68 protein-coding genes and 4 pseudogenes (2 of these 72 running past the window's edge) are annotated in these 57,155 nt (G+C 33.1%); 33 read left to right on the forward strand and 39 right to left on the reverse strand.

Annotation, left to right across the window (positions count from 1 at the left end):
- Nucleotide 1: a 1-nt sliver of a cell division protein FtsA gene (ftsA, locus tag AAE962_RS03060; protein WP_343289526.1), read on the forward strand. It extends 1,238 nt beyond the left edge of the window; only 1 of the gene's 1,239 nt is visible here; the start codon falls outside the window, past its left edge; the stop codon is cut by the window's left edge — 1 of its three bases falls inside, at nt 1.
- 118 nt (nt 2-119) lie between these two features.
- Nucleotides 120-902, forward strand: coding sequence for a type I methionyl aminopeptidase (map, locus tag AAE962_RS03065; protein ID WP_264719749.1), 783 nt, complete (start codon nt 120-122; stop codon nt 900-902).
- A gap of 23 nt (nt 903-925) precedes the next feature.
- Here the strand turns inward: map and AAE962_RS03070 are convergent, their stop codons facing one another.
- The gene (locus AAE962_RS03070; protein WP_343289527.1) at nt 926-2,128 is read right to left on the reverse strand and encodes an MFS transporter; all 1,203 of its coding nucleotides are present in this window, start codon (nt 2,126-2,128) and stop codon (nt 926-928) included.
- Between the two features lie 205 nt (nt 2,129-2,333).
- On the opposite strand from AAE962_RS03070, the gene rsmH reads away from it, so the two are divergent.
- Entirely contained in the window at nt 2,334-3,290 is a 957-nt protein-coding gene (gene rsmH, locus AAE962_RS03075) for a 16S rRNA (cytosine(1402)-N(4))-methyltransferase RsmH (protein ID WP_343289528.1), read from the forward strand.
- Between the two features lie 581 nt (nt 3,291-3,871).
- On the opposite strand, the gene AAE962_RS03080 is transcribed toward rsmH, so the two are convergent.
- Nucleotides 3,872-4,171: an NADH dehydrogenase ubiquinone Fe-S protein 4 gene (locus tag AAE962_RS03080; RefSeq protein WP_343289529.1), complete on the reverse strand. Its 300-nt coding sequence runs from the start codon at nt 4,169-4,171 to the stop codon at nt 3,872-3,874.
- A 141-nt stretch (nt 4,172-4,312) separates the two neighbouring features.
- Here AAE962_RS03080 and AAE962_RS03085 point away from each other — a divergent pair, with 141 nt between their 5' ends.
- The 6 genes from AAE962_RS03085 to AAE962_RS03110 all read left to right on the forward strand — a co-directional run bounded on the left by AAE962_RS03085 (nt 4,313) and on the right by AAE962_RS03110 (nt 7,158).
- Nucleotides 4,313-4,915, forward strand: coding sequence for a 50S ribosomal protein L25/general stress protein Ctc (locus AAE962_RS03085; RefSeq protein WP_343289530.1), 603 nt, complete (start codon nt 4,313-4,315; stop codon nt 4,913-4,915).
- Nucleotides 4,915-5,469 (forward strand): aminoacyl-tRNA hydrolase, encoded by a 555-nt coding sequence (pth, locus tag AAE962_RS03090; RefSeq protein WP_343289531.1) that lies wholly within the window; start codon nt 4,915-4,917, stop codon nt 5,467-5,469. Before AAE962_RS03085 ends, pth begins: the two co-directional genes overlap by 1 nt.
- A gap of 230 nt (nt 5,470-5,699) precedes the next feature.
- Nucleotides 5,700-6,176 (forward strand): transposase DNA-binding-containing protein, encoded by a 477-nt coding sequence (locus AAE962_RS03095; RefSeq protein WP_343288676.1) that lies wholly within the window; start codon nt 5,700-5,702, stop codon nt 6,174-6,176.
- Complete coding sequence (locus AAE962_RS03100; protein WP_343288677.1) at nt 6,130-6,483, forward strand: hypothetical protein; 354 nt, start codon at nt 6,130-6,132, stop codon at nt 6,481-6,483. Before AAE962_RS03095 ends, AAE962_RS03100 begins: the two co-directional genes overlap by 47 nt.
- Before the next feature lie 54 nt (nt 6,484-6,537).
- Nucleotides 6,538-6,801: a hypothetical protein gene (locus AAE962_RS03105; RefSeq protein WP_343288678.1), complete on the forward strand. Its 264-nt coding sequence runs from the start codon at nt 6,538-6,540 to the stop codon at nt 6,799-6,801.
- Between the two features lie 105 nt (nt 6,802-6,906).
- On the forward strand, nt 6,907-7,158 hold the full coding sequence (locus AAE962_RS03110) for an IS4 family transposase (RefSeq protein WP_343288679.1): 252 nt from the start codon (nt 6,907-6,909) through the stop codon (nt 7,156-7,158).
- A gap of 719 nt (nt 7,159-7,877) precedes the next feature.
- Here the strand turns inward: AAE962_RS03110 and secD are convergent.
- Nucleotides 7,878-9,392 carry a protein translocase subunit SecD gene (gene secD, locus AAE962_RS03115; RefSeq protein WP_343289532.1) on the reverse strand — a complete coding sequence of 505 codons (1,515 nt, stop codon included), beginning with the start codon at nt 9,390-9,392 and terminating at the stop codon, nt 7,878-7,880.
- 590 nt (nt 9,393-9,982) lie between these two features.
- Between secD and hemC the strand changes: the two genes are divergently transcribed.
- The 4 genes from hemC to pyrE all read left to right on the forward strand — a co-directional run bounded on the left by hemC (nt 9,983) and on the right by pyrE (nt 13,575).
- Entirely contained in the window at nt 9,983-10,861 is an 879-nt protein-coding gene (gene hemC, locus AAE962_RS03120; protein ID WP_343289533.1) for a hydroxymethylbilane synthase, read from the forward strand.
- Nucleotides 10,852-11,736, forward strand: coding sequence for a UDP-N-acetylmuramate dehydrogenase (gene murB / locus AAE962_RS03125; RefSeq protein WP_343289534.1), 885 nt, complete (start codon nt 10,852-10,854; stop codon nt 11,734-11,736). Before hemC ends, murB begins: the two co-directional genes overlap by 10 nt.
- Nucleotides 11,737-11,803: 67 nt before the next feature.
- Entirely contained in the window at nt 11,804-12,988 is a 1,185-nt protein-coding gene (locus AAE962_RS03130; RefSeq protein WP_343289535.1) for a dicarboxylate/amino acid:cation symporter, read from the forward strand.
- On the forward strand, nt 12,985-13,575 hold the full coding sequence (gene pyrE, locus AAE962_RS03135) for an orotate phosphoribosyltransferase (RefSeq protein WP_264336282.1): 591 nt from the start codon (nt 12,985-12,987) through the stop codon (nt 13,573-13,575). The genes AAE962_RS03130 and pyrE overlap by 4 nt, the downstream gene beginning before the upstream one ends.
- Nucleotides 13,576-14,117: 542 nt before the next feature.
- On the opposite strand, the gene AAE962_RS03140 is transcribed toward pyrE, so the two are convergent.
- The gene (locus AAE962_RS03140) at nt 14,118-14,492 is read right to left on the reverse strand and encodes a hypothetical protein (protein ID WP_343289536.1); all 375 of its coding nucleotides are present in this window, start codon (nt 14,490-14,492) and stop codon (nt 14,118-14,120) included.
- A gap of 53 nt (nt 14,493-14,545) precedes the next feature.
- Nucleotides 14,546-14,785 (reverse strand): hypothetical protein, encoded by a 240-nt coding sequence (locus tag AAE962_RS03145; RefSeq protein ID WP_343289537.1) that lies wholly within the window; start codon nt 14,783-14,785, stop codon nt 14,546-14,548.
- 188 nt (nt 14,786-14,973) lie between these two features.
- Here AAE962_RS03145 and ligA point away from each other — a divergent pair, with 188 nt between their 5' ends.
- Entirely contained in the window at nt 14,974-16,935 is a 1,962-nt protein-coding gene (gene ligA / locus AAE962_RS03150; protein WP_343289538.1) for an NAD-dependent DNA ligase LigA, read from the forward strand.
- A gap of 93 nt (nt 16,936-17,028) precedes the next feature.
- Here ligA and AAE962_RS03155 read toward each other — a convergent pair whose 3' ends face one another.
- The 6 genes and pseudogenes from AAE962_RS03155 to AAE962_RS03180 form a co-directional block, all read right to left on the reverse strand.
- Nucleotides 17,029-17,340 carry an integrase core domain-containing protein gene (locus tag AAE962_RS03155; protein WP_343288788.1) on the reverse strand — a complete coding sequence of 104 codons (312 nt, stop codon included), beginning with the start codon at nt 17,338-17,340 and terminating at the stop codon, nt 17,029-17,031.
- A 320-nt stretch (nt 17,341-17,660) separates the two neighbouring features.
- Entirely contained in the window at nt 17,661-17,903 is a 243-nt protein-coding gene (locus tag AAE962_RS03160) for a helix-turn-helix domain-containing protein (RefSeq protein WP_343288912.1), read from the reverse strand.
- Nucleotides 17,904-18,006: 103 nt separating this feature from the next.
- Nucleotides 18,007-18,569, reverse strand: a pseudogene (locus tag AAE962_RS03165) (transposase); the annotation flags it as partial.
- A 77-nt stretch (nt 18,570-18,646) separates the two neighbouring features.
- Nucleotides 18,647-19,970, reverse strand: a pseudogene (locus AAE962_RS03170) (IS4 family transposase).
- Nucleotides 19,971-20,228: 258 nt separating this feature from the next.
- Nucleotides 20,229-20,795 carry a hypothetical protein gene (locus tag AAE962_RS03175; RefSeq protein ID WP_343289539.1) on the reverse strand — a complete coding sequence of 189 codons (567 nt, stop codon included), beginning with the start codon at nt 20,793-20,795 and terminating at the stop codon, nt 20,229-20,231.
- Nucleotides 20,796-20,957: 162 nt separating this feature from the next.
- Nucleotides 20,958-21,158 (reverse strand): hypothetical protein, encoded by a 201-nt coding sequence (locus AAE962_RS03180; RefSeq protein WP_343289540.1) that lies wholly within the window; start codon nt 21,156-21,158, stop codon nt 20,958-20,960.
- A gap of 236 nt (nt 21,159-21,394) precedes the next feature.
- Between AAE962_RS03180 and AAE962_RS03185 the strand changes: the two genes are divergently transcribed.
- The 4 genes from AAE962_RS03185 (at nt 21,395) to AAE962_RS03200 (ending at nt 24,242) form a co-directional block, all read left to right on the forward strand.
- Nucleotides 21,395-21,889, forward strand: coding sequence for a hypothetical protein (locus AAE962_RS03185; protein ID WP_343289541.1), 495 nt, complete (start codon nt 21,395-21,397; stop codon nt 21,887-21,889).
- Between the two features lie 277 nt (nt 21,890-22,166).
- Nucleotides 22,167-23,423, forward strand: coding sequence for a pyruvate dehydrogenase complex dihydrolipoamide acetyltransferase (locus AAE962_RS03190; RefSeq protein ID WP_343289542.1), 1,257 nt, complete (start codon nt 22,167-22,169; stop codon nt 23,421-23,423).
- Nucleotides 23,424-23,480: 57 nt separating this feature from the next.
- Nucleotides 23,481-23,930: a hypothetical protein gene (locus AAE962_RS03195; RefSeq protein WP_343289543.1), complete on the forward strand. Its 450-nt coding sequence runs from the start codon at nt 23,481-23,483 to the stop codon at nt 23,928-23,930.
- A gap of 12 nt (nt 23,931-23,942) precedes the next feature.
- Nucleotides 23,943-24,242 carry a hypothetical protein gene (locus tag AAE962_RS03200; RefSeq protein WP_343289544.1) on the forward strand — a complete coding sequence of 100 codons (300 nt, stop codon included), beginning with the start codon at nt 23,943-23,945 and terminating at the stop codon, nt 24,240-24,242.
- A 99-nt stretch (nt 24,243-24,341) separates the two neighbouring features.
- Here the strand turns inward: AAE962_RS03200 and AAE962_RS03205 are convergent, their stop codons facing one another.
- The 12 genes from AAE962_RS03205 to AAE962_RS03260 all read right to left on the reverse strand — a co-directional run bounded on the left by AAE962_RS03205 (nt 24,342) and on the right by AAE962_RS03260 (nt 35,362).
- A complete protein-coding gene (locus AAE962_RS03205) occupies nt 24,342-26,087 on the reverse strand; it encodes a type I secretion system permease/ATPase (protein WP_343289545.1) in 1,746 nt (581 codons plus the stop codon).
- Nucleotides 26,088-26,278: 191 nt separating this feature from the next.
- On the reverse strand, nt 26,279-27,532 hold the full coding sequence (locus AAE962_RS03210; RefSeq protein WP_343289546.1) for a hypothetical protein: 1,254 nt from the start codon (nt 27,530-27,532) through the stop codon (nt 26,279-26,281).
- A 30-nt stretch (nt 27,533-27,562) separates the two neighbouring features.
- Nucleotides 27,563-28,435 carry an ankyrin repeat domain-containing protein gene (locus AAE962_RS03215; protein WP_343289547.1) on the reverse strand — a complete coding sequence of 291 codons (873 nt, stop codon included), beginning with the start codon at nt 28,433-28,435 and terminating at the stop codon, nt 27,563-27,565.
- The gene (locus AAE962_RS03220) at nt 28,416-29,960 is read right to left on the reverse strand and encodes an ankyrin repeat domain-containing protein (RefSeq protein ID WP_343289548.1); all 1,545 of its coding nucleotides are present in this window, start codon (nt 29,958-29,960) and stop codon (nt 28,416-28,418) included. The genes AAE962_RS03215 and AAE962_RS03220 overlap by 20 nt, the downstream gene beginning before the upstream one ends.
- 110 nt (nt 29,961-30,070) lie before the next feature.
- Complete coding sequence (tsaD, locus tag AAE962_RS03225) at nt 30,071-31,081, reverse strand: tRNA (adenosine(37)-N6)-threonylcarbamoyltransferase complex transferase subunit TsaD (RefSeq protein WP_343289549.1); 1,011 nt, start codon at nt 31,079-31,081, stop codon at nt 30,071-30,073.
- A 418-nt stretch (nt 31,082-31,499) separates the two neighbouring features.
- Entirely contained in the window at nt 31,500-31,652 is a 153-nt protein-coding gene (locus tag AAE962_RS03230) for a hypothetical protein (RefSeq protein ID WP_343289550.1), read from the reverse strand.
- A 381-nt stretch (nt 31,653-32,033) separates the two neighbouring features.
- On the reverse strand, nt 32,034-32,234 hold the full coding sequence (locus tag AAE962_RS03235) for a hypothetical protein (RefSeq protein ID WP_343289551.1): 201 nt from the start codon (nt 32,232-32,234) through the stop codon (nt 32,034-32,036).
- 2 nt (nt 32,235-32,236) lie between these two features.
- Nucleotides 32,237-32,386 (reverse strand): hypothetical protein, encoded by a 150-nt coding sequence (locus AAE962_RS03240; RefSeq protein WP_343289552.1) that lies wholly within the window; start codon nt 32,384-32,386, stop codon nt 32,237-32,239.
- Nucleotides 32,387-32,530: 144 nt separating this feature from the next.
- Entirely contained in the window at nt 32,531-32,752 is a 222-nt protein-coding gene (locus AAE962_RS03245; protein ID WP_143689851.1) for a hypothetical protein, read from the reverse strand.
- Nucleotides 32,745-32,909 carry a hypothetical protein gene (locus AAE962_RS03250; protein ID WP_343289553.1) on the reverse strand — a complete coding sequence of 55 codons (165 nt, stop codon included), beginning with the start codon at nt 32,907-32,909 and terminating at the stop codon, nt 32,745-32,747. The genes AAE962_RS03245 and AAE962_RS03250 overlap by 8 nt, the downstream gene beginning before the upstream one ends.
- A 110-nt stretch (nt 32,910-33,019) precedes the next feature.
- Nucleotides 33,020-33,757, reverse strand: coding sequence for a hypothetical protein (locus AAE962_RS03255; RefSeq protein ID WP_343289554.1), 738 nt, complete (start codon nt 33,755-33,757; stop codon nt 33,020-33,022).
- A gap of 177 nt (nt 33,758-33,934) precedes the next feature.
- Nucleotides 33,935-35,362, reverse strand: a complete 1,428-nt coding sequence (locus tag AAE962_RS03260; protein WP_343289555.1) for a HAMP domain-containing sensor histidine kinase — start codon at nt 35,360-35,362, stop codon at nt 33,935-33,937.
- A 64-nt stretch (nt 35,363-35,426) separates the two neighbouring features.
- On the opposite strand from AAE962_RS03260, the gene AAE962_RS03265 reads away from it, so the two are divergent.
- On the forward strand, nt 35,427-36,596 hold the full coding sequence (locus AAE962_RS03265) for an aspartate aminotransferase family protein (RefSeq protein ID WP_343289556.1): 1,170 nt from the start codon (nt 35,427-35,429) through the stop codon (nt 36,594-36,596).
- Here AAE962_RS03265 and AAE962_RS03270 read toward each other — a convergent pair.
- Nucleotides 36,593-37,753, reverse strand: a complete 1,161-nt coding sequence (locus tag AAE962_RS03270) for a hypothetical protein (protein ID WP_343289557.1) — start codon at nt 37,751-37,753, stop codon at nt 36,593-36,595. The genes AAE962_RS03265 and AAE962_RS03270 overlap by 4 nt on opposite strands.
- Complete coding sequence (locus tag AAE962_RS03275; RefSeq protein WP_343289558.1) at nt 37,728-38,819, reverse strand: hypothetical protein; 1,092 nt, start codon at nt 38,817-38,819, stop codon at nt 37,728-37,730. Before AAE962_RS03275 ends, AAE962_RS03270 begins: the two co-directional genes overlap by 26 nt.
- Before the next feature lie 68 nt (nt 38,820-38,887).
- Between AAE962_RS03275 and AAE962_RS03280 the strand changes: the two genes are divergently transcribed.
- The 4 genes from AAE962_RS03280 (at nt 38,888) to AAE962_RS03295 (ending at nt 40,346) form a co-directional block, all read left to right on the forward strand.
- Nucleotides 38,888-39,364 (forward strand): transposase DNA-binding-containing protein, encoded by a 477-nt coding sequence (locus AAE962_RS03280; protein WP_343288676.1) that lies wholly within the window; start codon nt 38,888-38,890, stop codon nt 39,362-39,364.
- On the forward strand, nt 39,318-39,671 hold the full coding sequence (locus AAE962_RS03285) for a hypothetical protein (RefSeq protein ID WP_343288677.1): 354 nt from the start codon (nt 39,318-39,320) through the stop codon (nt 39,669-39,671). The genes AAE962_RS03280 and AAE962_RS03285 overlap by 47 nt, the downstream gene beginning before the upstream one ends.
- A 54-nt stretch (nt 39,672-39,725) precedes the next feature.
- The gene (locus AAE962_RS03290) at nt 39,726-39,989 is read left to right on the forward strand and encodes a hypothetical protein (RefSeq protein WP_343288678.1); all 264 of its coding nucleotides are present in this window, start codon (nt 39,726-39,728) and stop codon (nt 39,987-39,989) included.
- 105 nt (nt 39,990-40,094) lie between these two features.
- Complete coding sequence (locus AAE962_RS03295; protein ID WP_343288679.1) at nt 40,095-40,346, forward strand: IS4 family transposase; 252 nt, start codon at nt 40,095-40,097, stop codon at nt 40,344-40,346.
- Between the two features lie 5 nt (nt 40,347-40,351).
- Here AAE962_RS03295 and AAE962_RS03300 read toward each other — a convergent pair.
- The 5 genes and pseudogenes from AAE962_RS03300 to AAE962_RS03310 all read right to left on the reverse strand — a co-directional run.
- Nucleotides 40,352-41,132 (reverse strand): annotated as a pseudogene (locus AAE962_RS03300) (IS630 family transposase); the annotation flags it as partial.
- A gap of 44 nt (nt 41,133-41,176) precedes the next feature.
- Nucleotides 41,177-41,341 (reverse strand): hypothetical protein, encoded by a 165-nt coding sequence (locus AAE962_RS03305; protein WP_343289559.1) that lies wholly within the window; start codon nt 41,339-41,341, stop codon nt 41,177-41,179.
- Between the two features lie 41 nt (nt 41,342-41,382).
- Nucleotides 41,383-41,436 carry a hypothetical protein gene (locus tag AAE962_RS06740; protein WP_410543840.1) on the reverse strand — a complete coding sequence of 18 codons (54 nt, stop codon included), beginning with the start codon at nt 41,434-41,436 and terminating at the stop codon, nt 41,383-41,385.
- Nucleotides 41,414-41,647 (reverse strand): hypothetical protein, encoded by a 234-nt coding sequence (locus tag AAE962_RS06745; RefSeq protein WP_406833377.1) that lies wholly within the window; start codon nt 41,645-41,647, stop codon nt 41,414-41,416. The genes AAE962_RS06740 and AAE962_RS06745 overlap by 23 nt, the downstream gene beginning before the upstream one ends.
- Before the next feature lie 14 nt (nt 41,648-41,661).
- Complete coding sequence (locus tag AAE962_RS03310; RefSeq protein ID WP_343289560.1) at nt 41,662-41,829, reverse strand: hypothetical protein; 168 nt, start codon at nt 41,827-41,829, stop codon at nt 41,662-41,664.
- A 154-nt stretch (nt 41,830-41,983) separates the two neighbouring features.
- On the opposite strand from AAE962_RS03310, the gene virB9 reads away from it, so the two are divergent.
- Entirely contained in the window at nt 41,984-42,769 is a 786-nt protein-coding gene (virB9, locus tag AAE962_RS03315) for a P-type conjugative transfer protein VirB9 (protein ID WP_343289561.1), read from the forward strand.
- A 7-nt stretch (nt 42,770-42,776) separates the two neighbouring features.
- On the opposite strand, the gene AAE962_RS03320 is transcribed toward virB9, so the two are convergent.
- Together AAE962_RS03320 and mraY are read right to left on the reverse strand one after the other, a co-directional pair.
- Entirely contained in the window at nt 42,777-43,370 is a 594-nt protein-coding gene (locus AAE962_RS03320) for a ribonuclease HII (protein WP_343289562.1), read from the reverse strand.
- A 5-nt stretch (nt 43,371-43,375) separates the two neighbouring features.
- On the reverse strand, nt 43,376-44,356 hold the full coding sequence (gene mraY, locus AAE962_RS03325) for a phospho-N-acetylmuramoyl-pentapeptide-transferase (protein ID WP_343289563.1): 981 nt from the start codon (nt 44,354-44,356) through the stop codon (nt 43,376-43,378).
- Between the two features lie 157 nt (nt 44,357-44,513).
- Here mraY and AAE962_RS03330 point away from each other — a divergent pair, with 157 nt between their 5' ends.
- Together AAE962_RS03330 and AAE962_RS03335 are read left to right on the forward strand one after the other, a co-directional pair.
- On the forward strand, nt 44,514-45,500 hold the full coding sequence (locus tag AAE962_RS03330) for a hypothetical protein (RefSeq protein WP_343288566.1): 987 nt from the start codon (nt 44,514-44,516) through the stop codon (nt 45,498-45,500).
- 68 nt (nt 45,501-45,568) lie between these two features.
- A complete protein-coding gene (locus AAE962_RS03335; protein WP_343288567.1) occupies nt 45,569-46,120 on the forward strand; it encodes a DNA-3-methyladenine glycosylase in 552 nt (183 codons plus the stop codon).
- A 43-nt stretch (nt 46,121-46,163) separates the two neighbouring features.
- Here AAE962_RS03335 and AAE962_RS03340 read toward each other — a convergent pair whose 3' ends face one another.
- A complete protein-coding gene (locus AAE962_RS03340; protein WP_343288568.1) occupies nt 46,164-47,183 on the reverse strand; it encodes an Mrp/NBP35 family ATP-binding protein in 1,020 nt (339 codons plus the stop codon).
- Nucleotides 47,184-47,253: 70 nt separating this feature from the next.
- Between AAE962_RS03340 and AAE962_RS03345 the strand changes: the two genes are divergently transcribed.
- The 3 genes from AAE962_RS03345 (at nt 47,254) to AAE962_RS03355 (ending at nt 49,494) form a co-directional block, all read left to right on the forward strand.
- Complete coding sequence (locus AAE962_RS03345) at nt 47,254-48,477, forward strand: hypothetical protein (protein ID WP_343288569.1); 1,224 nt, start codon at nt 47,254-47,256, stop codon at nt 48,475-48,477.
- 156 nt (nt 48,478-48,633) lie between these two features.
- Entirely contained in the window at nt 48,634-49,023 is a 390-nt protein-coding gene (locus AAE962_RS03350; RefSeq protein ID WP_343288570.1) for a hypothetical protein, read from the forward strand.
- A 30-nt stretch (nt 49,024-49,053) separates the two neighbouring features.
- Nucleotides 49,054-49,494: a hypothetical protein gene (locus tag AAE962_RS03355; protein WP_343288571.1), complete on the forward strand. Its 441-nt coding sequence runs from the start codon at nt 49,054-49,056 to the stop codon at nt 49,492-49,494.
- A 79-nt stretch (nt 49,495-49,573) separates the two neighbouring features.
- Here AAE962_RS03355 and AAE962_RS03360 read toward each other — a convergent pair.
- Nucleotides 49,574-49,956: pseudogene (locus AAE962_RS03360) on the reverse strand (IS4 family transposase); the annotation flags it as partial.
- A 510-nt stretch (nt 49,957-50,466) separates the two neighbouring features.
- On the opposite strand from AAE962_RS03360, the gene AAE962_RS03365 reads away from it, so the two are divergent.
- Nucleotides 50,467-51,219, forward strand: coding sequence for an ankyrin repeat domain-containing protein (locus AAE962_RS03365; protein ID WP_343288572.1), 753 nt, complete (start codon nt 50,467-50,469; stop codon nt 51,217-51,219).
- A gap of 102 nt (nt 51,220-51,321) precedes the next feature.
- Here AAE962_RS03365 and tyrS read toward each other — a convergent pair whose 3' ends face one another.
- The 5 genes from tyrS to AAE962_RS03395 all read right to left on the reverse strand — a co-directional run bounded on the left by tyrS (nt 51,322) and on the right by AAE962_RS03395 (nt 55,245).
- Nucleotides 51,322-52,584, reverse strand: coding sequence for a tyrosine--tRNA ligase (gene tyrS / locus AAE962_RS03370; RefSeq protein WP_343288573.1), 1,263 nt, complete (start codon nt 52,582-52,584; stop codon nt 51,322-51,324).
- A gap of 228 nt (nt 52,585-52,812) precedes the next feature.
- The gene (gene rsfS, locus AAE962_RS03380; RefSeq protein WP_343288575.1) at nt 52,813-53,139 is read right to left on the reverse strand and encodes a ribosome silencing factor; all 327 of its coding nucleotides are present in this window, start codon (nt 53,137-53,139) and stop codon (nt 52,813-52,815) included.
- Nucleotides 53,140-53,157: 18 nt separating this feature from the next.
- Complete coding sequence (locus AAE962_RS03385; RefSeq protein WP_343288576.1) at nt 53,158-53,493, reverse strand: hypothetical protein; 336 nt, start codon at nt 53,491-53,493, stop codon at nt 53,158-53,160.
- A gap of 72 nt (nt 53,494-53,565) precedes the next feature.
- The gene (locus AAE962_RS03390; RefSeq protein WP_343288577.1) at nt 53,566-54,741 is read right to left on the reverse strand and encodes an aldehyde dehydrogenase family protein; all 1,176 of its coding nucleotides are present in this window, start codon (nt 54,739-54,741) and stop codon (nt 53,566-53,568) included.
- 153 nt (nt 54,742-54,894) lie between these two features.
- Nucleotides 54,895-55,245 carry a hypothetical protein gene (locus tag AAE962_RS03395; protein WP_343288578.1) on the reverse strand — a complete coding sequence of 117 codons (351 nt, stop codon included), beginning with the start codon at nt 55,243-55,245 and terminating at the stop codon, nt 54,895-54,897.
- A gap of 210 nt (nt 55,246-55,455) precedes the next feature.
- Between AAE962_RS03395 and AAE962_RS03400 the strand changes: the two genes are divergently transcribed.
- The 3 genes from AAE962_RS03400 to AAE962_RS03410 form a co-directional block, all read left to right on the forward strand.
- Nucleotides 55,456-55,863: a hypothetical protein gene (locus AAE962_RS03400; protein ID WP_343288579.1), complete on the forward strand. Its 408-nt coding sequence runs from the start codon at nt 55,456-55,458 to the stop codon at nt 55,861-55,863.
- 65 nt (nt 55,864-55,928) lie between these two features.
- Nucleotides 55,929-56,417, forward strand: coding sequence for an RNA pyrophosphohydrolase (locus AAE962_RS03405; protein ID WP_343288580.1), 489 nt, complete (start codon nt 55,929-55,931; stop codon nt 56,415-56,417).
- Nucleotides 56,407-57,155, forward strand: the 5' portion of a protein-coding gene (locus tag AAE962_RS03410; protein ID WP_343288581.1) for a TatD family hydrolase. The gene runs 40 nt beyond the window's last position; 749 of the gene's 789 nt are visible here — the first part of the coding sequence; it begins with the start codon at nt 56,407-56,409; the stop codon falls past the right edge of the window. Before AAE962_RS03405 ends, AAE962_RS03410 begins: the two co-directional genes overlap by 11 nt.

The following is a 57,155-nucleotide window of genomic DNA, read 5'->3' on the forward strand; positions in this document are numbered from 1 at the left end:
GATTTTTGTCTTTATCTCTTAATATACAAATGGCTTGATCTAGGAGCTTATTTTTATAGTATTATTACACTGATGTATCCGTAAGAGAAGCAGAAAATTACAATAAAAACGTAAGAAACATGAACATAACTATACATTCACAAGAAGATTTTGACTTTATGCGTAAAGCTGGCAGGCTTGCAGCTGAAACCCTTGATTTTATTGCACCATACGTCAAAGTAGGGGTAACAACTAATGAATTAAATGATCTATGTCATAATTTTATAATCAATGCAGATGCAATTCCAGCACCACTGAATTATAAGGGATATCCGAAATCAATTTGTACTTCGAAAAATGCTGTTGTATGTCATGGTATTCCTGATGATAAACCTCTTAAAGATGGAGATATTTTAAATATTGACGTTACAGTGATTTTAAATGGCTGGTATGGTGATACAAGTCGCATGTTTTGGACTGGTAAACCCTCAATAAAAGCAAAGCGTTTGTGTAATGCTGCCTACAATGCGCTAATGGAAGCGATAAAACAAGTTAAGCCCGGCAATAAGTTAAATGAAATAGGATTTGCTATAGAAAAATATATTGAAGATTTTGGATATTCTATCGTACGCAATTATTGTGGACATGGCATAGGAAAGGTTTTTCATGCTCCACCAAATGTTGTACATTTTTATGATGAAGGTGAGGATCTTATCTTAAAAGAAGGCATGTTTTTTACGGTAGAACCAATGATCAATGCTGGAAAACATGAAACTCTGCTCAGCAAGCTAGATGGCTGGACAGTGACAACACGTGATCTTTCACTTTCTGCACAGTTTGAGCATACGCTTGGAGTCACAAAAGATGGAGTTGAAATATTTACACTATCACCTAAAAATTGGCATTTTCCACCTTATGATTAGATTTTTTAAACACTTGAAAAAATCTAACTCTTAACTTGTGATATAGCAACTAACCCAATTAGTGCACAGAAAATCATGTAAAAACTTGCTAAAGTTCCTTGTCCTGTAACTTTGATAATAGTTGTGCATATAAATGGTCCAAGACCACCAAAAAATCCCGAAGCTATATTTCTTGATAAACCAAATCCACTGTATCGTACCTTTGTTGGGAATAATTCGCACATAAACGCGCTAACAGGACCAAGAGAAGCAGCTATTGGGATTATAAAAAGAACGTGCGCCATTATGGTGAGACCACTTAGTATCATTGAAAAAACTGGATAACTTACTATTATAAAAGTCACAAATGCAAATTTCATAACTTTTTCTCTCCCTATCTTATCAGAAAGTATTGCAAATAGTATGGTCAATACTCCAAGCGCAATCTGATTCAATATTTCTACTGTGTGATTAAATTGAGTGTTTATTGTTGATGCAAGTACATTAAAAAACACTAGATATATGTAAAGAGATGCATTCTCAACTATGTCAACTCCAATTGATATTAGAAAAGGTTTTTTATATCCATTTAACAGTTCTTTTAACGGTAGTTCATGTGGCTTTTCCTGCTTTTTATATTCTGGGCTTTCATCGAGTATATATCTCATATATATACTGATTAATCCTATTACAAAACTGAAAATAAAAGGCAATCTCCATCCCCAAGATTCAAAATCGGATACTTTTTTGCATATAAGCACCACTATAAGACTTAATATTGAGCCAAGAATTGCGCTCAATACTTCAATACTGCCAAAGAATCCTCTTTTATTTTTAGGAGCATGCTCTATTAAAAATGGGGCATTTCCTGCCTCTCCTCCAAGAGATATACCCTGCAATAATCTTAAACATACCACCAGCACTGATGCGAGTACCCCAATGTTCTGATACCCTGGAACAAATGCAATAAGTACGGTTGATAGAGTCATCAATATGATAGAGAGAAATAGAGCAATCCTTCTTCCATATTTATCGCCAATGTGGCCAAATATAGCAGCACCAATTGGTCTTATTAAGAAACCGACTGCAAACACTCCAAAAGCTTTAAGTATGCTGACTAATTTGTCGTCTGATGGAAAAAACACATCTCCGATTATGCTTATTAGATGGCTGAAAAGCATGTGATCATACCACAACAAAGTGTTACAAATTAAACTTGATAGTATTACTTTTGTTATTTGTTGCACAAAATCTTCCGTAATTTGTTTGATATTATAGTAATATTACTTACTTTTTCAAACGTGAATTATGTAAATGTTATATTAATAATATTATCTTATTAAATTTTTATATCGTTGATTATATTTAAATATTCTTATACTATACCTATATATTTCCATATATTTTTTGGCGAGAAAGTTATTTTAATTTAAGTGCACAAAGTCTCTTGATATGACACATATTCCAGTTTTGTTAAAAGAGATGATACTGCAATTGTCACCACACAGTGGTGGTATATATGTGGATGCCACGTTTGGAGCTGGAGGATATAGCAAAGCAATATTGGAATCCGCTGATTGCAAAGTGTATGCAATTGATAGGGATGAAACAGTTACCAAATTTTATGATGATCTGAACGTTAAATACCCTAATAGAATAAAGTTATTTATTGAAAAGTTTACTAATATTAAAAGTATACTGAATAAATCCCCTGTCATCCCAGTACTTGATACTGGGATCCAGAAGAAAAATAACTGGATTCCACCGTCACGCGCTGGAATGAAATCAAATGGAGTGGACGGCATAGTTTTCGACGTTGGAGTTTCATCTATGCAGCTTGATAATGGAGATAGAGGATTCTCATTTCTACGTGATGGCCCACTTAACATGAGCATGGATAACTATTCTCATATGAATGCTTCGACATTTGTTAACGCTTTACGTGAAGAAGAGATTGCGAACACTATATATAATTATGGGGGTGAGCGTCATTCTCGTAAAATCGCAAGAGCGATAGTAAATGCGCGGAAGAAGAAAATTATCAAAACTACATTTGAACTTGCGGATATTGTACGTTCTGTGGTGTTTCGTGGAAAAAGCAAGATTGACCCTGCAACTAGAACATTTCAGGCAATCAGAATATGGGTAAATGATGAGCTAGGAGAGCTTGAAAAGGGTATTAAAGCTGCATCTGAGATTTTAAGTGAAAACGGCAAATTAATTGTAGTTACCTTTCATTCTCTAGAAGATCGTATAGTTAAAACCCTTTTTAAAGATTTGTGTGAACCAGGACCTACCAAGACATTCTCCCTTTTAAACAAAAAAGTGATTAAAGCAAGTGCGGAAGAAATAAATGCAAATCCGCGTGCGCGTTCAGCAAAATTAAGAGCTATACAGAGGTTGTCATGAGGACCTTTCGTGCCATTTCAATAATTATGCTTTTTTAGTATTGCTTTAATATAGTTATGCAAGAGGCCTAATTTTAAATAGCTAACGTAAAAAATTGCTTCCATATATTTTAAATCTAATTCTAATTACAATTAGAGATATTTTAAGAGCTCAAAATCTATCTTTGTCTGCAGACTTTTTCTATTAAACAATCAAATTCATTAATGTAGTGTGTCTTCTTCAGTGTATACACATATACTTAATCTCTGTCGTATGTGCACTGTATTTTTTTCTAATCTTTTTTACACAGGAGGATTTTATGTCCAGAATTCCAGATACTTGACCTTTACTTTAGCTAAAAACCAATAGGCGCCTATGACTAATTAAAATAAAAATTTTTCTAATATATAGAAGAATTACAAAATCACTGTTTACTGAAAACGGGGCAAGAAAGCTGCTAATGTTACAGAATTTTAGGTAAACTTGACGTATGATCATGCTCTCCTTACTTCAAGAACTCTTTAATATATGCTTAACCACTTAAGTCCTCTCAAGATATGTTCTTAGATTTAAGCTTTTAGGTAAACATACTACAATAAAATTTACTTTAGTATAAAATTATTTGCATAAGATTTTGGCAGTCTTTTAACATCTTTTGGCATTTCAATTATGTACTTTGTGTTGTGTTTCTTTGCGTAAGATACTGCTTTTTCAAGAGAATCAAACTTTAATACAATCTGTTTTTGGGGATCTTTTGATCCAAACCACCCCATCAAAGGTTCAATATAGTAAGAACAAGGCTCAATTTTTAGGTACCAGAATTTTGTATTACCTAAGCCAGATTGTGTGGAAGTTTTTGTTGGTTTATAAATCTTAAAAACCACTTGATCGTCAATACTCATAGCTCTTACTAAGTAATCTTCAGTATATATCTAAATAAATTTTTCGCAAAAAATTACTGTGAAAGAATGAAGTTTGAAATAAATATTTTTATGTTATATTATTAAATTGTATAAAAAGGATTAGCTGAATAGGAGTAATCGATGGCACAGCAAGAAATGGTAACAATTAATGCAGAGTTGCGTGATGTAAAAAAAAAGAAAGAGATGCAGGCTCTGAGGGAGAAGGGAAGTATACCTGCAGTTATATATGGTAAAGGGCATGATAACGTAAATTTGACATTGTCTGCAAAGGAATTTACTAAACAATATAAATCAGGTGCTCTTTCTGCACATTTAATAGAACTAGATATTTCAGGGAAAAAAGAATATGCTCTTGTTCGTGATATTCAATGGCATGTAGTAAAGGATACTGTGCAACATGTTGATTTTCAGTTTGTTGATAAAGGTAGTGAAATTAAAATAGATATACCTTTATCATTCATCAATGAAAGTAAATCACCAGGAATCAAATTAGGTGGAGTGCTTAATGTTTTGTGTCGTTCTATTACTGTCAAATGCTCTCCTGAGAAAATACCTCAAGTCATAGAAATTGATTTGTCTGGCAAAATGATTGGTCAGTCTATACATATCAATGATGTAAAATTGCCAGAAGGTGTTAAATTTGTACCTCATGAGGAAACCATTGTAACAATCTCTGCTGCTGATAGTGATGTTGAAGAGTCTCAAACAAAAACAGAGGAGTAGTGCATTTAATAGCCGGGCTTGGTAATCCTGGTAGTAAATATGAATTAACTCACCATAATATTGGCTTCATAGTTATTGACGCAATCTACAAATATTGGAATTTTCAGTCATTTTCTAAGAAAGCCGATTACTTGATAACCTCCGGCATAATTAATAATAATAAAATCATGCTGATAAAACCTTATTCATTTATGAATAATTCAGGTATTCCTATTGCAAAAATAAAAAATTTTTACAAATTATCGCTAGATAATATTATTGTCTTGCATGATGATGCTGACTTGAAATTTGGAAGAATAAAAGTAAAAAAGGGCGGTAGCTCAGCCGGACATAATGGACTTAAGTCTATAGATAGCCTTATTGGTAATGATTATTGGCGTTTGAGATTTGGAGTAGGTAGGCCTGAAGGTCAGAAAAGCTTAGCAGATTATGTATTATCAAAATTTGAAAATTTTGATAATGTTATCCTCTTAGTGGAAAAAATAGCAAAAAATATACACCTGATGCTACAAGGAGATAACACAGCTTTTATAAGCTCAGTTGGAAGTGTATAGTAAGCGAATACTGCCCAATACAAGCATCTATAGCTAACCGAAGTAAGATTTGCCCAAACACTGAAAGACAAAATCAATAGCCGAATTAATATTGGGCAAAAAGCTTGGCAGTACTTTTCTTATGACATGCTTAATGGCAAACCAGAACTTCTCAATCGGATTTGAATCCTCACTTTTACCCACAAATAAAAAAGTGAGTAAAATGGATACCAAATAAATTTGGGATTAAAATGAGTGAAGTAAGTACAAATGTGCAATATACTGATGGCTTAGGGGATAAATGGCTGGAAAGAGAGTTAAAACACGTTAATTTAGGAAATACAAGACTTAATAAGAGACTTATTAAAACAGGATATTGTATAGAGGGTAAGGCGTCTGGATCAATTAATCAAAGCTGTAGTGGATGGAAAGAAGCTAAGGGTGCATACAGATTATTTAGCAATGAAAAGCTTAAGGATAAGGAAATTTATTCTTCCCATTACAAAGAAACTATGGAGAGAATGAAAGGAAATCAGTTTGTTTTTTCAGTTCAAGATACAAGTTATTTGGATTTTGACTCTCATATAAAAACCAAGAGGCTAGGTAGTATTTCTAAAGCTTATACGAAGAATAAAATGGGTTTACTGTTGCACAGTGCCTTAATAGTCAGCAAAGGACGGATTGCCTTTAGGTCTATCTTCTCAACAATGTTGGGCACGTTCTATTAGGGAAAAAGAAAAGGCACAAGAAAAAGCAAACAGGAAATACCGTACCTCCATAGAAGAAAAAGAAAGTTATAAGTGGATAACAGCTCTCAAAGAAAGCATAAACAACCTTCCTGCAAATGTACAACTTGTTACCCTTGGTGATAGAGAGGCAGATATCTTCAAATTTTTATGGATCACTGAGACATTAGGTAGTTTTTATGTAATCCGTAATCGAACTAATAGAAGATTTATCTGTACTGAAATTGGAAAAACAGATTTGCAAACACGCATCACTCAACTGCCAGTAAAGAAGAAAATTTCTCTATAAGTTAATAAAGATAGAAACCAAAGATCAAGGAAAGCTAATATTGAAGTTAAGTATATGAAAGGCTATATACCTATCAGATCTTCTTCAATTTATGGATCAAAAGACACAGTGCATAAAATAAGTGATAAAATCCCTGTATATGTGGTAAGTGCAAAAGAAACAAATCCTCCTGAAGGATTGGAAGCTATTGATTGGACTTTGCTGACTAATGTACCAGTTAATAGCACTTTAGATGCTATAGAAAGGATAAATTGGTATAAGCTAAGATGGAAAATTGAGGAGTATTTCAGGGTTTTAAAATCAGGATGTAAAATATAAAGCTCTCGTTTAACTAGAAAGGAAAGGCTACAGAAATTAATTGCTATAAAGAGCATTATTGCATTTAAAATTTTATATTTAACAAAAGTCGCTTTATCAAATCCCATGGAAACCTGTACTAAAATTTTAAGCAATGAAGAGTGGAAGGCCCTTTTCATACGTGAGCATAAAGTAGCTACATTGCCAGAAGAACCTCCAAAAATAAAACAAGCTATTATTTGGTTAGGAAAATTAGGTGGATTTATGAATAGAAAAAGTGATAATTTACCAGGGGCTATGACTCTATGGCGGGGCTATGAAAATCTTAAGGAGAGCATAGTTATGCTTCACATCATGACCTCTCAAAATTGTGGGTAAAAGTGAGATTTGAATCCAATAGAACACTGTTGGCATACCATCAAAAGCTGCCTCATACCTCTAATGTATAAATATACAGACTTACAACTTTTGGTTGGTAATGCCATAATGGAACTTTATCATCCATTTTAGAAAATACTATACTATTGGAAAATGCCCATCGTCTTGACATTTTTCTTAAATCGTGGCAGTCTTAACGTTCATTTCAAAATTTTCTCTGTCCTTTTTTGACTCCCTTTAAGAACTCAAAAGTTTGTTCCCATTTTCTTTTTTCTATGTAATATTCTATTGGTAGTTTCTCTATATTATTCACGGTCTCTTTTTCCTTATTTCTCCTACTTTTTCTTTACTTTATTTTCTCACAGCATATTTTGTTCACAGAACCCAGATAAAATTCACGAATTTCAATGCTTTAGCTATTTTAAGTAGAATTAAATTTACTAATACAAACAATAAATTACTATTCTTAAATTTGATCAGATTGATTGCAAAAAATAAGATTTTCAATACGTTGCTTGTATAGTTGGCCTCTTTCATAGTTAGTGATGCAACAAAGCCATTTCAGTGTTTGGGCGCTGGGGTGACACACTGGAATCCAACTAAGTTGGTAAGCATGTTACAACGTTTTTGACGACGAAAAGACTGGATAGCTACTTTCATGACAACCATTTATTTGTCTTTTCTCGTCTATCTTATTTTGTCACTATGCTGAACAGATACTAAAGTACTAGTTTCTTTGGGTTCACACACAGTTCTATCAGGAGTTTTGTGACTGTGATTGCAGAAAACATCGAGCATAAAACTCCTATCGATAAAGTGATAGAAAATCCTCTAATTGCTCCGCTACCAATAATGAACATTATTCCTGAAGCAATTAGTGTAGTGAGGTTTGAATCAAGGATTGTTTTTATTGCGTTTTTAAATCCTTCTTCAATTGCACGAACCGTTCTTTTTCCTGCTCTTATTTCTTCGCGAATGCGTTCAAATATTAAAACATTTGCATCTACCGACATGCCAACAGTTAGAGCAATGCCAGCAATTCCAGGGAGAGTAAGAGTTGCTTCAAGTAAGGTAAGAATGAGTAGTATAGAGATTACATTAAAAACGAGTGCAACAGACGCTAACAAGCCTAATTTGCCGTAAGTAATGATTATAGATAAACCAACGGCTATGATAGAGATTATTGCTGCAATTTCTCCTGCTTTTATTGACTCTTCTCCAAGGCTTGGACCAATGTTTTTTTCTTCAATTATTTTAAGTGGTGCAGGTAGTGCACCTGATTTTAAAAGTATTGCAAGTTCACTCGCTTGTTTTTCAGTGAAATTACCGCTAATTTCTCCCTCTCCATTTAGAATAGGTTCACGTATTGTTGGTACAGTTAAGACTGTGTTATCTAAAACAATTGCAAAAGGCTTTCCTACATTTTCTTTAGTAATTTTTGCAAATTTTTTACTTGCTATGCTGTCGAATTTGAAATGTACTGTTGGTTTACCTAAATTGCCAAATCTAACTGATGCGTTAACTAATGAATCACCGCCTATTTCAGTTTTGCGGAATATCGGGTAAGAATTACCCAAAGAATCCTTGAGCATAATCGTAGTGTCATGATCGATATCTTGCATTTTAGCTACATTGGTGTTTGCCAAATGGAAGGCCAGCTTGGCTGTTTTGCCAAGCAGAGATTTTATCTGCTGAGTGTCTTCTACTCCAGGAACTTGGACTAATATCTTATTTTGTCCTTGTTTTTGCACACTTACTTCCTTAGTACCAAGCTTATCTAAGCGTCTTTGAACATTAACTATTGACTCTGAAACTACTTCATTGATTAATGAATTCTTATAATGCGGTTTATATGAAATGAAAATTGCAGTATTTTTTCTACTCAATTCTAAATTTGGGTTTATTTTATGTATTAACGTTGAAACTTTTTTGTAATCATCAATATTATTTAAAGTTACAACCACTTGTTTATCGTTTTTTGCGCTAAATTCAATCTTTTGTGTTAACAGACCTTCTTTTATTTCATCGGTTAGCATGCTTAGTTTCTCTTTGAAGTAAAAATCTAAGTCTACATTTAGAAGCAGAGATGATCCACCTTTCAGGTCGAGCCCTAGATTTATCCTCTTTTTTGAGGCGAGAAACTTATTATCAAAGAAGTTTGGCAGTATTATATATAAAGATAGCAAAAAAATTAGCAATACTGAAAGAGATTTAACTGTGAGCTTGTTTAGCATAAATTTAAACTATACTTAGGTACAGTGTAAACTGAATGGTTGCTAATCACAAGCACCTAAATGAAAAGGTCCGTGAAAGATAAAAACAAGCCTAGAACCAATATCTCTATAATTGATTTTGTTCTTCTAGAACATTATTTATTGAAGCAGTATAAACACATGTATTAGGTTCAGACTTGGCTCTCAGATTCTCTGTTTGTTTGTTTTGTCTAATTTTGTCAATTGCAAGGTAAGTGCATAAACCAAGTGTTAAGAAAATAACTATGCTAAGTGGTATGTGATTAGCAAGAAATTTACTATAACTTAAATCTTTCCAAAAGAGAGGACTAGATATAGAGGGGTGAGAGAAAAATCTGGGAATTGCTACTACTGCACTTAATGCTGTTAGAATAATAGCGACAGTGGCACCTACAAGAGGTAAAATATTCTTTTTATTAAATCTGCCATTAGAGTCTTTTAAAATATCAAATATACATACTCCTCAATTACTAACGTGCATGATACTAGGAGCTAATTATAAAATGTTCAATAACTAAATTGGAGATAATAAAAAATGGACATAGAATATAGACATATAATATGAAGGATATATGCTAGTTAAAATAGGTACGAGAGGAAGCGACCTTGCGATCATCCAAGCTTTGGAAGCAAAACAAAGATTATTAGAGTCTTTTCCTAATCTATCCGTTGAGATCATTAAAATCAAAACTTCTGGTGATAAATATGCTAATGTAACACTTGCTGAAATAGGAGGTAAAGGACTGTTCCTCAGGGAGATTGAGGCTGAATTACTCAAAAATAATATAGATATGGCAGTTCATTCGCTAAAGGATGTACCTGCGTTTTTCTCGAAGGATTTAACAATTCCTTGCGTTTTAGAGAGGTTAAGTCCATGTGATGTATTTGTTTCTCATAAATATGAGAGCCTAAAAACTTTGCCAAAGCAGGCTACAATTGAAACTTCTTCAATAAGAAGAAAAGTTCAGCTGTTAAATCTCAGGCCAGACTTAAATGTAGTGCCACTGCGTGGAAATGTGACAACTAGACTGCAAAATCAGAATTTTGATGGAATGATTTTAGCTGAAGCAGGGCTGATAAGATTAAAAAAATATCACTTAATTACAGAGGTATTGACACCAAAAGTCATGTTAAGCGCAGTAGGGCAGGGGGCAATTTGCATTCAATGCCGAAAGAATGATATAAAAGTTATCGATCTTTTAGAGAAAATTAATAATAATATGTCTTTTATAAGGGCAAAATCAGAGCGCAGTTTCATGAAGACAGTAAATGGTTCATGCTTTACACCGCTTGCAGCTTTAGCAGAATATGTGAGTGAAAACATGCTACATCTTTATTGTATGTTAGCGGGCGAGAGAGTTATATACTTTACTGAACGCACTTCGTTTGTAGAAGATGCCGAAAAAATGGGTATGGATGCAGGATTAGAGTTAAAATCAAAATGCTTATAAGCTTACCTAAAGTATGTGGAATCTACCGTTATAATGTTTCAATGTCTAAAATGACTTGGTTAAATGTTGGTGGCCAAGCTGATGTACTATTTAAGCCACGTGACGTTGAAGATCTAATGTGCTTGATAAAAGATACTGAGTTACCAATTAGCATTATCGGTGCAACATCTAACATAATAGTGCAAGATAGTGGCATTCGAGGAATAACGGTAAAATTAGGTAAGGAATTTGCATATATTAAATGTAAAGATAATAGCTCCATCGTTGCAGGTGGTGCTGCACTGCTTAGTAAGCTTGCCTACTTTGCAGGGGAACAGCAAATTAGTGGGCTTGAGTTTCTTGCCGGAATTCCAGGAACAGTTGGCGGTGGAATAGAAATGAATGCAGGTGCATATGGTAGTGATATTGCGAGTGTTGTAAAATTTATAAGGGCAGTGAATCTAGAAGATGGAAATTTATATGAATTTTCCAGTGAAGAAATGGGATATTTTTATCGTGGACATAGTCTAAAAGGCAGGTGGATTTTTATTGAAGCTGAATTTAAAGGAGTAAGTTCAGAGTATGAGCTTATATTTCAAAGATTGAAAGAAGTTATTGATAAAAAAAATAAAAGCCAACCAGTAAGAGGAAAAACTGCTGGTTGTATATTCAAAAATCCAATAGGCTGCAAGGCATGGAAACTGATTGATGAATCTGGCTGCCGAGGATTAGATAATGGTGTAGCTAAAATTTCTAAGAAACATTGTAATTTTCTACTCAATTACAATAATGCAACTGCACTTGACTTAGAAAACCTTGGCAACAGAGTAAAAGATGCAGTAAAAGGTAAATTTAATGTTGAGCTTGAGTGGGAGATAAGGGTTTTAGGTAGATAGCTGCTGCTGATTGTCTTAACCTAATTCCAAAATTATTGTATAATATCATTTTGAGGTTTTATTTTTGATGCATAAGCTTGCAATACTCTTTTCTATATTGTTTGCAGTCGTTGCTTACTATTTAAACAATGAAGTGATATTTGAAGTCGCAAAGCTATTTAGTGATATATTTATCAGTTTATTGAAATTGATTAGTTTACCTTTAGTTTTTCTATCAATAGTTTCAACAATTTCTGGACTTAAAGACTCAATTGAAATTAAAGTATTACTTAAGAAGACACTGTTTTATACGCTGCTTACAACCATTATAGCTGCATTTGTTGCGCTATCTTTCTATTTATTCATAGATCCAGTAAGAAAAAATTTCATAAGTAACACAATAGAAAGTGTGAGTGACAGCAACCACAATTACTTTTCATACTTAAAATCACTCATTCCTTCGAATTTTGTGCAAGTTTTTCTTGAAAATAATGTTATTGGCAGCATATTGATTGCTTTTTTGATGGGTGGAGCTATTATTTCGCTCTCAAAAGAAAAACAAGATATATTACACCAAATATTTTCTGCACTATTTGATACACTTCTTAAAATTGCTCAAGGGTTATTAAAGTTTATTCCTCTTGCTGTATGGTCTTTTATCACATGTTTTTTATACGAGTTAAAAGGTGGCAGCGAATTCCATAGTCTTTTTTGGTATTTTGCTTGCATAATGTCTGCAAATTTCGTGCAAGCATTTGTGATTTTGCCACTACTCATGTGGCATAAAGGTATATCACCAATTCAAACGATGAAAGGTGTTATGCCAGCACTTACACTTGCATTTTTTTCTAAATCATCTAGTGCAACGCTGCCTACAACTATAGAATGTGTGCAAAATCAGCTAAAGGTACCAAAGAAATTATCGTCTTTTATTCTGCCAATATGTACAACAATCAATATGAATGCGTGTGCTGCATTTATTTTAATCACAGTGATGTTTGTTGCAGAGATGAATGGGCACACATTTTCCTTAAGTGAGATGTTCATATGGATTTTTTTAGCTACAGGAGCTGCAATTGGTAACGCTGGAGTGCCGATGGGGTGCTATTTTATGGCAACTAGTTATTTGGTATCAATGAATGTTCCTTTGTACATTATGGGATTGATTTTGCCTATTTATACAATCATTGATATGTTTGAAACTGCAATAAATGTGTGGTCTGATATCTGTATAACACAGATAATTAATAAAGAATTTAAAACTCAAGAATGATATTAGATAATACAATAATAAAAGAATTTGAAGAGGCTGGTGCGATTTTGCACGGACATTTTGTACTCTCGTCAGGGCTGCACAGCAACACTTACATACAATGCGCTAAAATTTTTGAAAATCCAAGCAGAGCAATGAACGTTTGTGAGCTATTGGCGAATAAAATAAGAAAAGAGCTTATTGAACCCATAGATTTAATACTATCTCCTGCAATTGGTGGAATAATCGTGGGTTATGAGATTGGTAGACAGCTTGGAATCCGAACAATATTTTGCGAACGTGTTAATGGTAAATTTGAATTACGCCGTGGATTTAAGATTAAACAAGGTGAGAAGATATTACTAATTGAAGATGTGATTACCACAGGTAAATCTTCACTTGAAGCAGTAAAATGTGCAGAAGAGAAGGGAGGTAAAGTTGTTGCTGGAGCTTCTTTGATCAAGAGAAATAGTGAAACAAAACTACCTTTTCCTATCATATCTTTGATTGAACTAAATATCAAAAACTATAGCGAGGAAGAACTGCCAAGTGAATTAAAACAATTACCCATAATGAAACCTGGGAGTAGAGAATATTTAACAAAATAATTATATATATGGCTAAAGTGATTCAGTAACTTTTACGTGTTATATGTTGATCTTTTTGCATCAAAGTTAGATATTACAGTTTATTTTCCTGTATTCGTTCAAAGGAATGGCAAAATAAGATAGACAAATAAAGATATAAAGTAAAAACAATAATAGGTGTCATTCCGGTTCGTGACACTTGCTTTATGTAGTTTCATTGAAAACGTTGTTTTTATTATAATACCTCCTATGATTAGTTTGCTTATGAGCACCAGTGTCTGGGCACTGGAATGAAAAGAAAAGGCTAATTGAATGACAGGAAAGGAAGTACTAAAAACAAATAGGTGTCATTCCAGCGCGTGACGCTGGAATCCAGAAAAGAACAATGGATCCCAGTGTCTGATCACTGGGATGACAAGGTAGGAAGTACTGGGATGAAACCTTTTTGCTTCAATATTTTGCACAGTAGCCATGCAACTTAACAGATACTTTTCTCTTCATTTATCCTAAGGTTTTTATGGGTTAAAAAAAACATAAAAACCTTATATAAAACCCTGTTGTGATTAAAAATACACTAAATCTTGGTTTTCACATGTTTCATTTTCTGCCATAAGCGACAATAATTTTGTGCTCTCATAGAAACTTTTTGCACTAGCTTCTAAGATATTAGATTTTACTTCTGTAAGTTCACATTTAATCTGATCTATTTTCTCATTCAAATTTTTATGTGCATCTTCGATTAATTTATTCATTTCATCTTCTAAAAGTGTACTTACTTCTTTACTTTTTGCAGTGACAAGATCATCTATTTTGCTTGTAATTTCAGGTTTTATAAGGCTTTCAATTTTTTCTTCAGTATATTTTTTTACTTCTTCTTTTACCTGAGTTTTTATTTCTGGCTTTAGCAGATCTGCAACTTCTGGTCCTACTTTTTTCACTGCTTTTTCAGCTGCATTTTTTGCTGCTTTTTCAGCATTTGCTTCTACTGACTTTACTGTCTTATCAATTGAAGCCGATATTTTTTTTCTATTTGATTAGCTTTTTCGGTAGCTATTTTGTTAGCTTTCTCTTCAGCTAAAGTTAGCATTTTTCCTTCTATTTTTTTTACTTCATCTTGAGCTGCTTTTCTAGCTTCTAGTTTTAAATCGTTACCCATTTTAGATATTACTTGTTCTGCTGCTTTTTTTGCTGCTTTATCTATGCCCAACCAGCCTCCTAATGTATCACTCACACCATATGCTAAAGGTTAGGAACTTGGTTGATTGTTCCAGTTTCTATAATTAGATTTTGTCATATAATATACTCCTTAATTTAAAAATTATACTAATATTAGTAGTGCCTTTCAGGGCAGTAGTATAAATTTATAGTACCTTTTGAAAAAATTTATGACTTGACGACAAAGAGTATTATATTGGTATCATGACTGACTTGGAAAAGATGAGAGAAAAACTGCAGGACCAAATTAATTACCATAATATCTTATATTATCAAAAAAGTAAGCCAGAGATAAGTGACGCCGAATATGATGAACTGAGGAAAAAGTTAGCTGCAATAGAGCCAGAAGCTTATGCAACACAAGATAGTGTTGGTGCTCCGCCTGATGAGAGATTTTCTAAGGTGGAACATCAAGAACCTATGCTTTCTCTTGAGAATGCTTATGATGAACAAGGTGTAGAGAAATTTTTGTCTAAAATAAAGAGATTTTTAATTGCAGATGAAATAGAAATACTATGTGAGCCAAAGATTGATGGATTGTCATTTTCTGCAATTTATGAAGATGGGAAATTTGTTAAAGCTGCAACTCGAGGTGACGGTTTTGTAGGAGAGGATGTAACTCACAATGTTGCAACAATAAAAGACTTTCCTAAGTTTTTACAAGATGTGCAAGGAAGAATAGAAGTAAGGGGTGAAATATATATCAGTAACAGCGACTTTTTAAAGTTAAATGAAAATAATGAATTCGCTAATCCTCGAAATGCAGCTGCTGGTTCTTTAAAGCAATTGAATGCGAACATTACAGCAAAAAGGCCTCTTAGATATTTTGCTTATTCTTTAATTGGTGGAATAGAGAAAAGTCAAAGTGAAGTACTAGAAAAACTTGAGAAACTTGGTTTTTGCGTAAATGAGCATCGTTCCTTAACAAGTAGTTTGGATGGAATGCTGAAGTTCTATAACGAGGTCTATAATTGTCGCTATAACTTGGATTATGATATTGATGGAATAGTATATAAAGTAAATGATTTGGTACTACAAAATCGTCTAGGGAATACTCACAAAGCACCGCGCTCAGCACTTGCATACAAGTTCTCTGCGGTTTATGCAAAAACAAAGTTAAATAAGATATTTATACAGGTGGGCAGAACAGGGGTTTTAACTCCAGTTGCAGATTTAGTGCCAGTCAATATTGGTGGGGTGCTAGTTAGTAGAGCAAGTCTGCATAACCAAGATGAGATAAAACGTAAAGACATAAGAGAGGGAGATATTGTAACAATAAAAAGGGCTGGGGATGTAATTCCTCAAATTGTCAAAGTAGATGAAGGTTCTCGTCATACAAATATGCCTGAATTTGTTTTTCCTGACATATGTCCTGAATGTGGTAGTAAAGTGCAGATTGAAGGAGTTGCAGTAAGATGTCCTAAAGAATTTAATTGCAAGGCTCAAATAGTAGAAAAACTAAAACATTTTGTGTCACAAGATGCATTTGACATTGTTGGCCTTGGTGAAAAACAAATAAAGTTTTTTTATGACCTGGAACTAATAAGACAAATTCCAGACATTTTTATTTTAGAGGAAAGATTAAAAGAGTTTTCCTTAAAAGAGCATCATGGTTGGGGCGAGAAGTCAATAGCTAATCTATTAAGTGCTATACAAAGCAGAAGAGTAATCTCTCTAGATAGGTTCATATTTTCTTTGGGTATCAGATTTATCGGTCAAGTTGCAGCAGAATTGCTCGCAAATTATTATGTATCTTATGATAACTGGTATAATTCGATGTTATCAAATGATGTTGAGTTGGTAGGTATAGATGGTATAGGAGAAAAAGTAGCTGAATCTTTAAAATCGTTTTTTTCTCAGGAACGTAACATTAAAATGTTAAATGACCTTACTGCATATCTGCAAATTCTTCCTGTGAGCTCCAACTCTAGCGATTCTTTTTTGAATAACAAAATTATAGTGTTTACTGGTAAGCTACGTGCTATGAGCAGAGGGGAGGCAAAAGTAAGAGCTAAAGTTTTAGGGGCAAAGATCAGTTCAAGCCTTTCTACTAAAACTGACTATTTAATTGCAGGAGAAGATCCAGGTTCAAAATATAAAAAAGCAATGGAATTGGGTGTGGAAATTTTAGATGAAGAACAGTGGAACAAATTGTGTGATTCATAGAGGTTATTACAATTGACTTGTCAGATTGAGTCTGAACTAGTTGGCTTGTTAAGAGATTTGCATTTTTGAAGTGATTGTAGTTTCTGATTGTGTTTACAATTTTGCATGACAAACGACTCTTTTGATAAGATATAGTTTTTCACTTAAGCAAGGAATCGTATTTTCCAGTTCCTTATATTTTTCCCAAGGAGTTTTTCCTTGAAGAGCGCTATGAGGGCGGTGTTTATTATAATACTCTTCCCAATCCCTAAGTTTAATTTGCAATTCAGAGCTCTTGATGGTAACGATACTGTAAAACTCATCTAAGTCTGTACGCTGTGCTCTTTCCACTTTACCATTTAAGTGTGGAGAAAACGGCTTAATAGGACGAAATTTAATTTTCCATTCCTTCAAACATTCTTGCACCTCATAAGCAAAAAATTCTTGCCCTCTATCAGTTTGAATCCTTTGGCAATGGAAAGGTATTCTTTCTCTTAGTTGTTTTAGGAAATCTAAAGTGTTTTTTGAAGTACTTCTTGAATATAATGCAACAATTTTATAACGTATCTATAGCAGTATATTGATAAAGCCCTGACGATATTTTGCACACATCCATCTGCACACGCTCTCCAGGTACTTTACAGTTATAACGCTTGACATGTTTGCGATAATGACGTTTAACATGCAGAAGACTTACACTATGTTTTTTGAAAATTTTGTGTATAGTAGCCAATGACAAGGATAAATCATATAGACGTCTTAACTCGGTTTCTTGCCCCTAGCTTTCTAGTTTGTCTTAGATGAAGAATAAGCTGCTCATCTGATTCATTGATCTTTTGCAAAGGTGAAGTTTTAGGCTTACTACTGAGATCTACTAATCCTTTTTCACCTAACTCTTCATAACGTTTGTACCATTTACGTAAGGTAAAACGTGAAATACCATAATGCTCTTTCCTGCATGACCAAACTTTTTGTATAGTTTTATCCAACTCAGACGTAGTTTAACCCTAGATTAACTAATTTATCCTTTGCAATTGTAATAAGGTCTATAAACTACTGCAAATCCAAATTTCTATTTGACCTTATATTCTTATTGTAATAACATCTATGAATCACACAACTTATGCAATGTCCGTCCTCCTTGACCTTAAAAAACCATAAATACTATTGGATACACTGATTGCAGTGAGCGGATGCGCCATTCTATTGATTACTGGTAGCAGTTTATCGGTAATACTAGATATCTCTGCTGCTGATATTTTGTGGTCATATATTTCCTCAACATGTGAACTCTTTATCCCATGCCACTGGCATATGTGCTTAAGACCTTTGCTTCAAGTTCTGTTGTTTGTCTTTTTTTGACTATTTGCGGTTCAAAACTTCCCTTCCTATCTCTTGGTGTTAGCAGCTCAAATGAACCTGCACTTGTCCGCAAAGTCTTTCCATTCCTCCCATTTCTGCGATTATTTTCCTCGCTTTCAACAGACAACTATCTCACCTTCCAGACTTGCCTCCAACAGCTTTTTTATAAATGGTGTTAATGCTCCATCTCTTCCCGTTAGCGGTCTACCTTTTCTTATAGATGATAAAATATTTGTTTCTAATTCTTTATAGTCTACCAATCCGGTAGTTCTGTTTGCTATTTTTTGACTCATGTCAAACCTCCATTTTTATATCAATTTATTACTTTTCTTTTCGGTTTGACACAGTTTATTTAACCATAAGCGTCAAGTTAAGAAGCAAGTGTTAGAAAGTTCAATGAGCTTAGTGTGGAGACTCTAATTTTTCTATACCTGTCTTTCACAGAAAATTGTGACCAGTCTGTGGTAAGCTTTTTTAGGAAGATTCTCAAATTATTAATTCTACTGCTTAATGCTAAAAATAACTCCCTAATTCTTCTTTTTAGTTCGATGAATGCCTTTGTTAGACTAAGTTCTGTGTCCTTTTTTAGTTCTGTACAACCAACTATTCCATGAAATATAAGAACTGCACATAATTTAGCATATAATTCACATAATACCCTATATGGCTTTCCTTTCAGTTTATCAAGTCTTATATGGCTCTTATATAATTTGAATAATAGTTCAATTTGCCATCTTGCTCTGTAAATTGTTAATACCTGTTCAGCACTAATTTTATTCTCTGAAACATTAGTTATGAATATTGACCAATTCAATAACTTTTGGTTCCTTTTAGAAGATGTATACCCATGTGATTTTGCTAATCTATTAGCCTTTCTTCTTCTGGCCATGGACTGTTCTTCAGTTAGCTTTTGACATATAATTCTTACTTTAACTTTTGTCTCTTTTCCTAACAGCACATCATTTTCTAGAAATAATTTATCCTCTAAACATTCTAATAACTCTATTTTTTGATTTGTTTCTATATCATATATATTGGTATCAACGACTTATAAAATAAGCTCCTGTTTCATTGAGTTGCTTAAAAGAACTTGGCACAAAATAACCCAGGTCAGATATTAGCAAATCGTTGTTTGATATACTGCTTAAATACCTTATATACCCATGGTCTGACCTTATTCCCTCTGTTATGTTAAGTTGGGTTAATGTTTGATTTAGGTAATCAAAAACTAGTTGTAATTTTATTACAGATTTAGTATTGCTTTCATAACCACTGTAGCTTGTGCCATATCCTTTATACATGTTTTCCATACTATTATGTAGGCTAATATAGCTACTGTCCAATAACTTAACACTTCTAAAGTGCTTCAAAATTCTACAATTAATTTGCAAAATACCTTTAAATAACATTAAAGATTCATTATACATCCTTTTCATAAATTCCACTGCTTCCTCGGTAAATCTAAAGTCTAAACCCTGTTTTGTCATCTCTATCGAGTCTTCATTTAATAATTGACACATTGTTTCTATGCTACAATTATCAACCCCTATATTTCCCAAGACCATGGCTTTTATAAACGATGAACCTCTTAGCTTTCTCTTTCTTTTTATGAACCCTGTTCTAATTGAGATTTTATCTGCTTTTTCATTAAAAAATTCTTTGAGCTTTTTTGATAAGCAAGTTATTTTATTCATTGGTTCTCTCACTAAAAGTATATCTGGGAGAACTTATACCTTATTATTCTATCTCTTTCATACCTTTATTTCCTTAACTTGACGCTTATGGTTTATTTAACACTCCCAATCTTTAACCAGAATCTAAACTACAAAGCTATAATTAAACCTCTGCATTTTACCAATGAACTTCCTTGAACATTTCTCCAATTTTTTTTCTAAATAACTCTTTGCCTATTTAAATAAGTATGTTCAGTATTAGAGCTTTCCAGACCGATACTAGGAGAAAGCTTGACCTTTAAACATCTCTATTAGCTTTAATACAGGAGCAGTTCCTGCTACAATAGCTCCTATAACAGCAGTAGCACCCATGATGAGAAGAATCGGTTGTGCAGTGGTGATTACACAAAGCTCAATACATAAACCAGCAATGACCATACCAACCATTGTACCAATGAAAGCACCTACAATTATGGACGAAACTACAACAATTAATTGTCCTATTTTTGAACTAAGTGGTACTTCTCTTTCACGTCTAACAAAATTTGGCCGCATTCGCCTTCCCGCTCTTCTTCTTTCTCTCATTATTGTATATTCCCTATTTTCGGAGAGATTTAGTGATACTTCACTTGGCTGCATTTGTTCTCCTGGTCTTCTTATACTTTCACTCCTGTTTCCAGAGAATAGTTCTCTGTCAGCTGCTCTATCAAGATCTCTGATGTTATTTAGTATCTCTTGCGTTCTTTGCCTTACTATATTTTCATCCCTGTTGCTAAGGAGAACTCTCCTAGGTTGATTTAGAACATGATCTAATCTCTCATAGTTCCTTGCCCTTCTTTCATTCACGTTTTCAAAGAAGTGGAAATTCAGAAATGTTTCTCTTTCACCTCCAACATAACCTCTTGAATTTCGCTTTGATCTTCCTCCAACATCCTTAATTGTCTTTTCAAATTTTAATAGCGACTTGTTGTTTAGTCTAACATGATTCTGATAATCACAAGCAACAATTCAGTCTAAAATTGGCATTTTTTGACTATCAAATCCTGTACCATGTTCTATATCATCATTAATGTATTCTTTTATTTTTTTAATTATCTCTACTGCTCTTAGCTCCATAGTTTCTATGGTACTATCTTCACTTTCTACCAGTATATTGAAAACAATTCCTAATAACTCCTGTTGTAAATCCTTTCGTTCTTTAATATTCATAATTAGCCTCAACTTTTATATGCTATTTTGCCAAAATAATTTGGCCAAATAAGTAATATATATACGATAATTCTCGTTTAAAAATCTTTTTACATTGGCCTATCTAAGTTATGTTTTAGGATGTAAAAGCTTCTTACTTTAATAATTTATTAAAGTAAACCATATATGGATTGCTATTTAGAAGCAGCTGTTGTACTTTAATCAGAAGGTACAGTAATGTAAGAAGGAGGTACTTTATGTCTTTAAAAAAGAAAATTTCTGAGTTTATAGAGGAACAGCTTGATATAAAATACCATGACAATTACTTGGCTTACACTATACACAATTGGGCTACAAGTGAAATATCTAGATCTGTCGCTCTGTGTATAATTGGTTGTGGCGATTGTGAGATTAAGTATCAAGGTATTGCTAATTCATTTAACATAACGAAAGAAGAAATTAACCAAAGTAATATAGAAAGCATAAAAAATAAGATAGAAAGTGAAGCTAGAAAAGAAGGTAGTGAATTTTCCGAGTTGATTTCTAGAATGGATCAATCGATGAAAGAACAAAGTGAAAAGTCTATTATACAGATTTTAAATTCATCTGCTGAAGAGATGTTAAGGAGTTTTTATGGTAGTTCTATACAGAGGACAGAGGATAAAGAAGTTAGTGTATCCTCTGCTTCACATGAAGAGCCTGCTACAGAAGATTCGGAAACTACTATTAATTCTGATCTTTTATCAATTTAACCAGCTCCCTCATATAAATTTTTTCTGTATCCAAGCTATATGTTTGTGAGAGGATAGTAAGTACTATATTTTTCTATTTCCATTATAACAGATTCGTCTATTTTCATGATAATCTTACTATTTGTACTCTGTCTAGGACTAAGCAATAGAAATAGTAGGATAACAGTAGTCAACCAAGATCACGTACTAGGATGATATAAGTATCATAATTTACGATTAGATTGACATAGAGTAAAGAGTAAATTAAAAATTAAATAGATCTTTTAATGCAGAATAAATGCCTATAGAAATATTGATGCCTGCTCTTTCCCCAACAATGAGTAAAACTGGAGGAAAAATTGTAAAGTGGTGTAAAAAAGAACAAGATAAAGTTGAAATAGGTGATGTAATCGCTGAAATTGAGACTGATAAAGCCATAATGGAGTTTGAATCTGTCGATGAAGGAGTTTTAGCAAAAATTTTAGTGTCGGAAGGAACAAGTGGCGTACCTGTAAATCAACTGATAGCTCTAATGTTAGAGGAAGGGGAAGATAAAAGCGCACTTGATTTAGCTTCTGCCGTCAATACCAAGGTTGAGAAGGAGGTTGAAGCCGATTTTTCATCCAACCCTTCGATTTCATCTAGCTCTTTAATGTCATCCCAGTGTGTGACACTGGGATCTAAAAAAGAGGATAGAGCAACAGAAAATAGAATAAAAGTAAGCCCCTTAGCTAAAAAAATAGCTCAAAATGAAGGTGTTGATATAAAGCGATTAAAAGGTACAGGTCCATATGGTCGTATCATCAAAGCTGATGTATTAGAATTTTTAGATCAAACTAAAAGCTATGAGAGATTTGAGGAAAATACAACAGTTGAAGTAAGCAATATGCGCCAAGTGATAGCGCAGCGCCTAGTTGAATCTAAGCAAAATATTCCACACTTTTATTTAACTGTAGACTGCCACGTTGATAAGCTAATATCGCTCAAAAATGAGGTTAATTCAGCAAATGAAAACAATAAAGTAACAATTAATGACTTAATTATAAAAGCTGTGGCTTTCAGCATGAAAAAATTTCCTGATATAAACTCATCGTGGATAGATACTAAAATAGTAAGATACTCAAATATAGATATCTCAATTGCTGTAGCGCTTGAGGATGGACTGATTACTCCTATAGTAAAAAATGCTGATGAAAAAAGTGTTTTATCTATATCAAAAGAAGTGAAAGATTTAGTAAGTAGGGCAAGATCTGGAAAACTAAAGCCTGAAGAATTTCAAGGAGGAGGATTTACTATCTCCAACTTAGGCATGTTTGGTATAAAAACTTTCAGCGCTATAATCAATCCACCTCAATCTTGCATTATGGCTGTTGGTGAATCTAAAAAACAGCCGGTTGTCATAGGTGAAAAAATAGAGATAGCAGAGATAATGAAAGTTACTCTCTCTGTTGACCACAGAGCAGTTGATGGAGCACTCGGAGCAAAATTTTTAAATGCCTTTAAGTACTATATAGAAAACCCTACGGTGATGCTTCTTGAGCATTTATTATTATAATAAAATTAATACCTCTTAATTTATACTTTTATTAATTGATAGGTTTAGAGGTAAAATATGACTGATAAAAAGATAGAAAAACGTAGTATATTTTTTGATGCTGCAAAATCAAAATTTTCAAACGATAGGTTTCAAATAGATTCCTCGTCTAATGAGTCAATGGATACCATTGATAAAAAATTTAAGTATGAAGTGAAACTTCCAGGTGTTATTCACACTACAACAAGAAAAAATAATGTTGGAAGCGGATTAAATGAGTTAGATCTAAAAAAGAAAAACGAAAACTCTTTCAAGACATCAATAAAGAATATTGAAGAATCAGATAGTAAGAGAAACCAAAGTCATTTGCTGTCTCATGAAGACTCATTTCCAGAACTACCAGCATGTGCATATAAGCCAGCACTGCTGCCAAAACCATCAAAAGAAAAAATAAAGGAAGCTGTAGATAAAATGCGCAATAATAGAAAAGCTCATAATTCTGCAAGTGTTGAAAATGGTGTTAGTTAAGACAGGTTCAAAGTGCACCCGTTCTTATGTAGTGATATAGATGGATATGTAGCTCCTGACAAACGTGACCGTAATCTAGAAAGGTGTAGGGTTACACATGCTAGCAGTAAGCTTGAAGCACAAATGGAAAGAAAGCATGGGTTTCAATCAGATCCAAGTGTTAAGCATGTAAAGGCTGATACTGTAGTATGTTCTATTACTAAAGGTCATGACAAAAAAGGCGTTAAATCTGATGTCTCATATACACAAGAGCCTACATCAGAAATGTCTAAGGTTAATGTGAGAGAATTAGCAAATAGGTTCCGTGGCTAATCATTATTGGATTTTTCGAATAACAATTGCTTAAGATTTTATAAACTGTGCATATAGTACTCTATAATAGAAAGAGAAGTGTGACAACTTCTCTCTTTCTTAACCACTTGCTGAAGAACGTTTATCTTCTGTGTCATCTGGTGATGGAGCAACTAATCTACTCAAAATCTCATCTTTTGGTCCCATAGCATAAATAACACCATCTGACATGACGATCACTGTATTGACTGCAGATAGTAGCTGTAGCTTATGAGTGATGATAACAGTGGTAGTATTTTGCTCTCTTGCAACATTGATTGCATTAATCAAGCGCGCCTCTCCATTACTGTCTAAGTTAGCATTCGGTTCATCAAGCACTAAAAGCTTAGTATTACCATAGAAAGCCCTTGCAAGTCCAAGAAGCTGTTTTTGGCCACCAGAGAGTATTACTCCTCCAGGTCCTCCTATTGTTGTATCATACCCATTTGGTAAGCTCAGTATTAATTCATGTATTCCTGCAATTTTTGCTGCTTTGATTATTTCTTCAGGATTTGGATCTGGTCTCATGCGGGCAATATTAGCTTTAACGCTCGTGTTAAATAACTCAATATCTTGAGGTAAGTAACCAACATAATTACCAAAGTTCTCTCGATTCCAAGTATATACATCAGCACCATCTAGTCTGACTACACCTGATATGGGTTTCCAAACACCAACGGTTAGTTTTGCAATGGTCGATTTACCAGAAGCACTTGCACCAATAACACCAACAACATCCCCTGGTTCTATTACAAATGAGATTCCTTTTACTGTTGGCTTATTGCTCCCATAAGGAGTAAAAAATACCCTATCAAATTCCAACTTCCCTTCAGGCTCTGGTAGAGCCATAGTTTGCTCTCTTTTTGGGGATGTTAGGATAAGTCTTTGCAGCCTGCCATATGACATCCTGGCTTGATTTAAAAATTTCCAAGTATGAACTGCTGCATCAAATGGAGCCAATACTCTACCCATCAAAATCGAGGCAGCAATGATACTACCGGCAGTTTTGTGAGCTGTAATTGAAAGTAATGCTCCTGTTCCAATTACTGATATTTGCAGAGTTGAGCGTAGAAACTTAGTAATCCCAGTAATCACATTAGAACGATTCTGTGCTGTGACTTGCATTGCACGATTTTGATCATTCCGTTTACACCAATCAGAAACTATAAATTCTGACATACCCATAGCCTCAACCACCTCTGCATTTCTTGTTGCAACATCTATAGCATTAATATTACGTATAGTTTCTTCATTAGTCTCTCGCAGTATACTCTTAGTGGCAAGTTCATTCCATACTGCCATTGAAACTAATATAATGATCCCGGCAATAGCTATAAACCCTGTAGAGGTATGTATCATAAAGATCACAACAAGGTAGATTAACGACCATGGAGTATCGAATAGTGAAAATATACCATTTCCTGTAATGAAATTTTTTATTACCCCAAGATCTCGTATTGCTTCACCACTTGAAGTTGAGCTTTGCACTGATGTTAATCTAATTGACCTTACTATTAGGTCTGGTGTTGCAGTTTTATCGATCCAATCACCTATTTTTGCCATAGCTAAATATCGACAAGTTTCAAGCATTGCAGAACATGCAAACGCAGATAAAGTAATAATCGTCAGCATAACTAGTGTTGACACACTCTCGCTCGATATCACTCGATCAAGTACCTGAGAGGTATAAAGTGGCAAAAATAACATTAACGCATTAATCCCTGAGCTAAACCAGAAAATAAACCAAAACGCACTCTTGCACTTCTCTAGACAAGTATATAGTATACTTTGCTTTAATTCCTTTTTTATTGACGGAGTGATTTCCACAATCTTCCTTTTAATTTTATTATATTCACCATATATAATTTTTGTTTCAAAAGTATTAACAGCTATTGCCTTACCCTATCGTTAACATAATAAAATATTAACATATGCGAATAGGGAAACATAAACTTTTTTATAGCAAGACTATCTAATTCCTTCTCTACTATAACCTTGCCAATTGTTCTATGTTTTCCTTATCTACTACTCAATGACAGTTTACTAGAATTCTTACTATCACTCCTCTGAAAGTTGATGATATCAGGGTCAGGGACTATACTCTGTATCTTTTTTCTTTCTACATGATCAGGAAGTGTTTCATAAGTTATAATTGCTCTTTTTCTTATACAAGATGGACTTGAATATACCCTTGGTCTATATCTTTCGCATTTAAAACAGTCAACAATAATCCCCTCCTCAAGGTTAGAAAGTATTAGAGATGGAGATTTACTAACTTCCTTATCACTCACAGGATTATTTGCACTACCATCACTCACATGACACGCTGCACTATGATTGTTACCACACTCTTCTCTTGAGGTTGAACCGCTTGGATTAAAAGGAGTCGAAAATATTAAATACTTATTGGTATCACCAAATCGTTTTATCAACCCACAGTTTTCTTCATTCATTCTTGTAATATTCTCTTGATTAGCACCTTCTGATAGGCTTGATGAAGAAATAAGATCTTCTTTTTTCTTACTAAAGATACTGACTCTTTTTAGCTTGGTTGCAACATTCTTGAATTTGTTTTTCGGAGTTTTGGGTTTACTTTCTGAATCCTCATTTATAGCAATTACACATGATGGATTATCTAACTTGTCCATTATATTTTGTACTCTACTGTTGCGTCTTACATACTGATCAAGCTTTTCTCCTAAATTGCCCAGAAAAGAAGAACTTCTTCTTTCTGCTAACACTGTACTATCACACCTATTCATTTTCTGAGAAGAAATATTGAGTTTGTCTCTACTCTCTAAGCTAACTGCATGCATAAGCTTGTCAAGCATACTTTTCACTTGTAAAATGCCTTCTGAATTCTTTGCTAGTTGTTCCAATATTGCGTTGTATCCTTCTGAATTATGAACTTCTACTATTGTCTTGGCTAACTTTCCTGTGACCTCTTCAATTCTGTTTATTTTTTCAGTATAGCTTTCTATCTTACGTTTAATAGGTTCTTTTTTAGTGCCAATCATGAAGTTGGATAACATAAATAAAAGTGATAGGATAGAAGAGAACATGACAATAAAGTCAAAAAATTTTTTTATTGCAGATTCTGACTGCTGATTATTGGGAATGAAAAAATAACTAATAGAATTTGATGCTAACATGAGTATGGTAATGAATTCTAAAATCTTTCGGCTTTTTTCTTGATATCCTAGCTCAAGTTTATCATATTTCCCTTTGAGGTTTTCCCGTATTTCATAAAAAGAATCTAAAAATAACTTCAAGATACTTATATTTTTATATTCAAGAGCATATTATAAAAATGTTTTTCCTTTATTATCTTTTATGTCAAAATTTATTTTCTTATTTATAATTTTCCCTCTGTTGATGGTTGTTAGGTATAATAAGGCTTTAATAGCTTTTTCCCTTAAGTGCTCATTTTGTTTACGCTTTTCTAAAACCAACTTTTTCAAAAATTGACCTTGCTTAAAATCCTCATCTAAGATTCTTTCAAAATCATTATCATGCATTACAAGATATTGTAATGGTGTTCTGTCAGATTTAGATACAACATTTAACATTTTCTCAGTATAGTGATAATTATCTGTTATAAAATATTCTATTACTTCAGCATTAAGGGTCATGGCAGCTAAGTGTAAAGGTGTAAGTTTATGATTGTTTGTGTTAAAGAGTTTTCTAATAGTTGATTTAGAAACGCTTTCAATAATATACTGAGAACATACTACGCCATCGGCAAGAGCAGCCATGTGTAGCAGTGTATTGTTATTTTCATCGTTGCGAGAAAATAATACTTCAACGCTATTAGCCAAGTTTCTCTTTACAAGCTTTTCCGCTAAAAATTCAAGACATTCCTTGTTACCACTTAAAGCAGCTACAAATAGCAACTCTTTTTGTGTGTTTTGCTCTAACAAAATATCAATTGGACTCTCTTGCATCAAATACTGAGAGCATTCTTTACTTCCACTTAACATAGATAAGTGCAGTAAAGTTTGTCTATTTTCATTTTTTTTATCTAAAATCTCTTCTATTTCTCCTTTTTGTATAAGAGAGAAAAGGTGCTCAAGGCATGATTTATTGCCAACACGCGCTGCCATATGAAAGACGGTGTCACCGTTGCTATTCTCACGCAAAACCTCTTGGTAAACGTCAAATTTCTTCTCTTTCAACTTTTTTTTCTATCATGCTTAAAAACGATAAATCAAGTTCGGCAGCAAAATGTAAAGGGGTGTTTCCTTCATTATTACTCTTATTTACTTGCATGCTTCTGTCTATTAATAGACTCACACATTTTTTTCTTAGTTCTGTTTCTGTATTACTCGATAGAGCTAAGTGTAGGGCCATATTTCCTTTGCGTGTTTCTGTGCTTAAATCGTAATCAGGAAATTTATTGAGTAAAAATGTTAGACAATCATACTTCCCGTACATTGCAGCCAAATGTACAAGATCTCTTCTATGCTCACCTTTAGATTTAAGAATGCTATTTTCTATATTTTCATGAAATAGCTCTATACAATCTGCATTACCATGTATAATAGCAATATGTAAAGGGGTGTTACCTTGCTTATTTTTAACAATTTTTGTACCTAATTCACAAAACACTTTTATTAGGTGTTTATTTCCATTTTGTGCAGCTATATGCAATGGGGTATTACTATCTACATCTTGTTGATTAATTTCACTTTTTAGCCTACCTAACAATTTTAGATGATCTATAAGAAAATTTATAGCATTGCCTTGATCAACTTTAGCACCTGCAATCTTGTGCAAAGGATTCTCATTATATTGATTTTTTAAAAATTGTACTTGATTATCAATGAAGAATTTTACGCACTCAGCATTTCCAGATTGTGCAGCATAGTGTAATGCGTTATTTCCATATTTATCTGTTTTAATTTTCTCCCTATCAAAAATTCCTTTTGCTGTAAATATTTCTTTTAAATGTTCTAGGAGGTTAGAACTTCCGCTTCTGGCAGCATAGTGTAACTCAGTTTTATTATTGGTAGTGCAACTCAAATCTGCTTCATTTTCCGTGAGAATTTTAAAGCATTCTTTATTGCCAGATTTAGCCGCATAGTGTAGTGGTGTTTTACCATCTCTATCTTTATTCCTTACTGCTTCTTCAATGTCAAAATCAGAACTTTCTATCACAAAACGTAAAATATCTTCTTTACCCGACTCAGCTAAGTAATGTAGAAGTGTTTTATCATTACTATCTGCAAAATTCTCCAATTTTATAATCAATTCTCTGCTCATACCAAGAATTAGAGATACAGCTATTTCAACATGAATATCATAATTCCTATTTTTCTTTTGTTCTTCCCAAATTCTTTCAATAGCCACTGTTAATAGCGAAGAACCATCAGTACTTGTTATATTCCATCCATCTTGACAAAATTTTTCAGCTAATGAATCACTTATATTTTCTGCTAAAATCCTGCTTTTTATACAATCAAGATTATTAGTACATATATTATAGTTTTCTTCTTGAGTTACTTTATTAATATAATCATATATGATTATTAGGTCTTGCTTATTGACTTTATCTTCTGAATTGCTTTGTAATGAAGAGAGGTCAATCTTACTAATTGCTCTGGTCATACCAATGGTTCCCGCAGCAAATAAACCTGAACTGAGTGTCGCGCTTGTACTAGATTGATCTTTGAAAACACTAGTAACTGTATTTTTGAACATACTGTACCTCATAAATAGTAATGCTGGTAGTTAATAAGGCTTTCCACTATAATTTTCAAGCCTACAAAAATTCACCAGCGGCCGCATTATATAGTAGATAATTTTTTGTGCTAGTAATATTTTTCTAATTCCCACTTTGGCCTTGGTGCAAAGTCAAGAGAGTCTACATAGCTTCTCTGTAACCTTTCAATTCCTGTCCATCCAACCATCACTGCATTGTCTGTACATAAATTGCTTGGAGGAGAAAGCACGTTCAAGTCTATGTGCTTTTTTAATCTCTCTTTCAGGAAATTATTTGCTGCAACTCCACCAGTAATTACAAAATCATTAATTTTAATATTTAAGGATGAAGCAATAGTAATTGCATTTTTGACTCTATCAAGTAGTATGTCGCTGACACACTCTTGAAATGAGGCACACATATCACATACATCCTGTTCATTCATTACAAGTTCTCGTATTAAGTTTTTTACTGCTGTTTTAATTCCAGAAAACGAAAAGTCACATCCGGAGCGTTTTGTCATCGCCCTTGGCAGTTTAAATCTCATACCATCACCTTTTTTAGCTAATTTTTCAATCAATGGACCTCCTGGATAGCTTAGACCCAGCATCTTAGCGACTTTGTCAAATGCTTCTCCTAATGAGTCATCAAGCGTTTCTCCAAGTTTGATGTATTTACCTACATCCTGTGCAATTAAAAATTGACAATGGCCACCTGATATCAGTAGGACTAAAAACGGAAATTTAACTTCATATAGTAGCCTAACAACTAACGCATGTGCTTCTAAGTGATTGACTGCAATAAACGGTTTTTGTGCTACATGCGCAATTGCTTTAGCCATCATTGTACCAACTATTAATCCACCTATGAGTCCTGGTCCTGATGTCGCTGCAATTGCATCCAAATCACAAAAACTAAGGTTATATTTTTCCATAGCACTTTTTATTAAACCACTTAAATGCTTCATATGAGCACGCGATGCTATTTCGGGAATCACTCCACCGCACTTTTTATGTTCTGCCTGAGAAAGAATTTCGTGAGCAAGAACTTGCTTGTTGCTATTTACAATTGCAACTGCAGTTTCATCGCAGCTTGTTTCAATAGCTAAAATAGTCTTCATAAATACTTTGATTATAAAAAACTATACCTTGAAATGCTGTAGAAGTTAACTGGAAAACATATATACCTTGAGCTAAATCTACACTATTACCTATTTTGCTGACTTATAGATGCAGTTCTAGATCAAATAGCGTCCTTCCTAAACCCTTTCCATGAATTAATCAGCAACTCATTTTCATTATATTCTCTTGGTCAGAAATCTTAATTTCTTTCTTTACCCTGTAATAAACCTTTTGCCAATTTCCAACTTATGGGATAAAATCGCTTTCATTATTAAAAATCCTTAATAATAGAAGAAGGATTACTAAGTTCTATTCTTTCCGTTGAAGATATATCAAGAATCTCAAATTCTGTATCCATGTTTTCAATTCTATGGCCAATAGCACTGCTAATAAAAAACCTTCTTTATTAGAGTTCTCCTATCCTTTTTCTGTATTGAGTAACGCTGATTTTACCACACCTAGATTTACACTCGTATAAAAATGTTCTGCTTTTTTATCTTTATCCTTACCGTTGCTCTCAATGTTTTTGTAAGAAAAAGATGTGCTTGATACACAGATTAATAACAACATTGAAATAGCTGTTTTTAGTAGTGATATTTATACTAATAATAAATATCTTTGGTATGCTATACTAGTAATAAAACAAGTCAATCTTTTAATAAAAGTAAGTTTTTAAGTGGTAGGTACCTACCACTCAATGAACTAGATATAAAACCTAAATCCAATTTCTACTATATGAGAATGAGAATGATATCTATCATAATCTTGAAGCTGCTTTATCTTAGGAGTATTATTTAGCAAACCAAGAAATTTGTAACCAAAAGATATCTCAGTTGAACTACTTGAACGATAGCTTAAACCAAACTTTCCCTGATAAGCTTTTATGAAATCATCTTTCGTGTCAAAATTGATGTATCGGCTTAATTGGGCTAATCCTACACCAAAACCAATTTATGGAGTAAAAAGACTGCTATTATTAAAGTGATAGTAACCATTTGTCATTAGCATAAGAGTGGGGATGCCTTCGTCTCCACTCGTTGGAGTCATACTCTCAATCTCAATACTAAAATCTTCAAATTTACAACCAGCAGAGGCACTGAATAATTTGTTCACTAAGTCATGAAAAGGATGAAGTTTTTGACCTACGGTCAAACCTACATAACACTCCTGTTTTTTTCATTTTTATGCTCATTCTCACTGTTGCTTGCACTTTTTTCAAAAGCAAAAGATGCACTTGACACACAAATTAATAACAACATTACAATAGCTGTTTTTAATAATGATTTTTTACTTAATATGCTCATAATAAATATCCTCAATATATTACTCTATTAAGAGTATATAATTAATATATTATTAATACAAGTAATTTTTTTAACTTTACTATTATTGCCTGCTTTACTGACTTGTAGCTACAGTAACATATTCTAAATTAGGTAGTGGTCTGCTTAAACCCTTCCGTTAGCAGCCCATTCTATAATGCTCTCTCTGGCAGATATCCTAATTTCTTCCTTTAGTGTTGTAACAAATCCCTGGGATTTTATTTCTTTCTCTTCTGATATTTCTTCCCCATTTGCACGCATTATTACCCTGATACACTTTGCTATGACAGCATTGCGGGATATTTGTACTTCCCTTCCCATCAGCACATCAATAAAATCATCAGACAATTTTACCTCTTTTCAGCCCATTAGGAGATATTACTGGTTGTTTATATCGCCCTAGAACACAACCTACTGAACCTTTTAGCATATTTACTATAAGATCTCTAGTGCTTACCTCAGGTGGCAAGTCTATATTTGCATGCATCTCTTTATTATATCTCATCACTAGCATTGTAAAATGCTAGAATTACCTTATCAATGAAAATCACAATTCCACTGCTCATTAGTGGATTCACCTATAATGGTAAATGCAGAAGAACATCTAGATATAATCTAATCACTGTCTCCAAATATAGAACTAATTTTTTTACTCCCAGGAGAAAATTTATTAGTCCAGCTGCTTTGTACTCTGTTTATATCTTTAAAGGCCGTTTTGTTGCTATACTCCTTTACTTCTTTATCTATTCTCTCCATTATTTGTGGATCTAGATAGCTCTTTTTCCATTGGTTAGTAGCAAGAAATACTTTGTTTAAATCTTGAGTGCGAATTAGATATTCTTTATCTTTAGGATAAACTTCCTGATCCCAAGCGAACAGCTCAAAATAGCGTGCGAATAACTCAGATGCACGTGATTTTGGAGTTTGATAAGCTTGTATCTCTGTAAATATAACTTGACCAATAATTTTTTGTACCAGAATATTTGACTGCTTCAAGTTCTGCTCAATATCCTGATAAAATTTATAGAGAAATTCCTGCTCTAAGATTAAGTTTAGTTCATTTTCAACCATATGTGAAAGTTCATGTACTATGATGTAAGGATTTGACCTTCTTAGCACAATAACATACTTATTTAAACCAGAAGATCGAATTGTCTTACACACTCCCTCTTCCATATCCATTAATACTTCTTGATATATTTCAAATGAGAGTCTATTTTGCTTTATTAGTGACAAAGTGAGGTTCAATGTATTTCTAAATTTCTCAAATTGATAGAGATATTCGACATATTGTATTACGTTTTCACCACTTCCTACTTGAGTTGCTTGTTTTATTAAGTTCCTGGTTAGCATGCTACATTATTAAAGGAATTTTCTTTATACTCAAGAGCTATAAAGTATTTTTAGGAAGTATAGCTAAAGTAGTTTAAGTTCACTGACATCCCGCTACTTGTTAGCAGTCAAGAGGTATCATGTCAGTATGACTTAGGAATGTACTAGATATAAAAGTGCAATATCAAATATATTCTACTAAAAATCAATCAGATCTTCACATGTTTGTTCTTCATAAAATAAGTTCAATGTTATCGTAGTACCAAGCTTTGCTTCACTTTTAATGCTGAAAGTCCCACCCATTAACTCTACTAATTTCTTGCTTAGCGGTAATCCGATACCTGTACCTTCATTTCTATATCCTGAATCTGCTTGACCAAAAACGGACATAACTTTATATATGTCCTGCTGCATTATCCCTATTCCATTATCATGAAACTCAATAGTTAATAAATTTTTTTCTATATTCTCTTTAATAACCATTCTTATTAAACCACCTTTAGGGGTGAACTTGATTGCATTTGATAACAAATTTATTATAACTTGCTTCATTCTTTTGGGATCTGCAATAACTAATAATTGTTTATCAGATATCTCTTTCTTTAAACTAATACCTGTTTCTTTTAGTTTAGGTGATAACATTTTTAAGCACGAATCTATTATCTTATTCAGATTAAACTTCACTTTCTCTACTGTTAAACTACTTGATTCAGCTTTAGAAAAATCGAGCACATCATTAATCAAAGCAAGTAAATGTGTACCAGCATTATATATATCGTCTACGTATTCCTTGTATTCAAAGTGATCTACCGAACCTAAAGTTTCATTTTTGATCAACTTTGCAAATCCAATAATAGCATTAAGAGGTGTACGCAACTCATGTGTAACACTTGCAAAAAATTTTATCTTATTTGCATTTTCTTGCTCTAATGCCTCTTTAACCCTTTGTAATTCAATATTAGTTTTATGCTGCTTGGCTAGCATTTGGGTGTTGGAAAAGTGCAAATAAAGCATTATTAGTATTAAGATAACCAGTAATAAGCCCATTAATATTGAAAATAGACTATATGCCATAATATAAGAGTCATTGTAGCTTTGAATGATCTTCAAAAAAAATGAAGGCTTAATGTCATCTTCATGAAATATAGGGAAAATAGAAGTTAATGTATTTCCTGTAGCGTAAAATATTTCTTGATTGCTTAGCAATTTATCAATTTCATCATTTGTAAGCAACTGCTCATAGTTATGACCTTGAGTATTAAAATTACTGAAAATTACTCTGGCATTTTGATCATACAGTATTAGGCTAAAATTTCTTACTTTGCTTACTGATTGTAATAATTCAGCACGAAATTTTACCAATTGGTTTATGTAATCAAAACTGTTATATTTAATATGATGTTTTTCTATTAGTAAATAATGATATTTTTTTATTATACTATTTTCCAATAGATCTTTTAAGTTTGCATTTGAATTACGGTAAAAAGAAAGAAAATTATTCTTTAATGAATAATTGCGGTATATTGTGCCCAATAAAACCACAAAAATTAATAAGAATAGCGAGATAATTTTTGTATATCTATTTGTTTTTAGTGTAGTAAACATTAATTTACTTAATTTATACATATTCTTCTCATTGTGAAATAACGTCTTTTATGGTATTAATAAAAAATTAGCATATCATACTTTTATGACAATTTCTCCTATCTTGCCAGTTTATTCTCCTATTAACATAAATTTTTCTTATGGCAAAGGTATTTACTTGTATGATATCGATAATAAGCGCTATATAGATTTTCACTCTGGAATAGCTGTTAGCAGTTTAGGTCATGCCAACTCACGATTAACTGATGTCCTAAAATTACAAGGAGAAAAACTATTGCATATATCAAATACCTATAATATATCTACTGCCAACAAATTTGCAGAAAATTTAATAAACAACAGCTTTGCTAATACTGTATTTTTTGCAAATTCTGGATCAGAAGCAGTGGAATGTGGACTTAAAATCGCTAGGGCCTATCAAAATGGAAAAGGTAATAAAAATCGCTATAGAATTCTAACATTTCATGGTGCATTTCATGGAAGGACATTTTTAACTTGTGCAACAAACGATAGACAGAAATTTTCTGAATTACTGAATCCTTATATTGACTGGTGTGATAACATAGAGCCTAATATTGAGAGTGTAAAGAAAGCAATTTCTAATGGCATAGGTGTTATATTAATAGAACCAATACAGGGACAAGGTGGTATTAAAGTAATGAGTGAAGTCTTCATGAAAGAGCTAAGAGAAATATGTAACGAAAACGACATACTGCTATTTTTTGATTGCGTTCAGTGCGGTGCTGGCAGGACAGGAAAGTTATTTGCATATGAACACATAGGAATTAAGCCTGACATATGTGCTCTTGCAAAAGGAATAGGAGGAGGTTTCCCTCTGGGGGCTTGTCTTGCAACTGAAAAGGTTGCTAAGTACATGGCGGTCGGTATGCATGGTTCTACTTTTGGTGGTAATCCACTTGCAACTTCAGTAGGTAATGCTGTATTGGATGAATTGCTCAGCCCTGGCTTCTTAGAAAATGTTGAAGTTAGAGGTAAGTCTTTAAAAAACAAACTAGAGGACTTAGCAAGCAAGTTTCCAATGATAGAAGAAGTGAGAGGAAAAGGGTTGATGCTAGGAATAAAAGTAAAAATGAATAACCAAAAATTTGCAGAAGAGCTAAGTCACCTTGGTTTACTCACTGTTGGAGTAACATCAGATAACGTTGTAAGAATCTTGCCTCCACTCATTATCACTGAAAAAGAGATTGATGAAGGCATTGAAATCCTCACTCAGTATTTATCTGAAAAGTTCTAGTTAAAAACTAAACCTTCCTGCTCACTAGTTGTTTGCTGTATCAAAATTGCAGATAAGGCAGTATCTACAACTTTATCAGCTACTTCATTTGTACACTTTACCTTTTCCTGCTCTCTTATCAGTGTAAGCTCATTTATATAACTTAGTGAGTCAAATTTTGTTACATCATCAAATATAAAAGATTGCACGATGTCTTTCGGAATATTGAAAAAAGCAGAGTTACCAAGCGATAATGTTATATCTAACACACTTTTCATTGAGCCGTTTCTCAAAACAAATTTAGACAGTTCCCCTAAAAGAATTGGCACTCCAAAAATAAAAAATGCTCCTCTCACTAAATAGGTCGTTATTTCATATAACAATGCACCACACAAGAATGCCAGTGGTCCAAATACTATAAAACCGCAAAGTAAAGGCAATGGCATGGTCTGACCTAATGATATTCTACCTATAAGCTCCATTGAAATTATAAACCCAATAAGTAACATAGCTCTACCTATATATGTCCTTTCTTTAGAGTGTTTGTTAAAGTTTTTCTCACGTAACTTAGAAAAATCATTGTTAACTCTTACTTCAAAAATATTATGGTTGGTTTTTAATTTTAGCTTTAAGCCCTCTATTCCATGACGCCACTTGTGGCACCTTACAATTTCATCAATTATCGTACTAACTTGATTATTGATTTTGTATAATTTGCTTTCTTGATATAAGTTGCCTTGATAATATTTTTCTCTAAAGTCCACACAATTTAAATTCTTTAAATCACATAAAAAATCTTTAATTTCTCGTGTCATTTTATTAGCATTATCTTCGTAGCCTACAGCTTTCAAAATTGTTACCAAGTGTTTATTTTCAATTTGAGCAATTGTTCTATCTAATGCACGTATATATTGCTTGGATTGAAAATATGAGATGATTTTTTCTTTACATCTATCCTCATTGCCTTCGTACAAACTATTTCTTTTGAAACTGCTGTCATGTTCTTTGGCAATTTCTAATGCATGAACCAATACATTTTGCACCTTCACACTACTTTCACAGTGACAGTTTCTGATTATGTGTACATACGCTCTTGCACTGGTATCTCCAGATTTATCTATATTGTACGCTTTAGCCAAAAAGACTAAATAGTCAAACCCTGCCCAAAGATAATACATTACCTTTGTTATAGCACTCCCCACAGAAAATAAAGCTGAGCGTGTGCAAGATAATTTTACCGTTGTTTTTAATTCTGTTCTCATATGAACGAAGGTATGCCTCTGTACTTTTTAAAATCCTATGTAAATCTTGTTCTGTCTTTTTGACATCAAAATCATTTATATCATGAACTTTTTCATACGCTTCCTTTATCAAATCACTAGAAAACTTCTTCAGAGCTAAATCATCAATATTTCCTAATGCATCAATATTTTTACTAATATAGATTTCTATTTTTCTTCCAAGTTCTTCACCCATTCTATTTTTTAGGAACTTATTGTATTTATTAGTAGCTGGAAACAAAACTTTCTGACAAAATTTCCGTGGTTCGTTTTTAAAATTTGCTAAGATCTTATTCACAAATAGCTCAACTTTTTCACCTGCAGCAGCGAAAAACCATGATTGTCTGCTCTCATTACGCTCTCTATTTCTTCCAAGATTCTGTAGGGCTTCAGATGGATTATTGAACTGACTAACCGAATCTGCAAATATTGATGCAACATGATTATATTCACTATCAAATCCACGACCTTTCGATCCATCTACGATCGTTGTTAACGCATATTTAGCTAATGCATCAAAATCTCTTTTTTCATAATCACAATAAAGAGTTCGATATCCACCTATCTGATTACATATTTTCGCTGAAAAGGGTCTGTTTTCTTCAATACCAAGATCATTTTTTCCAATCCCTGCAAAGATGCACTGATTTTCTTCGCAGAAATCACTGATGCCATGTAGTACACCTTCCTCTCTTTCCATGAGGTCATGGAGCTCTTTGCTTAAGCGCCAATTATCAACTATTAAGCTGCATTGCTCATTATCACTTTTACTTAATGCTTTAATTACTACATTGATTTGCGGTAAGAGCTTGTTTCTAGCAAATTGTTCACTAAAGCCTTTTCTCTCTAGGTAGCTTATAATATTGTTATCATTAGTGGTGCTAACATTCTTTTTAACATCTTCTATCAATCCACTCAAACCTTCTCTTCTTTTTTTATCTAAAGTAATATTATCACACTCCATTAAATACTCACTTTTACCCACAAATAAAAAAGTGAGTAAAATGGATACCAAATAAATTTGGGATTAAAATGAGTGAAGTAAGTACAAATGTGCAATATACTGATGGCTTAGGGGATAAATGGCTGGAAAGAGAGTTAAAACACGTTAATTTAGGAAATACAAGACTTAATAAGAGACTTATTAAAACAGGATATTGTATAGAGGGTAAGGCGTCTGGATCAATTAATCAAAGCTGTAGTGGATGGAAAGAAGCTAAGGGTGCATACAGATTATTTAGCAATGAAAAGCTTAAGGATAAGGAAATTTATTCTTCCCATTACAAAGAAACTATGGAGAGAATGAAAGGAAATCAGTTTGTTTTTTCAGTTCAAGATACAAGTTATTTGGATTTTGACTCTCATATAAAAACCAAGAGGCTAGGTAGTATTTCTAAAGCTTATACGAAGAATAAAATGGGTTTACTGTTGCACAGTGCCTTAATAGTCAGCAAAGGACGGATTGCCTTTAGGTCTATCTTCTCAACAATGTTGGGCACGTTCTATTAGGGAAAAAGAAAAGGCACAAGAAAAAGCAAACAGGAAATACCGTACCTCCATAGAAGAAAAAGAAAGTTATAAGTGGATAACAGCTCTCAAAGAAAGCATAAACAACCTTCCTGCAAATGTACAACTTGTTACCCTTGGTGATAGAGAGGCAGATATCTTCAAATTTTTATGGATCACTGAGACATTAGGTAGTTTTTATGTAATCCGTAATCGAACTAATAGAAGATTTATCTGTACTGAAATTGGAAAAACAGATTTGCAAACACGCATCACTCAACTGCCAGTAAAGAAGAAAATTTCTCTATAAGTTAATAAAGATAGAAACCAAAGATCAAGGAAAGCTAATATTGAAGTTAAGTATATGAAAGGCTATATACCTATCAGATCTTCTTCAATTTATGGATCAAAAGACACAGTGCATAAAATAAGTGATAAAATCCCTGTATATGTGGTAAGTGCAAAAGAAACAAATCCTCCTGAAGGATTGGAAGCTATTGATTGGACTTTGCTGACTAATGTACCAGTTAATAGCACTTTAGATGCTATAGAAAGGATAAATTGGTATAAGCTAAGATGGAAAATTGAGGAGTATTTCAGGGTTTTAAAATCAGGATGTAAAATATAAAGCTCTCGTTTAACTAGAAAGGAAAGGCTACAGAAATTAATTGCTATAAAGAGCATTATTGCATTTAAAATTTTATATTTAACAAAAGTCGCTTTATCAAATCCCATGGAAACCTGTACTAAAATTTTAAGCAATGAAGAGTGGAAGGCCCTTTTCATACGTGAGCATAAAGTAGCTACATTGCCAGAAGAACCTCCAAAAATAAAACAAGCTATTATTTGGTTAGGAAAATTAGGTGGATTTATGAATAGAAAAAGTGATAATTTACCAGGGGCTATGACTCTATGGCGGGGCTATGAAAATCTTAAGGAGAGCATAGTTATGCTTCACATCATGACCTCTCAAAATTGTGGGTAAAAGTGAGGATTGAGGTCAGGTGAGTATGGTGGTAGGTATATAATTTCGATATTTTTAGGTACCTTTAAATTTTTTCCAACTAGCGCAATCCATCACGAGAAAAGCCTTTCTTATTCCTAAATATTGCGACATCTGTTCAAGGAATATATTTATACAATCAGTGTTGACGTTTGGTGCAAATAAGCTAAAATTCTCTCCATTTCTGGGATTAACTGTACTATAGAGATAAAAATTTTCCCTACCTAATTTTACCTTAACCTGTGTCCTACTGCCTTTTTTAAACCACCCATGTCCAATTTTTGAATGTGTACCAAACCGTGATTCATCAAAGAAAAATAGCTCTTTTTCAGAATGCATGACAATAGTTTCATTGAGGTTTTTTTGAAAACTCCTCTTGCTTGTTTTTATCTTGTCCACTATGTTGGTGTGATATATGAGAATTTCATTTTTTGCATATTACGATGTATTGCGGATTTGCTGATATTCAAACCAAATCTTTCTTGGATTCTTATTCTCATTTCTCTAATAGTAATATTGGGGTTTTCCTCGGCGTTGAGGTGGAGCAAATAATTTTTCTTCTCTTCCAAATTTTATGTGCTTTATCCATGTAGTAATTGCCTTTCTCGAAATGCAACATATTTTTGCTACAGCTGTTATACTGTGCTTTTTTGCTGCAATTACAGCATTTAGTTTTTTTGCAACATACGCATTATTTCTTACTCTCTTCAGCATCTCTTTTGCTGATTTTACCACTTTTTCATCCAATAATTTTGATCTTAATGCCATCTAAACCTCGCTATTTTACTTACTTCAGTATGGCTTTTTTTCCATTATTGTCTATTCGTTGCTTGTATAGCGGGAATTGGTATAAGATGACTACTTCTTAAATCATAACTACTTAAAGGAGTATCTACTTCTCTATTAACTAAATTAATATTTGCCCCTTCTTTAAGTAAAAGTTTTATTACTTCTTTATCGTCTTCACCGCCGCCCATACCACCAACGCAATGAAGTGGAGTATTTCCCTCATCATCTGCTAAGTTAACAGCAGCTCCTCTAACAAATAACTATGTCCTCCTTCTGCTGCAATATGTAAAGGAGTCTGCATCTGATGGTTCGCTGCATTGATATTTGCCCTTTTTTAAGCAACAACTCCACTGTATTTTTATGACGGAATTAGCAGTCTCTTCTATATTGACCCACACACCATTATCTTTTATATAACCGCTATGCGCAGTTAAATGTAAAGAGGTATTTCCAAAATTATCTACTGAGTTGACATCTGTTCCTATTTTTATCAAATACTCTGCTAGATCTACATAGCCACGCTGAGCAGCATGATGTAAAGGGCCATCCCATGCTTATCTACTGAATGTACACTCGCTTCAGCGTTTATTAATCTTTCAGCTTCTTCTATATTATTACTAAGAACAGCACTGAAAAGCTGCTCATTATTCCATTCATAATTTACCTCACAACTCATTTTGACATATATGAAAATAATGTTTAAAGAATTTTTTCCTACAGTAATGAATTATTATGAAGCTTGCATTTTCTGTCGCTTACTACTGGGATAGCTTGACAGTTGCAGTATATGTCTATCAATGATAAAATAAAGATCAGTTTATTTTGATACTATGATTAGGTTACTCTTTGTTGCACTATTATTTTTTTGTGGTGGTGATGCACTTGCAAAACAGGAACCACGACCAATAGCTGGTGATAACCACATAAAGGTAATGAATTATAATCCACAGGCTATACATAAGTACACGGGCTTTTATGGTTATCAATCCAGCATATTGTTTGAGCCAGGGGAGGTAATAGAGAGTCTTTCAATGGGTGATGCAACCGGTTGGCAACTCCTTCCTCAAGGTAATAGATTATTTATTAAGCCTATAGATGATATTGCCGATACTAATGCAACTATAATTACCAATAAAAGAGTTTATTATTTCGAGTTTCATGCTGAAGAAGCAAGCGGGCTAGATGATCCAAGGTTAGCATATGAAGTAAGGTTTCTTTATCCACTGTTCAACAGTGATGAAATTTATTCAACGAGTAACGGTGATATTCTAGAGCAAGCTAGTCATACCACTATCCCTGATATAAGTGATATTGAGGTTATAAAGAAAGGCTTGAATTTTAACTATTCCATCTCGCACGTTAAAGGCAGTCAATCAATAATACCAATTAAGGTTTTTGATGACGGAAAATTTACATATCTACAATTTAATAAAATAAACTCTGATTTCCCTGCAGTTTTTATGGTTGATTCTGCAGGATATGAATCCTTGATAAATTTTCGTACAGTTGATGACTACCTGATAATTGAAAGAGTAAGCTCGGTATTTACCTTAAGAAACGGATCAAGTACAGTCTGCCTGTTTAATGAAAACATACCTTTCAAAAAAGGTAAGTGATTAAAGGCTATAGTATTCTTATAGGTGCAAAATTCTTTCTATGGTGCTTCGTAATTCCATGAAGGCCAATAGCGCTGAGGTGTTCTTTTGTTCCATATCCTTTATTTTTATACCAATTATATTGAGGATGTTTATTATGCAATTCTTCCATAAGCCGATCTCTTGTAACTTTTGCAACGATTGAAGCGGCTGCAATTGATATACTTAAACTATCACCATTCACTACAGACTTTGTTTGCCATTTCACTTCAAGTGGTTGGTTACCATCAACTAACACATAATCTAGTTCTAAATCTAAATTTACCAGCGCACGTTTCATTGAAAGCTTTGTTGCTTGCAAGATATTGTATGAGTCTATCTCCTCTACACTTGCCATTCCTATACCAAATTTTGCAACAGACGTTATTTTTTCGTATAGAACTTGCCTACACTTAGGGGTTAGCTTTTTTGAGTCGTTTATTCCATCAATAACCGTATCTCTATCAGTAAATATTACAGCTGCAGATATCACTGGACCGGCAAGCGGACCTCTTCCAACTTCATCTACTCCTGCTATAATTCCTGATAATGTATTTTCTAATGTGAAATCTAGATATTTCATAGTTCCTATAATAAGAAAGTTAAAGAAAAAATCGAACAAACGATAGAAATTATCCAAAATTTTATAACTATTGTATTTTCTGACCACCCTTTCTTTTCAAAGTGATGATGTATTGGTGTCATAAGGAAAATTCTTCTTCCTGCTCCATATCTAAATTTTGTATATTTAAAATATGATACCTGAATAATCACAGATAAAGTCTCTATTACAAAGATTATTCCAATAACGGCAAAAAGCATTTCTTTTTTAATTAGAACACTAGTGAGTCCTAAAGCTGCACCGATTGATAGGCTTCCAACATCACCCATAAATATTTTTGCTGGATGTGTGTTAAACCACAAGAAACTTAAAATAGCTCCTATAAATGCAATGCAGAATAAAGTAATGTTTACATCTGCCTGAGTTATGTATGCAATTAGCCCCAAAAAAGCAAAGGAAGTAATGGCTTGAGTTGCAACAAGGCCATCTAGGCCATCTGTAAGATTCACAGCATTAGAAGAGCCGACAATTACAAATGCAGCAAACGGAAGATATAGATAGCCAAGGTCGATTGCTACTTCTCTAAATAGAGAAATTTTTGTAAAACCTTCAGCAGATTGTAGCTTAAGTATAAACATACAGACCAGAGTAACGACAAACTGAATAAGTATTTTGGTTTTTGCACTTAAACCTCGGTGGTGATTTGTCTTCAATTTTAAATAGTCATCAATAAATCCAAGTAGAGCAAAAAATAGAGTTATAAATACCAGCAATGAAATTTCTGGTGTTAATTGAGTCCAAAGCAGGATTGGTAATAAAGCAGAAGTTAGTATTATTATTCCACCCATAGGTGGTATATTCTTTTTTGTTATTAAATGACTTTCTGGTCCATATGATCTGATTGGTTGTCCATCTTTACTTATCTTTTTTAGAAGTTTTATAAAATAGGGAAAGAGAATAAACCCAAAAATAAATGAGATAAAAAACGTCTTTGTAGCTGAGATCACTTGCCTATTCAAAATTAACTAGATATTATACCAAAAGCTTTACCTAATCTCAATTTATACCTTTTTAGCAGCTCATTTTAATTTATGGTAAATTAGTTATTGATTAATTATGACAAAGTCTGCATACTAATATTTAGTTATTGGTCAGAGGTGATATATGTTGGATTATATTAAAAAGCTTTTGAGGGCTACTGCAGTATCTGATGATGAGAATATCGTTAGAAATCCTTACACAGATATGGTAGGAGAACCTTCTTTTGGTGATGAAGTTTTTTCAAAGTTGAGTAAGGAAAAAAGGTCAGAAGAGCATCTTGTTCTTCTGAAGGTAAAAGCTAATAGCTCTAGCTCTGTTACAACTTTAACAGAAGGATCGTATAGTACTCAGAGTGCAGTATCAGGTAAGAACGAGCGTGGATATATCAAATTAGACAGTGATGAAGAATGGGATAAATTCTTTGATTTACAGAATGATTCTGACACTAATACTACAAACAAAGAACCTTTTTCTCCGAAGAAAGGAGAATCTCACTATCATGGTAAAGAGATTGTAGGCAAGATTGCTGACCAAATTAAGGCAGAGATATCGAAGGTATATACCATAGAGTCCATAATGATAAAAGAAGGCAAAAGGGAAGGTAATATTGTTTATCCTACCGTGAGAGTTGTGCTACATGCCAATAAAGAAGGAATAGATATAGCTAAACTTCTAGGCGGTAGTATATGTAAAGAGTATGGTGTAAGAACAATTACATTTTGTCATCCTAATCAAGAAAAAAAGAGAGGGGCATGTTGCTATATTAATAATGATAGTGATAATGAGGAAAGAGTTTATGAAATAATTAGTGGGTTATATGAAATGACTTTAAAGTGGTGTGTTGATGGAAGAAAATGCAAAATTAAAGTTAACATTGACGGTAAGAATGGTGTAACTCTCCTTGAAGGCAACGGTGTTACTGCAGAGCAGTTGCGTGTAAATAAAGAAGTTAAAATAGGCAAGAGACGTGAGACAAAATCTTTATATGAAGCGTTAGAACCACAATTGCAACAAAAGAGCTCTGAATCAGTCAAGGTTTTACAGCAGCCTTCAACAGATGTAACAAATGTGACAACAACACCAACTTCTACTTCTCAGAGATGCTCTTGACTAAATAAATAAGAAAAAGCAAAAATAGTATAAGTTGCTTACAAATGTAAGTAACTTATACTTCTATGATGAATAACACAATATTAACAAGAAATTTCTATGAACGGCCAACTTTAACCGTAGCTGGGGAGCTGCTAGGGAAGATGCTGAAATTTTCTAATTTTAGTGGAATAATAACTGAAGTTGAAGCGTATATAGGAATGGATGACCCGGCTTGTCACGCAGCAAGAGGCTATACTAATCGAACCTCAGTAATGTTTGGTACGCCAGGGTTTTCGTACGTATATTTTATATATGGAATGTACTATTGTCTAAATATTGTAACAGAAGCAGAAGGATTCCCAGCAGCAGTGTTAATACGAGGATTAAAGCTCACTGAACCGCTTGAAGCAAATTTAGGCGGGCCAGGCATACTGTGCAAAAAATTAAACATTACAAAAGAACATAATAAACAAGACCTTACTATAAGTCATGAATTTTGTCTCTATGAATATCACCTCAAACCAGATTATGTGTGCACTCCAAGAATCGGAATTAGTAAAGGCAAGGAGAAATTTTGGCGATTTAAAAGTTGCGTTTTAGCAGAAATGCCTAAAATCACACTCAACAATAAATATTAGACCTCCTGCATAAACTAGATAAAAAGGGAGTGTTAAATAAACTTTATAGACTGCATACAAAAGACCTAACATCTTTAGCAATGCCTTCATAAATCCTTACTAAATCCTCACTTAGTATTGAAGGATTTCCACAATCAGAAGCACTACATATTTGCGGATCTAGAGGAACTCTACTCAAGAGTTTGACTCCCAGCTCTTCAGACATTTTTTGTGCACCACCTTTTCCAAATATGTATATTTTTGAATTATCTTGAACAAAATAGCTCATATTTTCCACAATACCGATAATTGGCACGCTGAGCTTTGTGAACATATCATAAATTTTTCGTGCATCGACTAAAGCAAGCTCCTGTGGAGTTGAAACTATTATTGCTCCAGTTAAACTAAAATTCTCCATCAGGCTTAAATGTACATCGCCGGTGCCAGGAGGTGTATCAATGATCAAATATTCTATATCAGACCACCTTGTTCCCATTAGCAAATTGTAAAGTGCTTTTGTGATCATAGGTCCACGCCATATTGCTGCGCGGTCCTTATCAATAAAATAGCCAATTGAAATAGTATAGAGACCATGTTTCTCTATAGGCATTGCTTTACCACTCTGTATTTCTGGTTTTAATTTCTCAGTGCTCAACATTTTAGGAATCGAAGGACCATATATATCTGCATCAACTAGCGCAACTTTATATTTTAATTCTGCTAACGAAAGAGCTAGATTTAGTGCAACTGTCGACTTACCCACACCTCCTTTACCAGAAGCAACGACAATTATATTTTTCACTCCTTCGATATGAAGTTTAGCTTTTTGTTGCCTAGTTTGTTTTTGTCCAATAGATACTACAGTAACCTTTCCTACTCCTGGTACCGCCTTAACAGCTTGCTCACAATTTTTTCTTAATTCTTCATTTGGCTCAGTAACTTCAAGAGCAAAAGCAACATCTTTACCCTTAATAACAATTGAGGATACTATACCAACATTCTTACCACTTTTCTTCTCTATAACCTTTTTTATGCTCTCTCTTACGATTTCCTCATTAACCTGTGTAAATTTTTTCCAGAACATATTATAAAATTTCTTCTATCAGTGTATACTAACATAAACTGCACTAACTTGAAAATGAGGTTACAAAAATATGCTAAATCATCAAAATTTAACACGAAAACAAGAAGATTTGTATTTTCAGCTAAAAGGGTCTATATGGAATGGAAGAAGCATCAGTAATATCTTGAAAGCAGTTTCAAAAAATGATTTACTAAAAGTTCTTATAACAGGATATACTACACGATTTCCAAGAAGTGGGGGACGCACCTTGACACTTCTTAGCCTTGCTATACATAGAAATAACAATGAATGTGTTAATTCTATTTTAGAACAAGCTAAAAACAATGGTATATTGCAAGAGATTATTAATACTGAAAATATTATACACTATAAAGATGATAGGTCATACACCTTAACATCGCTTGGCTTTGCCATATATGAAAATAAGGAAAGATATGTTAATGCTATTTTTGTAAAAGCTCAGGAAAGTGGTATATTACAAGATATTCTTTCTGCTAGAAATATTATAAAGTTAAATATTATATCATATGCTTTAACAACACTTAGCTTCTCTATATATAAAGGTAATAACGAATGTATCAATTATATTTTAGAACAAGCTCAAAATAATGGTATGCTGCATGGTGTTTTTGTTGCTGAAGATATTGCAACACGGCCTTTAAGTTGTCTTACATACATTTTTACACCGCTTAGCTTTGCTGTATATCAAAATAATAAAGAATGTTTTAATGCAATTTTAACAATCGCTAAAAATAATGGTATATTGCAAGATATTCTCAACAATCGGACATACACTTTAACATTGCTTGGTCTTGCTATATATAGAAACAGCAGTGAAAATGAATATGTTAATTCTATTTTAATGCAAGCTCAAAATAGTGATACATTGCAAGAAGTTCTGGTTGCTAAAAATATTGTATATTCTCCAATTGGTTGGACGTATAGCTTAACATCACTTGGCTTTGCTATACATGAAGGTAATCATGCACATATTAATTCGATTTTAATTCAGGCTCAAAATAGTGGTATACTGCAAGATATTCTTGCTAATCATAATGCTATAATATCTCCAACTGGTCAGACGTATAGCTTAACGCCACTTGGCATCGCTATACATAAAGGTAATATTGAATGTATTAATTCTATTATAGTACGAATTAATGACATACCACAATACATCTATGCCACTTTTCACCCAACTGCAGCGATTAATGAAAGGAATACTAGGATTAGTAGTGCATTAGATAATGTATCTATTCCTCCTAGACTACAAGTAAATAGAATTACTTTCTGATTACTTTGTCCTTCCTGAACGCTCAGGTTCATAAGGAACTTTTTGCACAGAGGTTACTTCTACTCATCAAAAATCCTTTTATATTACCCCAATTTGTATTGACGCATTAATTTCAGTAATTAAACTACACTAACTTGAAAATGAGGTTACAAAAATATGCTAAATCATCACAATTTAAAACGAGAACAAAAAGATTTATATTTTCAGCTAAAAAAGTCCATATGGAATAGAAGGAGCATCAGTAATATCTTGAAAGCAGTTTCAAAAAATGATTTAAAAGTTCTTATCACTGGATATACTACACGATTTTCAACAAGTGGAGGATGCACTTTAACACTGCTTAGCCTAGCTATACATAGAGACAATAATGAATGTGTTAATTCTATTTTAGAACAAGCTCAAAACAATGGTATATTGCAAGATATTCTTACTGTTGCAAATATTATAAACTATCAAAATGGTTCGATGTACACCTTAACATCACTTGGCTTTGCCATACATCACAGTAAGAAAAGGTATATTGATGTTATTTTAACAAAAGCCTAGGAAAATGGTATATTACAAGATATTCTTGCTGTGAGAAATGTTATAAAGTATTTCTATATTATAGAGTATACTTTAACACCACTTAGCTTTGCTATATATAAAGGTAATAATGAATGTATCAATTCTATTTTAACACGAGCTCAAAATAGTGGTGTATTGCAAAATATACTTACTTCTAAAGATATTGTGCAGTTTCCAGGTCTGACGTATGTTATCAAGCCACTTGCCTTTGCTATATATAAAGGTAATAACGAATGTATCAATTCTATTTTAATACAAGCTCAAAATAGTGACATGCTAAAAGATGCATTTACTGCAGTAAGTACTGTACTGTTTCCATATGGTGGATGTACTTTTAATGCTTTTGAGCTAGCTGTAGTTGTTAATGAGAATAATGCTAGTATTAGGACTGCATTAGATAATGTATCTATTTCTTCTAGGTATGTTAGAGAAAACAGCCAACTTAATTAATTTCTTAAGTAACTCTTTCTTGCAAGTACTACTTTTTTATGTATCTGTTCAGGCAATGGCGTTAACTTAAGAGAATAAATTAGCAAGCTCTCCTAAAGGCATGATGGCATTTAGGCTTATCTACTTTATTGCAGCTATACAATCTTCATGTTAACTTTAGTGCGTATAATTAAAAAGGGCTTGAAAGTTTTTTGGTTCCAACAAGCACCTGATAAAGTTTTTGTTTCATTATACCAAATAAAACTGAAAAATTTAAACGATACTCAGCAATTTGATCTGGGTTCCAAGGCCCTTGTGCATCACGCATATGAAGTATTGCACATGAACAAGTTTTCACAAAATTCTTGTTTATAAATTTATCCCAGAAAAATTCTCTAATTTTGCTTCTACTTTGAGTCGTTTATAGCACTTCTCTATGTGCCACCTTAATAGATAAGCTTTACTGATATCTTCTTTATTGAAATAAAATAGAAACCAAAGGTCCTATTTCTTGTAGTATTTTACTCCTTAACATCTTTCCTTAAATTGACGCCATTGGGCTTTGTTGCATCGCTATCTACGATGGATTAAAGATAAAAATGGAGAATATCAATAGCTTATTATTCTAGCATTTATAGTAAGGACAGTCAGTAAGTATCTAAATTTAAGTAAAAGAAGTTTTACTATCATTCACTAATCTAGCTAGAATTCAAGAATTTCAATGCTTTAGCTATTTTAAGTAGAATTAAATTTACTAGTACAAACAATAAATTACTATTCTTAAATTTGATCAGATTTATTGCAAAAAATAAGATTTTCAATAAGCTGCTTTTATAGTTAGCCCTTCATAGGTAGTGATGCAACAAAGCCCTCTGGAATCTAGTTCATATTATATATTTGTCTGATAAGTTCCATGTATGTGTAATTTATTTAAATTGACTTCTTATCATATAATTAAATACATTATTGAAAATTAAAGATGAGGTTATGACAATGGAAATTTCAAATTGGGACATATTATTGAGTTTAGTTAATGTTGACAAAGATTTAAGCAAAGATAACGTAATTGAAAAAATACAAAATGAGCTGAAAAGATATTCAAAGGAATATGAAGAGTGGGAAAAGTCTGGCTTTGATATAAATTATATTTTTAAAGATGATGAAAAGGTGGCTCTTTTGCATTTAGCTGCTTCCTGTAACCTAGAAAATATAGTGAACGCCCTCATAGAAAAAGGTGCAAATGTTAACGAAAAAGGTGTAATTGGAGAGACTCCTTTACATAATACTACTTATCTTGATAATATAAACATAGCGAACGCTCTCATAGAAAAAGGTGCAGATGTGAATGCAATAAATATATGGAAAAGGACTCCTTTACACTATGCTGCTTTATTTCGCAGTATGGCCATAATAGATGCTCTTGTAGAAAGAGGTGCCAATATTAATGCAGTAGATATGTGGGGAGAGACTCCTTTATACTATCTTAATCGTCCAGCAATTAAAAAAGGGTGGATTGCCGGTGGAGTAACTGCATTATTAGGTAGTGCTATATCTATAGCACTTTTTACAGCCGGAGCAATTACAGCTGAGTTAATACCTATAGTTATAGCAGTAGTTGCAATTACAGCAACAGCACTAATAGTTGGCAATTCTATGTATAAATTGTCAAAGCCTGATACTAAAGTTGATAAGCCAATATTAGCAAGTCGACAGCAAGAAACTGCTAGCGATAGTAGGGTTGCCTAGCGATTCTTCCACAGTGTCAGCTGCTTCAATGATATCCATTTGTCCCTATAATTGTCTTTTATTGGCTACCTTATTTTGCTATTCTGCTGAACAGAGACAAATTTACTTTCTTACTTCACTCACTAAAATTTTAATATGGCGTTTCTTTCCTGCAGATAATTTGATAAATGGCTGACCTTCAAAGCTTTCAGAGTTTATTGTATAGTTAACATCGTTTATAGTATTATCATTAACTTTACATCCATTTCCCTGTATTAAACGCTTTGCCGCACCTTTTGAAGGTTCAAAACCGGTGTCATGCAGCAGGTCTATTAAGGGTATACCATTTGCAATTTGTTCTTTTGTAATAGTGTAACCAGAAAGTAGTGAACTATCTTCATTTTCAAAAGCAGAGATTGCAGCAGATCGTGCAAGTTCGGCTTCTTTGCAACCGTGACATATTTTCGTCACTTCTGTTGCCAGGACCTTTTTTGCTTCATTTATTTCTTGATCCTTCAAGGACTCTAGTTTTTTAATTTCGTCAATTGGTAAATCAGTGAAAAGTCTCAAAAAACGACCAACATCTTGATCATCAACATTGCGAAAATATTGCCAGTAGTCATAAGGCTTCAGCATACCGCCATCAAGCCATACAGCACCACTTTCGGTTTTGCCCATCTTTTTCCCTCGTGCGTTTAATAAAAGAGGCGTGGTAAGACCAAACAACTCAGATAAATTCAACTTTTTGCCAAGTTCAATTCCGTTTACTATATTTCCCCATTGGTCTGACCCTCCAATTTGCAGACGACAGCCATATTTTTTATTCAACTCGACAAAATCATAAGCTTGTAACAACATGTAGTTAAACTCGAGAAAGCTTAGATTTTGCTCCCTATCTAGCCTAGTTTTCACACTATCAAAGCTTAACATGCGATTTACAGAAAAATGTGCCCCTATATCACGCAAAAAGTCTATATATTTTATGTTATCTAACCAATCTGCGTTGTTTACTATGATTGCACCGGTTTTGCTATCATCGAAAGATATCATCTTCTCGAGGGTTTTCTTTATACCAAGTATATTTTGATTGATACCTTCTATCGGCAAGACGCTTCTTGCTTTGTCTTTACCAGATGGGTCACCAATTTTTGTTGTGCCACCTCCAAGTAGAACTATTGGCTTATAACCGAATTTTTGTAGGTGACGGAGCATCATGATTTGAATGAGACTGCCAATATGCAAACTTGGTGCCGTACAATCAAACCCAATGTATGTAATGATATAGTTATCTTGTGATAATAGCTGGTCCAACCCTTCAATGTTTGTACATTGATATAGGTATCCTCTTTCTTGAATGAAGTTTAAAAACTCGGATTTGTGTTTCATTTGTATCTTAGCTTACACTTTTATTAATGTGAAGGCAGTTTTCACAGAGAAAGATGTCATCCCAGTGCCCAGACACTGGAAACTTAATTATAAACGAGCATACTATACAACGTTTTGATATGAAAAACTGGATTCCAGTGTCAAGCACTGGAATGAAACCACCAACTTTATAAGGGTTGCCTTCAAAATTACAACATTTGAGCAATTGTATACCAGCTATCTGGATAATCAATTCCATAACTCTTCTATTTTATAATACTCTCTTACTTCTGGCCTGAATAGGTGAACCATTATACCTTGAAAATTCACAATCACCCAGTTACCCTCATCCATACCTTCTACATCTATTTTATCATATTTCTTGAGATTTTTCATCACGTGCTCAGCTAATGCTTTTACATGGCGGCTCGAATCACCGGATGCAATGATCATATATTTTGCAATGACAGTTTTATTCTGCACATCAAAAGTAACTATATCTTGACCTTTGTTTTGATCTATTATATCTACAATCTTACTTTTTATTGATTCTGTGTTATTGTATACCTTAGACATTGTTTTTAATTCATTTTACTAAAGTGGTGAACAAGAAGCAACCTTTTTGCCATAGCTACTTACCTTTACGTCGATAAGTTCCGTCTTAGGCCAATCTATAGTATGCAGTAATATTTCACAAAAGTTCAATTCTCTTAATTTACTAGCTATTTCCTTACTGCTGCACCCAGGATATTCTTTTTTTAAAGCTTTTGGCAAATCAGCTGTTTCAATATTTTCAATATTCTGTAGAATTTCTTCAATTATACTAGCTATTAAATCTTTGGCATGTTCTTTAAGCTGACACAATGAATTACTATCCTTCTTGATTAAAGCAATTTTTGCACCTGTTGCAATTATAGCTGACCAAAACACTATATCATATATTTTATCGCTACAACATTCAAACTTTACAAGAAAACGGTAATCATACTTTTCATTGTCTAATCAAGGATTGTAATTTATACCATATAATTGATAGTATAAATGATATATCTCTTCTATGAAAGTAGAATATTCCACTATCTCAGATGGATAATCATCGTCAACTTTTAGATTAAATTTCTCATGAAGAACTTTCACTTCACTTATAAAGTATCTAATTTTCTCTTCCTTTTTTTTCAAGCAAACAAAAGTGTCCATATCGCTTTTATTGTGCTGAAAAGTAGAGCTTGCTATACTGCCGAATATAAATGCAAATACTAGATTATCCTTAAATGTTTCTTTTGTTAATTTAATAAATTCTGCTGATATTTTACGTCTTGTTTCTTGTAAATTTTTTTTGTTAATGACCTCCTGTACTTGCTCTGATTCAACTATATGCACCAAGTAATTTATTTTAATCCCTTTTATAAAAATTTCATATATTACCTCTGGAATTAATATAGGAATTGCAATGCTTTCAAATTTTTTGTCTTCTCTTTTACGTATTATAGAAGATGCACCCTTACTGTATCCACCATAAGGTACAGTTCCATTATCTATTATAATGTCGTGTATAATCTTATTATTTAGAACTATTCCCACTTTACCTTTTGCACTACCATTTTCCCTCACTAAATTATTATCATCTCTAGATTCAATATATGGACTTGTTCCAAACAAAGAAACATACATCTTATTTTGTATGTACACTCCATTTTTATCCTCAAAATAGAGTTGTAATTTCTCATCGTCCTGATACGTATAAAGGAATAAAACTGGACCAAATACTTCCTTATAATTTAAGTTTCCAGATTCAATACCTGATAGAACAATCGTTGGATGCACAATTGTACTTTGCATATCCACTCTTCCACCTAGAATTATTTTACTTTTATTACTTTCAATTACGCTGTGCAATCTTTCTAATTCTTCTTTTCTATGTATCCTGCCTAATATTGTATCTGGATCAGAATGGTCTCCCACTTTTAAGCTAGAAACTTTTTCCTTTAGCTTTTCTATGAATTTATTTCTTATTTCTTCATGAACAAAAACTGCATCAGGACCTGCACAATCTTGACCACTATTGAAGAACCTTGAGTATACAAGGCCTTTTATAGCTTTGTCAACATCAGCATCTTCAGTAACTACAATCGGATTATGACCAGACCCGTTATTTATCATCAATGCATTAAGTTTCATGCATTTTTTAATTTTATTTTTTGTCTCATTACGACCTGTAAAAATAATTAAATCTGACCGACTAACATGATTTTGTAGAAATTCATCCCTACTTCCTGAAAAAATTTCTATATTAGGACAAATATCCTTTAACCTTAATATGTTAAATAATTCTTATATAGCACATTTCTCTATTAATGCGGTATTAGGGCGTAAAACCACACTTCTGGAAACAAAGCTGGGCATTATTACGAACAGCAATAATGAATACAATGGCAAATTTGAAGGTAAGAAAACAGTAATGTCAATATCTGCTTGATTTTTTAGATATTTTTTGATTGTGCGAATATTTTCCAGCGTATATACACAGCGATCAATTTCATACTGTGTTACGCTGACGGGTTGGTATGAAATAAGTAAATCTTTAATATCTTTGCCTTTTTTACTATCTGTAAGAATTTGTCTTAATTCATCGTATTTCTTATAAATCTCTTGCTCTTCTTGATTTCCATAAAATATACTCATTGATACCTCTAGCTTATTTACAATTTCATGATATTGTAAATATTAAGAAATGATAATTCAAATTTAAAGACACACATTATTATGAATACTACTCTTATTTACTTAATCTGATTTCCAGGTAGTGGAAAACTTACGATTGCAAAAGAGCTGTGTAATATTATTGATGGGGTGATAGTAGACAATAACCTGTTTAATAATATTATATTTGATATGATTGACTTCAGAAATGCTGAGGTTACAAGTGAAATATGGGAAAAAATTTTTGTGATTAGAGAGAATATGTTAGCAATATTGGAAAAATACCATATAGAATCAAAGCATTATATATTTACAAACGAATTGATAAAAGGTGATTCCTATGATCAAAGAGTATACAACTCAGTGGTGAATTTAAGTAAAAAAATGAATGTGGAGATTCTCCCTGTGGTGTTATATTGTAATAGTGGAGAACTAGTAAAGCGCGTTCAATCAAAGGAAAGAGAGAAGGAGAGAAAAATTACTGATTCAGATTTTGCTATGAGAAAAATTAAAGGAAAGAAACTATTTGTGCCTCAAGGTTCACTTGAAATTGATAACTCAAACTTAAGCGCAAAAGAAGTTGCAAAAAAAAATTGTTGAAAAAATGAATGGTAAAAAAGTAGTAGGAGCTTCTATGATAGATAATTTAGCAATAGAGAGTATTTGTGATTAGTGAGGAGAAAGAGTATCGCCCTTGTGTTGGCATAATGCTATTTAACAAGCAGGGGAATGTTTTTATTGGAAAACGCTTTGATAGTGACTCTTATTGGCAGATGCCACAAGGGGGAATTGACGATGATGAAGAGCTGGAGCAGGCAGCACTACGCGAGCTATTGGAGGAAGTTGGTACTAATAAAGCAGAAGTTGTGGCTAAAAATAAGGAGTGGATATACTACAATTTACTCGAGGAAGTTATACCGATATGCTGGAATGGGAGATATTCTGGCCAAAAGCAAAGGTGGTTCTTAATGAAATTTTGTGGGAAGGATAAGGATATTAATATTAACTATACTGATCATCCAGAGTTCAAAGAGTGGCGTTGGCAAAATGTGGATGATTTGGTAGCCAGTGCCATACCGTTCAAAAAAGAAGTTTATAAAAAAGTGATAGAAGAGTTTTCTTCTATCATAAAAGGATCTATTTATGATAGTTGATTCTCATTGTCATCTAATTTATTTTTCTGATGATGAAATACCAAAGGTAATTTCAAGAGCAGAGCAAAATGGTGTGAGAATTTTGCATAACATATGTATAAGCATTAATGATATCCCTAAATTATTAAAAATCTCTTCATCCTATGATCAAGTATACTGCTCCGTTGGTATACATCCTCTTGATACTAATGTGGAAAAAGGTGAGTGTATAAATGCTGATGAATTGATTGAATTTACTAAGGGCAAAAAGGTAATTAGTATCGGTGAAACCGGATTAGATTTTTATAAATCTGATAACAAAAGCAATCAAAAAAAAAGTTTTGCATCACATATAGAAGCGGCAAAAGTAACAGGATTACCTTTAGTTATTCACACTAGAAATGCTGATAGTGAGATGATTGATATGTTAAATTCAGAAATGAAGAAGGACGTTTTTAGTGGAGTAATGCATTGCTTTGCTTCTTCTAAAGAGCTTGCTTATAAGGCTATGGACTTGGGATTATACATTTCATTTTCTGGAATTATTACTTTTAAAAATGCGAACTTACTAAGAGAAATTGCACAAAATGTGCAACGTGAGCGTGTTTTAGTTGAAACTGATGCACCTTATCTATCTCCTGAGCCTTACAGAGGAAGAAAAAATGAACCGTCAATGGTAAAATATGTTGTGAATTGTTTAGCAGAATTATGGAATGAATCGCCGGAACAAGTAGCAAAAATAACTACAAATAATTTTTT

Origin of the sequence: Wolbachia endosymbiont of Encarsia formosa (assembly GCF_039540065.1) — a bacterium.
GTDB lineage: Bacteria > Pseudomonadota > Alphaproteobacteria > Rickettsiales > Anaplasmataceae > Wolbachia.

Excerpts from the sequence above, each read along its gene's own strand:
- AAE962_RS03240 (WP_343289552.1), bottom strand. The coding sequence starts at position 32,386 with ATGAGCATATTAAGTAAAAAATCATTATTAAAAACAGCTATTGTAATG.
- rsfS (WP_343288575.1), bottom strand. The coding sequence starts at position 53,139 with ATGTCTAAGGTATACAATAACACAGAATCAATAAAAAGTAAGATTGTA.
- hemC (WP_343289533.1), top strand. The coding sequence starts at position 9,983 with ATGCTAGTTAAAATAGGTACGAGAGGAAGCGACCTTGCGATCATCCAA.
- AAE962_RS03275 (WP_343289558.1), bottom strand. The coding sequence starts at position 38,819 with ATGGAGTGTGATAATATTACTTTAGATAAAAAAAGAAGAGAAGGTTTG.
- murB (WP_343289534.1), top strand. The coding sequence starts at position 10,852 with ATGCTTATAAGCTTACCTAAAGTATGTGGAATCTACCGTTATAATGTT.
- AAE962_RS03180 (WP_343289540.1), bottom strand. The coding sequence starts at position 21,158 with ATGAATATTAAAGAACGAAAGGATTTACAACAGGAGTTATTAGGAATT.
- AAE962_RS03260 (WP_343289555.1), bottom strand. The coding sequence starts at position 35,362 with ATGTATAAATTAAGTAAATTAATGTTTACTACACTAAAAACAAATAGA.
- AAE962_RS03270 (WP_343289557.1), bottom strand. The coding sequence starts at position 37,753 with ATGTATTATCTTTGGGCAGGGTTTGACTATTTAGTCTTTTTGGCTAAA.
- AAE962_RS03080 (WP_343289529.1), bottom strand. The coding sequence starts at position 4,171 with ATGAGTATTGACGATCAAGTGGTTTTTAAGATTTATAAACCAACAAAA.
- AAE962_RS03190 (WP_343289542.1), top strand. The coding sequence starts at position 22,167 with ATGCCTATAGAAATATTGATGCCTGCTCTTTCCCCAACAATGAGTAAA.
- AAE962_RS03400 (WP_343288579.1), top strand. The coding sequence starts at position 55,456 with ATGATTGACTTCAGAAATGCTGAGGTTACAAGTGAAATATGGGAAAAA.
- tyrS (WP_343288573.1), bottom strand. The coding sequence starts at position 52,584 with ATGAAACACAAATCCGAGTTTTTAAACTTCATTCAAGAAAGAGGATAC.
- AAE962_RS03365 (WP_343288572.1), top strand. The coding sequence starts at position 50,467 with ATGGAAATTTCAAATTGGGACATATTATTGAGTTTAGTTAATGTTGAC.
- AAE962_RS03295 (WP_343288679.1), top strand. The coding sequence starts at position 40,095 with ATGGAAACCTGTACTAAAATTTTAAGCAATGAAGAGTGGAAGGCCCTT.
- rsmH (WP_343289528.1), top strand. The coding sequence starts at position 2,334 with ATGACACATATTCCAGTTTTGTTAAAAGAGATGATACTGCAATTGTCA.
- AAE962_RS03340 (WP_343288568.1), bottom strand. The coding sequence starts at position 47,183 with ATGTTCTGGAAAAAATTTACACAGGTTAATGAGGAAATCGTAAGAGAG.
- AAE962_RS03280 (WP_343288676.1), top strand. The coding sequence starts at position 38,888 with ATGAGTGAAGTAAGTACAAATGTGCAATATACTGATGGCTTAGGGGAT.
- AAE962_RS03320 (WP_343289562.1), bottom strand. The coding sequence starts at position 43,370 with ATGAAATATCTAGATTTCACATTAGAAAATACATTATCAGGAATTATA.
- AAE962_RS03395 (WP_343288578.1), bottom strand. The coding sequence starts at position 55,245 with ATGAGTATATTTTATGGAAATCAAGAAGAGCAAGAGATTTATAAGAAA.
- AAE962_RS03310 (WP_343289560.1), bottom strand. The coding sequence starts at position 41,829 with ATGAGTTGTGAGGTAAATTATGAATGGAATAATGAGCAGCTTTTCAGT.
- AAE962_RS03250 (WP_343289553.1), bottom strand. The coding sequence starts at position 32,909 with ATGAGATATAATAAAGAGATGCATGCAAATATAGACTTGCCACCTGAG.
- AAE962_RS03290 (WP_343288678.1), top strand. The coding sequence starts at position 39,726 with ATGAAAGGCTATATACCTATCAGATCTTCTTCAATTTATGGATCAAAA.
- AAE962_RS03255 (WP_343289554.1), bottom strand. The coding sequence starts at position 33,757 with ATGCTAACCAGGAACTTAATAAAACAAGCAACTCAAGTAGGAAGTGGT.
- AAE962_RS03105 (WP_343288678.1), top strand. The coding sequence starts at position 6,538 with ATGAAAGGCTATATACCTATCAGATCTTCTTCAATTTATGGATCAAAA.
- AAE962_RS03265 (WP_343289556.1), top strand. The coding sequence starts at position 35,427 with ATGACAATTTCTCCTATCTTGCCAGTTTATTCTCCTATTAACATAAAT.
- AAE962_RS03110 (WP_343288679.1), top strand. The coding sequence starts at position 6,907 with ATGGAAACCTGTACTAAAATTTTAAGCAATGAAGAGTGGAAGGCCCTT.
- AAE962_RS03330 (WP_343288566.1), top strand. The coding sequence starts at position 44,514 with ATGTTGGATTATATTAAAAAGCTTTTGAGGGCTACTGCAGTATCTGAT.
- AAE962_RS03345 (WP_343288569.1), top strand. The coding sequence starts at position 47,254 with ATGCTAAATCATCAAAATTTAACACGAAAACAAGAAGATTTGTATTTT.
- AAE962_RS03085 (WP_343289530.1), top strand. The coding sequence starts at position 4,313 with ATGGCACAGCAAGAAATGGTAACAATTAATGCAGAGTTGCGTGATGTA.
- AAE962_RS03305 (WP_343289559.1), bottom strand. The coding sequence starts at position 41,341 with ATGGGCGGCGGTGAAGACGATAAAGAAGTAATAAAACTTTTACTTAAA.
- AAE962_RS03195 (WP_343289543.1), top strand. The coding sequence starts at position 23,481 with ATGACTGATAAAAAGATAGAAAAACGTAGTATATTTTTTGATGCTGCA.
- ligA (WP_343289538.1), top strand. The coding sequence starts at position 14,974 with ATGACTGACTTGGAAAAGATGAGAGAAAAACTGCAGGACCAAATTAAT.
- map (WP_264719749.1), top strand. The coding sequence starts at position 120 with ATGAACATAACTATACATTCACAAGAAGATTTTGACTTTATGCGTAAA.
- AAE962_RS03130 (WP_343289535.1), top strand. The coding sequence starts at position 11,804 with ATGCATAAGCTTGCAATACTCTTTTCTATATTGTTTGCAGTCGTTGCT.
- AAE962_RS03335 (WP_343288567.1), top strand. The coding sequence starts at position 45,569 with ATGAATAACACAATATTAACAAGAAATTTCTATGAACGGCCAACTTTA.
- AAE962_RS03230 (WP_343289550.1), bottom strand. The coding sequence starts at position 31,652 with ATGTTGTTATTAATCTGTGTATCAAGCACATCTTTTTCTTACAAAAAC.
- AAE962_RS03350 (WP_343288570.1), top strand. The coding sequence starts at position 48,634 with ATGCTAAATCATCACAATTTAAAACGAGAACAAAAAGATTTATATTTT.
- AAE962_RS03185 (WP_343289541.1), top strand. The coding sequence starts at position 21,395 with ATGTCTTTAAAAAAGAAAATTTCTGAGTTTATAGAGGAACAGCTTGAT.
- secD (WP_343289532.1), bottom strand. The coding sequence starts at position 9,392 with ATGCTAAACAAGCTCACAGTTAAATCTCTTTCAGTATTGCTAATTTTT.
- AAE962_RS03390 (WP_343288577.1), bottom strand. The coding sequence starts at position 54,741 with ATGAAACTTAATGCATTGATGATAAATAACGGGTCTGGTCATAATCCG.
- AAE962_RS03095 (WP_343288676.1), top strand. The coding sequence starts at position 5,700 with ATGAGTGAAGTAAGTACAAATGTGCAATATACTGATGGCTTAGGGGAT.
- pyrE (WP_264336282.1), top strand. The coding sequence starts at position 12,985 with ATGATATTAGATAATACAATAATAAAAGAATTTGAAGAGGCTGGTGCG.
- virB9 (WP_343289561.1), top strand. The coding sequence starts at position 41,984 with ATGATTAGGTTACTCTTTGTTGCACTATTATTTTTTTGTGGTGGTGAT.
- AAE962_RS03220 (WP_343289548.1), bottom strand. The coding sequence starts at position 29,960 with ATGTTCAAAAATACAGTTACTAGTGTTTTCAAAGATCAATCTAGTACA.
- tsaD (WP_343289549.1), bottom strand. The coding sequence starts at position 31,081 with ATGAAGACTATTTTAGCTATTGAAACAAGCTGCGATGAAACTGCAGTT.